The organism is Alteromonas alvinellae (assembly GCF_902705805.1).
This window is the reverse complement of the sequence record NZ_CACSIH010000258.1, coordinates 1-57,671: the sequence shown is the minus strand read 5'-3', so window position 1 is coordinate 57,671 and position 57,671 is coordinate 1. Positions and strand designations below refer to the sequence as shown.

The window sequence follows — 57,671 nt, the reverse complement described above, 5'->3', positions numbered from 1 at the left end:
ACAAAGCAAACCGTACTAACAAATTGCGGGTGCAGAAAAAGAGGTACTAAGATACAAAAAAGCCCTCTAGACGAGGGCTTTTGAAACTTAATAAATACAAGAAACTAGTTAGTTAAGTCGTCAAAGAATTTCTTCACACCATCGAAGAAACCTTGTGCTTTTGGACTGTGCTTGCTTGACGCTTTGCCCATAGACTCTTCAAGTTCCTGCAGTAGCTCTTTTTGGCGAGATGATAAGTTTACTGGTGTTTCAACCACAACCTTACACATTAAGTCGCCCATGGCACCACTGCGCACTGATTTAACGCCTTTGCCGCGTAAACGAAACATTCGGCCAGTCTGCGTTTCAGGGCTGATTTTCAGTTTTACTTTGCCATCAAGAGTTGGTACTTCTAGCTCGCCACCAAGGGCCGCCGTGGTGAAGCTTAGCGGCACTTCACAATACAGGTTATTGCCATCGCGCTTGAAGATGTCATGCTCACGAACATGAACCTGAACGTATAAATCACCTGGAGGTGCACCGTTCTCCCCGGCTTCACCTTCGCCTGATAAACGAATACGATCACCGGTGTCGACACCTGCTGGTATTTTAACGTTAAGGGTCTTGGTCTTTTCTTTACGACCGTGGCCATGACAGCTGTTACACGGGTCCTCAATGATCTTGCCTTTACCTGAACACGTTGGGCAGGTTTGCTGAACAGCGAAGAAGCCCTGGCGCATTTGAACTTGGCCATTACCGTGACAGGTTGGACAGGTTTTAGGTGAAGAGCCTTTCTTCGCACCAGAACCATCACACACATCACATTCAACCAAGGTTGGTACGCGAATATCTACACTCTTGCCACGAACCGCTTCTTCGAGGGTAAGCTCTAAGTTGTAGCGAAGGTCTGAACCTTGACGAGCACGCGACTGACGTCCACCGCGACCACCACCGCCAAAGATATCACCAAATACATCGCCAAAGATATCACCGAAATCGGCACCACCACCGAAGCCACCGCCGCCACGGTTTGGATCAACACCCGCATGGCCATATTGGTCGTATGCTGCACGTTTCTGCGAATCTGACAGAATTTCGTAGGCTTCCTGGATTTCTTTAAACTTGTCTTCCAGGGCTTTATCGCCTTGCGTACGGTCAGGGTGATACTTCATCGCAAGCTTTTTGTACGCCTTTTTAATTTCGCGTTCGCCTGCGCTTTTATCTACCCCGAGTACTTCGTAGTAGTCTTGTTTCGACATATCGTTTACATATCCTACTTTTTGTCGACAAGCATTTTATGCTCATCGAATCTACATCTGACTGTTGTGAAAATAACCTGAACACACATTCAATAAAGCCAAGTCATTTACACAACAAAGGCGCAACAAGAAATTCCTGATGCGCCTGAACTGCTTATACGGCCCGCTATCATGCTAGGTAACGGGCCTGACACAACAGTTTACTTCTTATCGTCGTCTTTCACTTCTTCGAATTCAGCGTCAACAACGTCATCGTCTGCTTTACCAGAAGACGCTTGCTGCTCTGCACCTTCTGCGCCACCAGCTGCTGCTTGTTGAGCTTGCGCCGCTTCCATCAGCTTGCTAGATGCTTGAATAAGCTCTTGCGTTTTCGCTTCGATGTCCGCTTTGTCTTCGCCTTTAACTGCAGTTTCAAGTGCTGAAAGTGCTTCTTCGATCGGCGCTTTGTCTTCTGCACTTAGTGCATCGCCAACTTCTTCAAGCTGTTTGCGTGTGGCGTGAACCATACCGTCAGCTTGGTTGCGCGCTTGAATCAGCTCTTCAAACTTCTTGTCAGCTTCTTTATTCGCTTCCGCGTCAGCTACCATTTTTTCTACTTCTTCATCGCTTAGGCCTGAAGAGGCTTTGATAGTGATCTTCTGCTCTTTACCTGTGTCTTTGTCTTTCGCAGACACGTGTAGGATACCGTCAGCATCAAGGTCGAATGTTACTTCGATTTGCGGCACACCGCGTGCTGCTGGACGAATACCTTCTAGGTTGAACTGACCAAGAGACTTGTTGCCGCTTGATTGCTTACGCTCACCCTGTAGTACGTGTACTGTTACCGCAGACTGGTTGTCTTCAGCAGTTGAGAACGTTTGCGACTTCTTGGTTGGAATTGTCGTGTTTTTCTCGATAAGTACCGTCATTACGCCACCCATTGTCTCGATACCTAGAGACAGAGGTGTAACGTCTAGAAGTAGCACGTCTTTAACGTCACCAGAAAGTACGCCACCTTGAATTGCTGCGCCTACTGCAACTGCTTCATCAGGGTTTACGTCTTTACGTGGCTCTTTGCCAAAGAACTCAGTTACGTACTTCTGTACTAGCGGCATACGTGTTTGACCACCAACTAGGATGATGTCGTTGATGTCGCCTACAGAAAGATCCGAATCAGCTAGTGCCTGCTTAAGCGGCTCAAGTGAATTCTTAACTAGGTCTTCAACCAAAGACTCAAGTTTTGCACGAGTAAGTTTAATAGCTAAGTGCTTAGGACCTGTTGCATCAGCAGTGATGTAAGGCAGGTTAACTTCAGTCTGTTGTGAAGAAGAAAGCTCAATCTTCGCTTTTTCACCGGCTTCTTTAAGACGCTGCATAGCAAGCGGATCTTTACGAAGGTCGATACCTTGGTCTTTCTTAAACTCTTCAACTAGGTAGTTGATAACGCGGTTATCGAAATCTTCACCACCAAGGTGTGTGTCACCGTTGGTTGCTAGTACTTCAAACGTGTGCTCGCCGTCTACTTCATCAATTTCAATGATAGAGATATCGAACGTACCACCACCTAAGTCATATACTGCAACAACGTTGTCGCCTTGCTTTTTGTCCATGCCGTAAGCAAGTGCAGCAGCAGTTGGCTCGTTGATGATACGCTTAACTTCAAGACCTGCGATACGACCCGCATCTTTTGTAGCTTGACGCTGAGAGTCGTTAAAGTAAGCAGGAACAGTAATAACTGCACCAGTTACTTCTTCGCCAAGATAGTCTTCAGCAGTCTTCTTCATTTTCTTAAGTACTTCAGCAGAAATCTGCGGTGGCGCCATTTTCTCGCCTTTCGCTTCTACCCATGCATCACCGTTATCAGCACCTACAATTTTGAAAGGCATGATGTCGATGTCGCGCTGTACTTCTTTATCTTGGAAGCGACGACCAATTAGACGCTTGATTGCGAATAAAGTGTTTTCAGGGTTTGTTACCGCCTGACGCTTCGCCGATTGACCTACAAGTGTTTCACCATCGTTTGTGTAAGCGATGATTGAAGGTGTTGTACGATCGCCTTCCGCGTTTTCAATTACGCGAGGTTTGTCGCCGTCTAGAACTGCGACACATGAATTCGTTGTACCTAAGTCGATACCAATGATTCTACCCATTTCGTGTCTCCGAAAAAGTTTCTTAATTCTGTACTTTTAGTGGGGTTATTCCCCGATCTTTTCAATAGATGTCAGTAAAAAAACTGACATTTTTGTGTGTTTATCGCAAAAAGCGTGACTTACGCTTGCGTGTCCACACCACCACTTGGCGCACGCGATACCATAACCATGGCTGGGCGTAACAAGCGGCCGTTAATTTGATAACCTTTTTGCATAACCGCCATCACCGTATTTGGCTCGTGGTCTGCACTTTCTTGCATAGACATTGCCTGATGCAAGTCAGGGTTGAAGGTTTCGCCCTGCGGATCAATAAGGCTTAATCCAAATTTCTCAATAGTGCTTAAGAAAGTTTTGTGGGTCATTTCCACACCTTCTAAAAGCGGCTTAACCGCTTCATTGTCAGCATCGGTCATTTCGATAGCACGTTCTAAGTTGTCGATAACCGGTAGCAACTCACCAGCGAAGCGTTCAAGGGCAAATTTACGCGCCTTTTCTACTTCACCTTCAGCACGACGACGTGCGTTGTCAGCATCTGCGCGCGCGCGAAGCACACCATCTTGCTGTTCTTTGATGGTTGCTTGCGCCTCAGAAAGCGCTGTTTCTAGCTCATAAATGCGTTGTGCATTTTCATCAAGCTCTACGCCTTCTGTTTCTTGCGCTTCAACTTGCGCTTCTTCAGCATTTTGAACAGTTTGATCAACTGTATTTTCTTGTTCTGCCTGCACGTCGCGATTATCGCTCATGCCTACCTCCAAACGTTTTTCTTAATTAGGCATTGCCCAACAATGATAAAATTATTGGGAATAAGTCTGTTGCGCTTAGTTATGGGGCTTGATTTAAGGTGTTCAAGGGTATCCACAATATTTTTGTGGATGTAATGCTAAAAAATTTATAAGAAGGGAAATGAGACTGACGTACTCATGGTAATTCGCTAACGCCAAGCTCTACCTAGGTATATTAACTCCGGCTCAAATGCGGTTCATATCAACCCGCGATTAAACCTATTACTAGCCCAGAGAGCTACAATATTTACTGCCCTGTTCCATGAACCTGTGACGAGTGTAAAAACCATGTTAATGTAATTTCCAGAGAAAAGCGCACTATTTCCATTTCAACTCATCGAGCGCTACGACACGGAATATCTATGCTAAGTATTTGGACGGTTGGCATTATTGTTGGTTTTTACCTCCTCGCACTTTTCGCTTTAGCATTTTGGGGCGATAAGCGTTTACATGACAATCAGCAACATCCGATACTGTACAGTCTTGGATTGGGGGTGCATTGTACATCTTGGGCATTTTTCGGTACTACCTCTCAAGCAGCACAATATGGCTGGGCAGTTATCCCTACTTATTTAGGGATTATGCTGACTATGGCATTTGCGTTTCCTGTAGTGCTTCATATAAGCAGACTGTGTCAACAACACAACATCAGCTCTTTAGCAGACCTCATCTCACTTAAGTATCAGCACTCCCACTTTATTGCTGCACTTATCACTTTACTGTGTTTTTTCGGTGTAGTGCCCTACATCGCCCTGCAGTTAGACGCCATTACGAAATCAATAAATTTGTTGACTGACGACGCGCATACAAGCACGCCATGGTTAAGTATCTACGTAGCTATCTTGCTCGCATTATTTGCCATTATCTTCGGTACCCGTACACTCAACTTGACCGACAAACACCCCGGTCTGCTACTTACTATAGCGTTTGAATCGGTTATAAAGCTTGTTGCCCTGTGCGCTGTAGGTGTTTACGTTTGCTTTTATCTGTTCGATGGCGTGCTGGATTTGGTGTCTAACGCCGCTTTAAATGCGAGTGCTCGAGAAGTAATTTATGCTGATAGCGCCCCCTTGGTTTATGTATCACATGTTGTTTTGGGCGTTTGCTCTATGTTCGTTTTGCCAAGACAGTTTCATATGAACTTCGTTGAGCAGAACGGTGAGGGAGAGCTTAGAACAGCAAGGTGGCTATTTCCCCTCTATTTATTTGGCATGACCCTTTTTATTATTCCTATTGCACTAGCAGGAAAAATGCTGCTGCCAGTGGATACGAGCTCAGATGCGTACGTGCTTGCCCTACCTTTATATGCTGAAAATATCGCGCTATCGTCATTTGCTTTTATTGGAGGTCTTTCTGCAACCACCAGCATGGTGATTGTTGCAACCTTGGCGCTGGGAATAATGATCTCGAACAATGTTGTCACGCCACTTTGGCTAAAAGCGCGACTAAAGACTTCGCCCAATCGTTCAATGCAGCCAAACAAAATATTGTCTATACGTCGTATTACCGTTGTGGTCGTACTGAGTATTGCGCTCTGGTATCACTTGAATATCAGTCAGGCTGCACCTTTGGTTAAAAGCGGGGTTATTGCCATTGCATTGTTAGCTCAGTGCATGCCTTCACTCATGTTTGGTCTTTACTGGCCGAAAAGCAACAAAGCTGCAGCTATTTACGCCTTGTTGGTAGGGTTCACATGTTGGGCAGCATTCCTCCTCTACCCAAGCTTACTGTCGAGTTATTATTTCAACCCTGCACCCACTGACCAAGCGCTTGGTTTGGGCTTTGCCTTTTCCTTATTGGCCAATTGCCTAACATTCGTCACGGTTGCATTGATTACATCAAGACGTGGCACTAAACCAAATAATACGCTCCCCACAGATCACGACACACCTCATTTACCGGTAAAAGTAAGGGACTTAATTGCACTCACCGAACGTGTACTCGAAAGTGCCACGCACTCTCAACTTGTTAAGCAGCTATCAGTTGATGTCAATCGCGCCGCTAGCAGTGGTTATGCCAGTCAGGCGCTTATCGACAGGGTAAATAAGTTGCTTGCCGCACAAGTAGGAGCACCGAGTGCTCGTATATTACTGGGTGCCATCGCAGATACAGGCAGCAATAGCTTCCCAGAACTGGTTGACTGGGTGGAAGAAGCTTCTCAGTCATTTCAGTTTAACCACGAGGTACTTCAATCGTCAGTGCAAAACATTGAGCAAGGTATAAGTGTACTCGATGAAAAACTACAGTTGCTGGCCTGGAATGACAGATATACAGAGCTCTTCGCCTATCCTAAGGGATTTCTTAAAGCGGGCATGCCCATTACTGAAATACTCAGCTATAACGCCAAGCGCGGTTTATTTAGTTCCTTTAACATAGAGTCAGAACCTTTCACTATTCAGACTGAAATTAATAAACGCGTTAATTTTATGTTGGATGGTAGTCGCCATAAATTCATCAGAAAACAAACTAATGGAAAAGTAATAGAATTAAATGGCGCTCCGCTGCCTGGTGGTGGATATGTGACTACTTACAGTGACATAACAGAATACATAGCGATTCAACGACAGCTCGAAAATTCAAAATTGGAGTTGGAGGAACGGGTAGCTATGCGCACTGCAGAGTTAGAGGAGGCGAAACGTCAGGCAGTGCTGGCAAATGAAAGTAAAACAAAATTTCTCGCAGCTGCCGGCCATGACTTAATGCAGCCTTTCAATGCGGCGGCGCTTTTTGCCTCGATGCTCAGTAAGAAAACCCAAGGCGGTGAATTAGCAGATCTGTCTAAGGGAGTCGTCAACTCGCTTGATAGTGCCCAGAGTATACTTACAATGTTACTGGACATGACCAAGCTAGACGCTGGTGTGTTAAAAGTTCAACAAAGCGTTTTTCCTTTAAATGAAATCTTATCTTCATTGGCTCAAGAATTTAGCATCATTGCTGAGCAAAAAGGCATCAAACTTAGCTACTTACCTTCAAGTTTATTTGTATATAGCGACAAAAATTTACTGAGAAGAGTAGTACAAAATTTACTGTCCAACGCAGTTCGCTATACATCAACAGGAAAAATAGTACTCGGTGTAAGAAGAGGAGCTTGTTCAAACGAAAACATTGAAAAGTCTAAGAAGATAAGAATCTTAGTCTGTGATACCGGTAATGGCATCGCCGCCGATGAGCAACAAAACATTTTTGGTGAATTCCATCAGTTAGATAACCCAAATAGCAGTGAAGGCATCGGTTTAGGTCTAACAATAGTCGAACGGATATGTCGCTTGTTGGGTCATCGAATATCACTGGAATCAACGCTTGGGAGAGGCAGCTGTTTCTCTATTCATCTAGATTTAGCGCATACATCCAAGCCATACAATCACCAAAATATTGCCCATACCTCACCTGTTCAACTGTCAAAACAGTCTGAAGCGAATGTAAATTCGCCTTCAGCTTTTTTACTTGGCCGCTCTATATTGCTCATAGAAAATGATGCTCAGGTCGCAGCAGCAATGCGTTCGTTGCTAGGAGATTGGGGAGCTGATGTCCACTGGATCAAAGGACAGCGGGATACACTCCCCTCTAGAAAAAACTTTGACGTACTGATTGCAGACTATCACCTAAATGCAGGTGAGAAAGGCATTGAGTGCGCAGACCTACTTACTCAAAACGGCTTTTCGTTCCATTTCACGCTACTCATAACAGCTAATCGAAGTCATAAAGTAAGGGAAGAAGCGGCTTCACTAGGTATGGCTTACTTACCGAAACCTGTAAAGCCGCTCGCGCTGAAGCGTCTATTGAAACAAGGCCTTAAAAAATAACTACTCTGGCAATCCAATATGCATCTTCGCGGTGCTATATTCCAGAGTAACAACGAAGTCTTTTAACAGGTCGTAACCAATGAGTCCAACCACTTTCTTACCACCGAGTCTGCTTCCTAACTCTTTGTATTGGCTTTCTATGTGTGTCTTTTGACCTTCACTTGGAAAACTCACTTTAACATCACTGATTTCGTACGGCCCAAATTTTACAGTGTCAGCTGTTGCAAACTCATTAATACCAGAACCGTTTACTCCGAAAGATTCCGACGCCGCCTCAACTTTATCTAATAGACCAACTCTAGACGCTACTTTTCTGTCAACAAACAGTGATCCCGAATTACCTGTATCAATAAGAAGCCAATGTGCTTTACCGTTAATTTCAATTTCCGCAATAGGCATACCACTCCCCTGCTGGACCACAGTGCGAACATTAGCCACATCGTACATATTTACGCTGTCTCTAGTTATCAGTCTCATTTTTTTGTTGGGGTAGTCTAATTGAACAATGAAGTTTTGAAAAAAGCTTGCCCCTAAAAGCAGCCCGTTTGAATGATGGCCTAGGTTTCCTTCAACCAAGCTATCGAGTTCGAAATCTGAGCCAAATATATTCACTTTCACATTATTAAATGTGCTTCGCTTCTCAATTTTATATACCCCCTGAATCTTGACCGCTCTTCCGCCGTCTAACTCAAGGTCATGTTTTCCAATGAACGCTTTATTAATACTGTTTATCTGCGCGCCGGAATCGAGCATAACGCGAGACTCTATACCTTCTATGGTTACAGGTAAAAATACGTGGCCTCTGTCGAGTGTAAAGTCAGTCCAGTGAGTAGCTGCAGCGCGGCAAAAGAGAGGGAGAAATAAAGATAGTAATAATGCAGAACGCTTCATAAAAGTCCTTTTTATTAAATATAATTTTTGTTTTTGAATGTTCGACGCGATGTTAACAAATAACTATTGCGACTTCTATATCTACAAAATATTCGATAAATACTTATACAATCAGAGCGCTAAACATGCATTGCATTTTTGAACGCGATACCGGCCTTGGTTCTGTTAATAACACCAAGCTTTCTCAATACTGCAGATACATGCTGTTTAACGGTGGACTCAGAAATGGCCAGTTCGTAAGCAATCTGCTTGTTAAGCAAGCCGTCTGATACCATTCGCAACACTTTAAGTTGGTGAGGGGTAAGTTGCTTTAATCGGGTTGTGAAATCATCTTGGCCAGAGTGGCCATTCGCATTCGATGCAGTGGTATTTGGCATCGTAGCTGATGCATTGTGAACTGAAGCTGGGATCCAAGTTTCACCGTCTAACACCGTATTTACCGCGTCAATAATGCAATCGACTGACGCTGATTTGGGTATAAAACCGCTTGCGCCTAACGCAAACGATTTTGCCATAACATCAGGCTCTTCTTGTGCGGTAATAACAACAACAAGTACATCAGGATAGAGCGCATGTACCTCAGCAAGGCCATTTAACCCTTCATTGCCTGGCATAGTAAGATCTAAGAAAAGCAGATCGATGTCGTCATTTTCTTCAAGACTAGTGAGCGTATCGGGGAACGTGGAGGTTTCTACAAGTTCGATATGCTCCACACTAGCTAACGCATGGCACATCGCAGCCCTGAACAGAGGATGATCGTCAGCAATCAAGATTTTCACAGACATAATGCTATCAACTTGTAACTACCTTGTTAATCAACATACTACCACGCCGGTAAAAAAAGGTTAATCTTATTGGCGTATCTGTTATTGCGTATCTGTAATTGGGTAAGGGTCTGCACCACGCCCTTCACTACTCGACATATCTGCCGGCCAACACAATCGAAAGAGGTCGAGCAAACGTGAGCACGCCTAAGCGCAATGGCCTAGGCGTGAAACGTGTTGCTGGTCTTCTTCAGAACATACCGTTTAGAATCGATAACCTACCGTAAGGTGAACTGTACGTGGGTCACCGTAATAACCGATAAGTGTCGTATCGCCACCAAGGCCCGGACCGAAGTTACCTTCATCGTCTTGCGTGACAAAGTCATAACCACCAACCAGATACTCTTCATCGGTCAGGTTTTTGACGTGTAGTCCAGCATACCAATCGCCTTCAACGCTTTCCCAGCGCGCGCTTAAGTTCACCATACCATAGGCATCTTGTTGAATAAGATCGCTGGTTTCAAAGATAAGATAATCATCGCGATAGTAGTAGTTGGCATTGAAAGTAATATCCCCAAAACTCGTTTCTAGTAGGTAGTTGGCATTAAGATTAAAGGTATTCTCTGGCGTACTTGCTAGACCAATCAACGGAGGGATTGCATTGTTTTTCTTAATCTCAAAGTCAATATAACCGTAAGCAACGTCAAACTGAAGGTTATCTGTGGCTACCCACGTCATCTCCAACTCGGCGCCTTTTGCGGCCGTTTCTGCAGCATTACGCAGTCGCTGGTCGAGGGCTGTTGGATCAGATAAATCCCCTTCTACACCGATATACTGACGATCTTTGTGGTCGTAAGAGAACAATGTGATATTCATACGAAGTGCGTCGGTTAAATCGCTCTTCACACCCACTTCGAAGCTGTCAACGACTTCTGGTTCAACACCAGGCTCGTTAGTCTGAGCACGAGGGTTAAAGGTGCCTGATTTGAAGCCTTGTGAATAGCTCGCGAAGAACATGGTATCGCGGTCCATTTGATACTCCACGCCCACTCGCGGAGTAAAGCGCGACCAACTCTCTACCGCTGGCGCATCTAACACGTCATCGCCATTGGTGTCTGTCCCAAGTACTTGAGGCACTAATTGTCCGTCGGGACGCACGTACCCATCAATCCAGTCGGTATACGGATAAACATTGGCGAATACCAGACCATTATTTACAAACGCGGTCTTTTCTTCATCGGTGTATCGGGCACCAAGCGAAAGCGATAGCTTATCGGTTACGTCATAGTTCATTTGCGCATAGGCAGCCCAGCTTTCTGAGTTATTACAACCCGTCACTTCCCGAGTTAAGCCTGAGGCACCAAGCGATTGACCTAACACACCTAAAATGGCATCAAAATTACCGCAACTCTCACCATCGTAAAAATAGAGCCCTGACACTAAGCTAAACGCGTTCCCAGTATAATTCGCTTGAATCTCGTGAGTATCATTACTGTCGTCATACTCTGCCGGTACATCAAAAATAGGCAGGGGCGTATTGTCAAAATCAATGTTGGTAGGTGAATAGCTCTCTCTGTGTGAACCAATATATTTAAGCTCTAAATCATCATTCACTCTGTATCGTGCCAGCCAGTTATAGCCTTCTAACTCGACTTTATTCCATGTAGGTAAGCTGGTGTACGAATCGAAAACCGAATCAGGCACGGGAGCATCTGTTAAAATACTTGGAATTAAACGATAGCCGCCTTTCGCGTTTGATGTATCTTCGGTTTTATCCCAGCCAATGCGGAAAAATAAATCTTCGCTTGGATGAACTTCAAGTGTCACGCGGGCTGCCCAAAGATCTTTGTTATAGTTCTCTTTATCTTGATTGGGCAACGCGCTTACCAGATATTCACCGAAGCCGTCGCGGTTTAAGTTGGCATAACCCACGCCTAGATACACCGTGTCTTCAATCAATGGTATTTGACCTGTCACTTTGATATCACGCTGACTATAACTACCTACCGTAGCTTCAACGTTCATCTGTGTATCGCCGGTCATTTCTTTCGTAACGTATTTAACCGCGCCACCAATAGTATTCTTTCCGTAAAGCGTCCCCTGCGGGCCACGTAACACCTCAATACGCTGTACGTCTAACAAATCAAGTACGGCCCCTTGTGGGCGAGCAATATAAACATCGTCAACATAAATACCCACGCCTGGTTCATAGCCCCAAAGCGGGTCTTGCTGACCCAATCCGCGAATAAATGCCGTCAGGGTAGAATTGGTACCGCGACTGGTTTGTAGCGTAGTGTTGGGCGAAAACTGCTGCACTTCAGTCAGCACGCTAATCCCTTTTTCGCCAAGTTCAACCGCACCAATAGACGTGATAGCTACCGGCGTTTCCTGTAGCGACTCTACAGTTTTTCGCGCTGTCACCTCAATGCGTTCTAATTTTCCTTTTTGCGCTTCGGCATCGGCATCAGCTTGGCTATCCTGAGCGAATACTGGCGCTGTGCTTAAAACGCTAGCCACAGCTAGGGCACAAAGGCTGTGCATGGGGTGCTTAACTGAATCGCTTTTGCGTTCTACTGTGCTAGCAGAGGCTGAATGTGATTGGTAGGGTAAAACCAAGCCATTTGTGTGTATTGATTGAGACATAGTGAGTCCTTGTTGTTCTAAGTTCTGGTCACTGCCGGATGTATTGCCTACGGTCAAAATCACTTTAGTTAATTAATTGTTAATAGTATGTAGTACCATCGTACTATGGGATTTTGATGAAAGTAACGTCAAACTTTATGTCTGTTATGAACGCTTTTTATCTGATTTGTATACACTTTGTGGTTTTGAGTGTAAGCAAATCTTTAATCGACTTAACTGTTTCGGATCATCTGCGGTCACAGATTTTTTAAGGAATAATAACTATGTTAAGTATGATTGGCTTAGTAGGCGGTCTGTTGTTGCTTATTGTTTTGACAATACGCGGAATGAACCTCTTTATTGCTGCACCTTTGTGTGCGCTTGTCGTTGCCATTACCAATAATATCGGCGTCTTCACCGGCGACGTGAACTTCGTTCAAACCTATATGAGTGGTTTCTCTGGCTTTATCGCCTCTTGGTTTTTCATGTTTTTACTTGGTGCGTTATTCGGTAAATTCATGGAAGACACAGGCGCAGCAGATGCTGTTTCTCGCTGGATCATCACCAAAATTGGTTACAAGCGTGCTGTATTAGCTGTTGTGCTAGCTTGCGCTATTTTGACCTACGGTGGTGTTAGCGTGTTTGTGGTAGCGTTTTCTGTTTACCCTATGGCGGTGAGTTTGTTTAAAGATGCCAACCTACCCCGTCGCTTCATACCTGCTGCCATGGCATTCGGGTCGGTAACATTTACGATGACCTCTGCGGGCTCGCCAGAAATTCAAAACTGGATCCCTATAAAGTATTTGGGTACCTCCCCTTTTGCTGCATGGGAAGTTAGCCTTGTCGTCGCCATATTCATGGCATGCTTCGGTTACTGGTGGCTGGCTAAGATGATCAGAAAAGCCGTTAATAACGGCGAGGTGTTTGAAGCCAGAGCAAGCGACCCTGAAGTGCGAGACAGAGCGCTACCCCACCCGCTTACCGGTATTGTGCCGTTAGTCGTGGTTTTAGTCATTTCGTTTCTATTCCATGAAGAACTCGCTCAGCTTGCGCTTATTCTGGCGTTAGGCGGCGGCGTACTGTGTTTGCTGGCTATTAACTACAAACATTTTCACAGTTTACCTGTTGCTATAAATGCGGGTACCACCGGCGCATTGATCGCCATAGGTAACACCGCCGCTGTTGTAGGTTTTGGTTCAATAGCAAAGAACACTGAAGCGTTTCAAACAACGGTAGCGCTTATGACCCAAATTCCTGGTAACGAGCTTATTGGTGCAGCCATTGCCGTAAGCGTGATTGCAGGATTAACAGGAAGTGCATCTGGTGGACAAGCCATTGCCTTGCCTTTAGTGGCTCCGCATTACCTTGATCAAGGCGTAGAGCCAGACCAGCTGCATAGAATTGTGTCTATATCATCAGGCGCATTAGATTCGTTACCTCATAATGGCTATGTGGTTACTACCATACGCGCCATTTGTAACGAAACCCATCAGGCTGCCTACTGGGCGGTTGGCGCACTAACTGTAGTGGTGCCAGTTATTGGGCTTGCTATGGCCATTGGCCTGTTTAGCATTATGTAGCATTAGTCAAAGCCAACGATATGGCCGAAGGCCGCACGATTTATAGGTCACTCTAGCAAAACATTGCCATCTAAAGATGCGGCCAGAGAAAGGGATAAGAAAGTATGAATTGGAAAAAGACGCTTGCTTCCACGTTAGTGTGGAATAAGAGCAAAGGCATCAATAAGCTATTGAAACAGCTCAGCTCACAACGAGTGCAGAAACACTTAGCATTAGCAAATTTGGTTGAGGTGTATTTAGTTAAAAAGCAGCGCTCCTTGGTGGGATTATTTGCCACACTAATGTTGACGGTACATTGCCAGGGCATTGCTGGCGAATCCGACGATACATCGCCATTGCTCAGTTCTTCAAAAGCACCTACTTCTGAGCCCGTTTCTTCCTTGCCAAGCGCTTCGCTGATGGTAGAAAAACGCGTTTTTGAAATGCCTCATTTCACAACCTTTGGCGGTAAACAAATTAAAAACGTAAAAGTTGGCTGGGAGGCGTACGGAACACCTAATGATGCTAAGAGTAATGTTATTCTGATTACCCACTATTTTTCTGGATCTTCCCACGCAGCTGGAAAGTACGATGAAAACGACTCAGTGCCAGGCTACTGGGATAGTATTATCGGCCCCGGCAAGGCGATTGATACAGACCGCTTTTATGTAATAAGCGTTGATACGCTGGCCAATTTAAATGCTTACGATCCGCACGTTATTACAACCGGTCCTACGTCAATAAACCCAGATACAGGAAAACCCTATGGCTTAGACTTTCCTGTCGTGACAATACGTGACTTTGTAAATGTTCAAAAAGCACTTCTCGAAAGTTTAGGTATTAGTAAACTGTATGCGGTTATTGGGCCTTCTATGGGATCTATGCAGGCTATCGATTGGGCGAGCGCTTACCCAGACTGGGTTGAACGTATGATTTCAGTTATCGGCGCAGGTCAAAGCGATGCATGGACTACCGCGGCATTAGAACACTGGGCTACGCCAATTATTCTCGACAGGAACTGGAACAACGGCGCTTACACCAAAGAGCAAGCGCCATTGGATGGCCTAGCAGCCTCGCTCATGTTAATTACGCAAAACGCCCTTACCCCTTCGTTTTTTAACCAAACCGGCAACACGTTAGGGTATAAAAATGTTGAATCGGCGCCGCTTAATGACATACGTCAATCTCACAGTATTGTGAAATGGCTACGTGAGCGAGCAAAGACCCGGGCAAAATCTATGGACGCAAACCACCTTTTATATTTGGTTCGAGCTTGCCAGCTTTTCGTTGCTGGGCATCAAGGTAATCTTGAGCAAGGGCTGGCGTCGATCAAGGCGAAAACGCTGTTTATTCCAGCCCAAACTGATTTGCTTCTTATGCCCTACTTATCGCAAAGTGCACACCAAGGTTTAACTTCAATGAATAAAGACAGCACATTGGTTACGCTAAATGGCAAATTAGGTCATTTAGAAGGCGTGACCAATGTATCCGCTCAAGCTCAGGCTATTCGCCAATTTTTAGAAAATGATAAGGCAGCAATGCAATGATGAAATCTCCCCCCTTTTTACGCCACGCGCTTTGTCTGTCTGTATTAAGCGCACTTGCCGTTAGTGTACCGGTATTCGGTAATGAGTCATCGGCGCAAGACGCGCTCCCTTCACTCACCATTGATTTAAAGAACGTTACCGTATCTGGCTTATCGTCAGGCGGTTACATGGCAACACAATTTCAATTAGCACACAGCGACTGGGTAAAAGGCGTTGGCGTTATTGCTGGTGGCCCGTACTTCTGTGCACAAGGTGATATAACCACTGCCCTGGCACAGTGCGTGAACAAGGTAGAGGGAGAAATTAACCTTGAAGCGCTGAATGAAAAAGCTAAACAGTATGAAACTGAAGGAAAAATTGCGTCGCTTTCCAATATGAAAGACGCAAAAGTCTGGCTTTTTCACGGTACGCAAGACACTAGAGTGATTGCACCAGTAAGCGATTTATTATTTGAGCAATATAAATTGTGGACAGACACACAAAATATTGCCTATATCAATGACAAACCGATGGCACACCTTTTTCCCACCAAAAACAATGGGGTTAACTGCATGAAATCAGAGAGCCCTTTCGTTGGAAACTGCGATTACGATGCAGCAGGTGCCATGCTCTCTCATCTTGTTGAAGATGTTTCGACACCCGACGAGTCACTGTCAGGGCAAATACATTCAATTGATCAGCAAAAAATAGCCGGTAGCGATGCCAAAACATTAGCAAGCGAAGGTTTTGTGTATGTGCCTGAAAGCTGTGCACAAGGCGAGCCGTGCAGAGCCCATATCAGTTTCCACGGCTGTAACCAGTATGCCGATGCCGTTGGCGATGCTTACACTACCCAAACAGGGCTGAATAAATGGGCTGACGACAACAATATTGTTGTGCTTTATCCGCAAACTAAAAAGTCGTTATTCATGCCGTTAAACCCACAAGGCTGTTGGGATTGGTGGGGCTATGCCTCTAGCGATTACGCCAACAGGGACGGCGCACAAATCAACGCAGTAAAACAGCTGCTGTTTTCATTAAATAGTGCACCTTCACTAAATAAATCCAATGGAAGTAACAATGACTAAGCGCACAATATTTATCACGGGTGGGGCAAGCGGCATTGGCTTTGGCATTGCTGGGTCAATGATGAAACAAGGGCACCATGTGATCATCGCCGACATAAACGAACAGGCAGCGAAAGAGGCTGTGACCAGACTTGCGCATTTAGACGGTTCGGCCAGCGCAGTAGCGGTAGACGTATGCAATGCAGAACAAGTCGCAGCGCTACCGGAGGTACTAGGGAAACATACCGTTGATGTGCTTATCAACAATGCCGGTATTCAGCACGTTTCACGCATCGAGGACTTCCCTACAGATAAATGGCAGCAGCTTATAAATATCATGCTTGTTGGCCCTGCTCTGTTAACCCAAGCTTTTTTGCCAGCCATGCGCAAGCAAAATTATGGGCGCATTATCAATGTAGGCTCTATTCACTCGTTGGTAGCCTCACCGTATAAATCAGCTTATGTGGCGGCGAAGCACGGCCTGCTGGGCTTTGCAAAAACCATTGCCCTTGAAACAGGAGACTGCGATGTGACTATCAATACCCTTTGCCCCGCCTATGTAAAAACGCCATTAGTGGAGAAGCAAATTGCTGCACAGGCGAAAGAAAATAATCTTACCGAGGAAGAGGTAATCACAAAGATAATGTTAGAGCCCATGCCTAAAAAGCAATTTGTGAGCGTTGAAGAGCTTGCTGATACCGCAAGTTTCCTAATGTCACCCGGCGCCCGTAATATAACCGGGCAAACTATGGTGCTTGACGGGGGATGGACGGCTAGATAACCCGCAAGCGATGTAACGCTTAGTTTTTTTTAAAGAATAATTCTTTTCACATAGAAAAGACTGCAATAAGCAGTCTTTTTTTCGTTTAATGTTTTCGCAAAAGCGTTATTCCCAAAGAGATACATAAATGGCAACCATTTCTTCAATGGTAGGCACACGTGGATTGTTGCCGGGAGAACCTGATGCCAAAGCTTGTTCTGCCATCGTTGACATCGATGCAAAAAATGCCTCTTTATCAATACCGAAGTCGGCAGGCGTAGGTACCTGTAAATCTGTATTCAGTGCTTTTAGTTCATTGATGAGTTTTTGATTCGCCACCTCATCTGAATCACTTTGGGTAGCAACACCCATAGCGCGAGCGCATTGTGCATAACGCACAGAGGCACTAGGAATAGAAAAGGCGGTAACCGCGGGCAACAACATGGCATTCGACAAGCCGTGAGGCACATGGAACGCTGCACCGATAGGCCGGCTCATTCCGTGAACAAGAGCCACTGAGGCGTTTGAAAAGGCAATACCCGCGAGCGTTGAGCCCAGCATCATTGATTCTCTCGCCGTTTCATTTGTTGGGTCTGCAAATACAGTGCGTAGATTAGGCGCAATTAACGCCATGGCTGATAACGCCTGTGCATCACTGTAAAGATTGGCTTTGCGGCTAACAAACGCTTCAATAGCGTGAGTAAGCGCATCAATGCCAGTATCGGCTGTCACGCGGGCAGGCAAACTTTGCGTTAATGAATAATCGACCAAGGCTGCCGTTGGCATAAACCCTAAACCAACACACAACATTTTTTCAGTGGTATCTTCGTCGGTGATAATGGTAAATCGCGTTGCTTCTGAGCCCGTTCCCGCTGTTGTGGGAATAGCAATGATCGGCAACCCCGCTTCATCTACAACCCGCGGGAATTTGTAGTCTCGCATTTCGCCGCCGTACTTACCCAAAATAGCGATGGCTTTGGCGCTATCGATGGGGCTTCCACCACCTAGGGCAATAATGCTGTCATAAGCGTGGGTTTTGAACGCATCCACACCGCGATAAATAGACCTCACCGTGGGCTCTGGCACCGTATCTGAAAATACATCGGCGCTTATTCCTGCCTCTTCCAGCACTTGCACTATGGCAGTACTATATCCCAACTCGACCATAACTTTATCGGTAACCAGTAAAGGTTTATGGCAGTTGAGTCCTTTTAGCGTTTCAGCAACCCGCTGACTCGCCCCTTTCCCTATGTGCATCACTCTTGGCAGAATAATTTGATGAGACATGTTTCCCTCGCTGCGAATTCTTTTCATCAGCATACCTAGTACAACGCCCAAAGCAATGACAATGTAAAAATAATGTTACCACCCCACTACCTCTCCAGCTTTCCTCCAGATACTTACAAGTGCATGGTTGTTTCTACTGCCAAGAGTTAATGGTGAATTATTAACATCACCGCACGTGAAATGAGTGATAGACTGATAAGAACTTTTCTGTGGACTACGATTATGAAAAAACTCGGTATGATTTCGTTGCTTATAGCAATTATCGCTATAGCGATATGGCAATGGCCGAAACCTGACGCTCCTTTACTTTCATCAAACAACGTCATGCCCGCCATGGAGAATTTGCCCGACAATTTCTTTGATACACAAGTAAACCCAGTACTAACACAGCGCTGTGTTGTCTGCCACGCCTGTTATGATGCGCCATGCCAACTGAAGATGTCATCTCCAGAAGGTATAGCCAGAGGTGCTAACAAAGAAAAAGTCTATGAAGGTACGCGACTCACCGCTGCCCAACCCAATAGAATGTTTCTCGACGCCCATAACGTAGACGCATGGCGACAGCGTGGCTTTTTCGACGTGCTCGAATCGAAAGAAAAACCTAACGCTTCACCGACCCAATCTTCGGTGCTAGCGCAAATGCTTTTACTAAAAAAACAGCACCCTTTGCCCAACACCGCTCATTTGGGTGACGGTTTCGATATAAGCTTAAATCGACAAAACCAATGCCCAACAATAGATGAAATGGGCGAATACATAGCAGACCAGCCCTTGGGAGGCATGCCCTACGCTCTACCGGCGCTATCGGATTCTGAACATACTACGCTTATTCAATGGTTAAACCATGGTGCACCGTTACCGTCACCCAAGGCACTCTCACAAGAACTGAACGAGAAAGTATCTGACTTAGAAGCATGGCTAAATGGCGATAGCAATAAGATGCAGCTTTCCGCACGTTATATTTACGAACACTTGTTTACGTCTCACCTCTATTTTGAAGATATTTCAGAAAAAGGTAAAACGCCGCAGTTTTTTAATCTAGTGCGCTCGCGTACACCACCCGGACAAGCGTTAGATATTATTGCTACTCGCAGACCCTTCGACGATCCAGAGGTCGAGCGCGTTTACTATCGTCTACAGCCAGTGCATTCAACTATTGTGAGTAAAACACATCAAGCTTACGCCATTAATAAAACACTGATGGATAAATGGCAATCGTGGTTTGTTGAAGCCGACTTTTCTGTAGAAACATTGCCATCATACAAACCCCAAGTGGCGGCCAACCCATTAACGGCCTTTACCTTATTGCCAGTAGAAAGTCGTTATCGTTTTATGCTTGAGCGCGCGCAAAACACCATTATGGGTTATATTAAAGGTCCCGTGTGCAGAGGCCAAGTCGCGCTTAACGTCATTAACGATCGATTCTGGGTATTCTTTGTCGACCCAGACATTGCAGCATCTGAAAAAGTGAATGCTTTTTACGCTTCTCAAAAAGAAAATCTTCACCTTCCCGCTGAAAACGATAGCTCAGCCCTTGCGGTAAACTGGGTTAAATACGCAAAGCGCCAAGGCGACTATATGCGTGCAAGAACCACCTTTTTAAATAGTGAGTTTGAAAACGGTGAGCACCTAAACATGTCGAGCATTTGGGATGGCGACGGCAACAACACGAATGCCAGCTTGACCGTATTTCGTCATTTCGATAACGCTACTGTAGCGAAAGGAATGATTGGTAAGCCAACCAAAACGGCATGGGTGATTGACTATGCCTTATTAGAGCGAATTCACTATTTACTCGTGGCGGGCTTCGACGTTTACGGCAACTATGGTCACCAACTAATGACCCGTTTGTATATGGATTTCTTGCGCATGGAAGGTGAATCGAACTTCCTTAATCTACTTCCTCCAACTACCCGCCATGACCTTCTCGACGATTGGTATCAAAATGCAAGCCCTGAACTAACCGATTATTTGGAAGGTGATATCAACAGTTTAGAACAACCTTCTGGCATAGCGTTTGAAACAGATAATCCTCAACAAGAACTCTATCAATTGTTATCGCAATACTTGGAAAAGGTTCAACCGAACGCCTCGAACTACAATAAACATCTACTATCACCAGAACAGTTTGAAGCATTAGCGAGCTTGGACTCACTACCAGCTCAACAAGCGACCTTGATGCCTGAAACTACCATGATTGTGATCCAAGACGACAAGAACCCAGATAACATTGATGTATTCACTGCCCTTAGAAATAGCGCGCATTACAATGTAAATAGCCTATTTGAAGAAGAGGAAAACCGGGAGCCTTCTAAAGATTCAATCACGCTAGTTCATGGTTTGTTGGGCAGTTACCCTGACGCATTCTGGTATATCAATGCCTCAGAAATAACGTCTTCGATTGAGAAGCTTAAATCCATTAAAAGCGAAGCCGATTACAAAGCCTTGCTCAACGATGTTGGCATGCGCCGAACCAACCCTAACTTTTGGGCGTTTAGTGATAAATTAATGCAATGGTCTAGCGAGCGCTATCCTATTGAAGGCGGTCTTCTCGACTATAATCGGTTAGAAGATCGCTAAACCTTGCGTTGTGTGTCGTTTTACGCTTTTCTTTTACAAAAAACCTGTGCTAATGTCCAACCATTGGAAATGAAAGGACATTAGCATTCCATGCCCTATCAAACCGTTGCTTTAATTGGAAAACCTCAGCACGCTGCAACCCACGACAGCCTGAACATTCTTGCCGAATATTTATTGGCAAAAGGCTGTAAATTATTGGTTGAGGAAAGTATTGCTGAAGAGCTTGAAACCGAAAACTTCAAAAGCTGTAACCTTGTCACTATTGGCAAAGAGGCTGACCTTGCCGTTGTGGTAGGCGGTGACGGCAGCATGCTTGGTGCAGCACGTGTGCTCGCTCGCTTTGACATTCACGTTGTCGGTGTAAACCGCGGAAATCTCGGCTTTTTAACTGATATCCACCCCGATGATATTGTTCAACAACTTGACCTTATCTTTAACGGTGAATGCGTAGTAGAAGAGCGCTTCTTACTTGAAGTAGAAGTTTATCGACACGAAAAGCTTAAAAGTAACAACTCTGCTGTAAACGAAGTGGTACTTCACCACGGAAAAGTTGCCCATATGATGGAATTTGAAATTTACATCGATGAGCAATTTGTATTCAGTCAGCGCAGCGACGGATTAATAGTAGCCACACCTACAGGTTCAACGGCTTACTCTTTATCAGCGGGCGGCCCTATTATTATGCCCAAGCTAGATGCACTTACGTTGGTACCCATGTTTCCTCACACACTTAGCAGCCGTCCAATCGTTGTTGATGCTGACAGTCAGGTATCGATGAAAGTATCAAAGGTTAATAGTGACTCGCTACAAGTGAGTTGCGATAGCCATATTGTTCTGCCGGTGCTACCTGGCGATGAAATTCGAATAAACAAAAGCGTAGACAAACTCCATCTTGTTCACCCTAAGGGCTACAGCTACTTCAATGTACTTCGTAAAAAGTTAGGTTGGGGTAGTAAGCTTTACTAGCCTCCCTGCTCCATTTAGTTGATTCCATGTGCATTTATTACATAAGCCTGTAGCATTTTCTTGATTGCTACAGGCTTGAAAAATAAAGATTTTTTAATCTTCTCTAATTTCCTCAACGAAAACCAAGACTTATAGAAATATAAGTTTTCGGCATACCTGTTGCACCTATTACTTCAAGTCGTCAGCACAAGGTCTTTGTTATTTGGCCTAAATGATGTTTCGCATCCCGCTGACTTATTTGCATTCAATAGGAGATATCATGAGTAACACCAATATCAAATTTACAGCCCCTGGAATGGATAACGATGCTGCTGCCAAAACAATCAAGGTATTGGATCAGCGATTGGTTGCACTATTAGATTTACAGTTAACGTTGAAGCACATTCATTGGAATGTAGTAGGACCAAACTTTATCGGTGTGCATGAGATGTTGGATCCGCAGGTAGATGCGGTACGCGAAATGACCGACACAATTGCAGAGCGAATTGCTACATTAGGTGGCGTACCGAAAGGTACACCAAAAGCCATTGTTGAAGGTCGCAGCTGGAACGATTATGAATTGGGTAAAGGTTTAGTACTTGACCACCTTAAGGCGCTGGATGCCGTATACGACGGTGTAAATGGTGACCATAGAAAAGCGTTAGAGCTTTTAGGTGAAATTGACCCAGTATCGGAAGATATGATCACCGGCCAACTTGCAGATTTAGAACAGTTCCAGTGGTTTGTGCGCGCGCACATTGAGTCTGGCAGCGGTGAACTACAGCAATAGTAAACAACTAATGTGTTTGCAGATTGTTATCCGAACTATCTGCAATAGATTAAAGTTGTAATGTTAAGGAGAGCTTCGGCTCTCCTTTTTAAGTTATCCCTTCTCGGCGAACCCGAATTATCGGTTATTCATAACCCATCTTTAAAAGATCGAACCTATATAATTGATTTTACAAATATTATTATCGACACCGGTTGTTTTTAAATAAATTTTTTGCAACTTAACTTTACACAATAAAAATACTGTATATATTATCAGTTACTGTATATATCATCATGTTCAACTTATTCGAGTGTGGTTATGTTAGCGCATCTTTCTATTTCTAATTTTGCTGTTGTAAAACAATTATCAGTTCAACTGGAAAACGGGTTGACTGCTATAACCGGTGAAACCGGTGCAGGTAAATCCATCGCTATTGACGCTTTAAGCTTGTGCTTAGGCGAGCGTGCCGACGCAAATGCGGTGCGAAAAGGTAGTGCAAAAGCTGAGATCATTGCTCACTTTTCTTTAAACGGCAATGTATTAGCTAAAGCCTTCCTCGATGAACATGAGCTCACCTCAGATGAAGATGAGAATAGCTGCTTTATTCGCAGAGTTATTTCGAAGGAAGGCCGTTCAAAAGCGTTTATCAACGGTATTCCCGCTTCACTTCAGCAGTTAAAAGGCTTAGGCCAGTTTTTGTTGGCCATTCACGGTCAAAATACTCACCTACAGTTGCTGAAAGAAGACCATCAAAGGGAATTAGTCGATGGTTACGCTAAGCACGACGACATGTTAGCGCAAGTTAGAGAAACCTACTCTCTTTGGCGTGATAAGCAGCGCACGTTAAAGGCGCTTCAAGAACAAGCCCAGCAGCGCGAAGACAGAATTCAGCTGTTAACTTATCAGGTTCAAGAACTTGATGAATTCGCCATTGAAGAGGGTGAATTTGAAGAGTTAGAAATAGAGCACAAACGCCTTAGTAACGGGCAAAGCCTTTTAGAGCAAGCCCAGACCAGCGTATACAATTTATATGAAAGCGATGAAGGCAATGCACTGTCGGTTATACAAAGCAGTATTGAACGTTTAGGTGAGTTAGAAGCGCACGACGCTAGTTTAACGCCAATCATTGCCATGCTTAATGATGCAGCAATTCAAGTAGAAGAAGCGGCAGGAGAGCTACGTAGCTACTGCGATCACTTAGAGATCGATCCACTTCGCTTACAGCAAGTTGAGGCGCGCTATGCGAAGGCGATGGAACTTGCCCGTAAACATACTGTAATGCCAGAAGGACTTTATCAGCATCATCAAGAGCTAGCCGCCGAATTCAATGCTTTATCGGAACAGGAAACACTGTTAGGTACGCTTGAAGGCGAAGTAGAAGAAGCACGAGCAACGTATTTAACCGCGACCAAAGCGCTTTCTGAGAGCAGGCAACGTGCTGCTGGTAAGCTAAGCGAAGATATTGAAGTGCAAATTCGCCAAATGAATATGCCCCACGCAAAAGTGGATATTCAGATTCAATACGACGAACTTAAGAAGCCGGTGAGCACAGGTCTAGATACCGTAGAATTTAAAGTGTCTACCAACCCTGGTCAAGATGCAGACAAATTAGAAAAAGTCGTATCAGGTGGTGAACTTTCTCGTATAGGACTGGCTATTCAGGTAATCGCGAGCGGCCATCACGCTACCCCTACTATGATTTTCGATGAAGTCGATACGGGCATTAGCGGCCCAACAGCATCAATCGTTGGCGGGCTTTTACGTAAATTAGGTAAACAATCGCAAGTAATGTGTGTTACCCATCTACCTCAAGTAGCGGCACAGGCACATAATCAATTGTTTGTTACCAAGCTTACCGACGGGGAAAGTACTGAAACCCAGATGTTGGCGCTGACTAAGCAAGACAGGATCGATGAGCTTGCAAGACTATTAGCCGGTGATAAAGTAACCAAATCGGCGCTAGCGAATGCAAAAGAACTGCTTAAAAGCGCAGCATCGAACTAAAATGCAGTTGATTGGTCATAGTTGTCAATGTAGCATGCCTTCGCGCTTGCAATAAAACAGTCTCGAAATTCGTTTCAGCGAAGTTCATTGACACTAACAAAGGCAATACTGGACAAATTAACGCATGAAGTTGCAACACCTATTAGTAATTCTTGGTATCACACTTACATCAACCGCTTGCTCGAACTGGATTTATCGAATCGACGTTCCTCAAGGAAACTTCCTTGATCAAAGAGATGTGGAAAAGCTGCGCGTTGGAATGACAAAAGAACAGGTTATTTATGTGCTAGGTAACCCTGTTGTTCAAGACTCATTCGACGATGACACTTGGTACTACGTTTACGATATGAAGCGCGGTATGAAAAAGCGTGGTGAAGATTTTCAAAAGCAAATGGTGATTAACTTTGTAGACAACAAAGTGACAACGGTTGAAGGTGACTTCGAGTTATCTGAAGACTTCAATACACCGCTTGATAACTAATTTTGTTTAAAAGGTAGCGTTTCTCGCTACCTTTTTTGTTTCTAGTACCCTTCATAAAAACGCCTGTTTTTTAGAGATATATCGCTTACCTACTTGAGGTTTATATGGAACATAGTTTTTGGCACAGTAAATGGCAAAAGAACGAGATTGGATTTCACGAACCTGAAGGGAATGCGCTTCTTATCAAATATGCCTCTTCCCTGTTGGATGTTGAAAACTCACACTCAGCTTTGAAACGCATATTTGTTCCGCTATGCGGGAAGACCCGCGACATCGGCTGGCTACTTTCCCAAGGTTGTGAGGTGGTAGGTGCTGAGCTAAGCGAAGTGGCTATCATACAGCTGTTTGAAGAGCTAGGTGTAGAGCCTACTGTGACCACTACTTCCAACGGTAAAATTTACGCTAAAGACGGTTTAACCATTTACGTAGGTGATATCTTCAAACTTACATCAAGCGACTTAGGTGACGTTACGGGCATTTACGATAGAGCCGCTTTAGTCGCGCTGCCTAGCCCGCTTCGCGAGCAATATGCTGCGCATTTAATGACCATTACTCAATGCGCCCCCCAGCTAATCATCTCTTTCGAGTATGACCAGAATGAAATGGCCGGCCCTCCCTTTAGCGTAAACGAAAAAACCGTCGACGCTCTTTATTCAGCGGACTACAACATTCAAAGGTTAGAGCGCTCGGTGCTTGAAGGCGGTTTGAAAGGCAAAGTAGACGCTGATAATTTGGTGTTTGCACTAACGGCAAAATAGGCGTTTTTCTTGCTTTTTGTGGCCGACAAATATTATTTAAAACAAAATGCAGTTTATACCGAGCTTAGAGTTACAAAGCGAGGGTCAAGCAATGCCATATGGCATTGCGTTAAATTGCGGCTAGAGGCCAAGTAACGCTTCTACGCCAAACAATAACGCACCTATAAGCCCGCCTACAATCGTGCCATTAATGCGCACTTTTTGAAGATCGCGACCAATGTTTAGCTCCACCTGCTGTGCCATTTCACGTTCATCCCAACTATTGATGGTGTCGCGTATGTGACGTGTTAGAAATTCAGCCAGCTCAGGCGCCATATATTTTGCTGCTTCTCCAATGTGGTTATTGAACGCCTTTGCTAGTTCTGTATCTTGCGTTAACGTAGTGCCCAAGTCCTTTAGAAGGACAGATACTTTGGTTTCAGCTTTACCATTTGGCTCTTCAAGAGCCGCTAACAACCATTGATGAAACTTAGCCCATGACTGCTGAACGTATGCGTTTAACGCTGGGTCGTTGATAATTTTTTCGCGGAAGTTGTTAACCTTTTTCTCCATTAGCGGACTGTGCTGTAATTCATAAAGAAATTCATGTACTTGCTCGTCAAACGCATGGCGGATGGGGTGGTGCTCATCCGCATATATATCTTCTAAGATGCTTGAAACAGCTTTAACTGCAATTAACGCCCCCTGCTCGCTTAACCAGCTAGAGGGTAATAACTTTTCAATACGACTGTATTCGGTTTTCAACCAAACCACTAAAGTGTCTGCTATATAAACTTGGGTTTCTGGCTCTGCGAGCAGTTTGGCCAGTTTTCCCAGCACTCTATCAAGGACAACCTGGTGCTGACGTTCTTTCGTCACAGCGCCCAATGAGGTCGCCATCAACTGTCTAAGATCAAGTTGGTTAATGCCCTTCTGTGCTGTTTTAGTGATAAATGCTTTAACAGGTTTATCATCAAGCACGCGGAGAACACCTGCAAAAGCATCACATAGAAAGCGACTTAAACGGGTAGCGTTCCTATCCTGTGACAACCACCTTCCCGCGCCCTTAGCAGGGTCGCTGTCCCGAATTAGCTTCTCTATTGCTTCAGGATGAAAGAACTTTTCCTTAACGAACAATGACAGGTTATTAGCAATAACAGACTTGTTACTAGCCACGATATTGGTGTGCGGAATGGGGTACTTCGCTGGAATTGGCTTAAATAATGCCGTCACTGCAAACCAGTCAGCTAGACCACCGATGAGGGCCGCCTCACTAGCCATCTTAATAAGCCCCAACCACCATGCTCCTTGCACGTTTGGATAAAACTTGGGAAGTAAAACCGTTAAAACAAATACACTTGCGGCAAAAATCAAACAGGCCAATGCAAGCCTTTTAGCCTTATTCAATTGCGTGTACTTGTCCTGCATAAACTACTCCGTCTAAATTACTCGTTTACCATCTTGGTCTATAATTGGTGTGCCGTCTTCTTTAGCAAAAGGGCCTTGTGGCCATACAGGCAAAATATCCAGTACAGCTTCACTTGGCCGGCATAATTTCACTGTTTCTTTTGCGTTATTCGAATAGGAATTACCTTCAACTCTCCCAAGAGGTAAAGAAACTGCTTTTTCGTGTTCACCTTCGGGAATGCAAACAATAGGCCTATTCACTAAAACAGGATGTTCCAGCATCAATTCAAAGATGATTTCGTTACTCACTGTTTCATCAAGTAACCCTAATTTAGCAGCAGGAGACTTTGTTGTGCGAAGCGCTTGTCGAGGGTTAAGGTTAGCTGCATTCAACAAATAAGTTAGTTGTTCACGTTCCCACCCAACACGTAAATACTCAATAACCTGCACCTCATACCCAGCGGCCTTGATCACCGCCAGTACATTCCTAGACGTGCCGCACTCTGGGTTGTGATAAATCTTTATCATCGCCACCTAACCTCACCAAAAAGTAAAAACCACATATGCCAACATACTATTAAAATTCGAGGACAGACACTCGCAAAGGCTAAAACCTTGCCTGTACTCGTTGGACACACACTCAAATAGCTACCTGTACTTCTCGGACACACACTCAAAAAAGCAGCTTGTAACCAAAAAGATGTATTCACATTGAGTGTCTGTCCATTTCTTTAAATAATTTCTTCAAGCGAGTGTCTGTCCCCTTCTGAAATCCCTTCTGAGCTTAGAGCCATGTGGTACAAAATGGTCAAATTCGCCATCCGGTGGCAGATGAAACTATAAAATTAGTTATTACACCATTGATGCAGTCTCCCCCTTTAGCATATTAAACTAACCTTTTGATTTTAAATGCTTTTTAAGAGTGGCATGATACGTGATATGTATTTTATAAATGCACAACAAAATTTGTGTTTGATATCAATACCGTTAAAGCGTGTTATTAAGTATTTATGAAACAATCAAGGATATAAGAATATGAAAAAGTCTATTATTGCTAGTGCAGCTATGTTGCTTTCAGCCTCTTTGCTTACTGGCTGCGTTATCCATGTTGGCGACGCTAGCGCATTAGAAGGCAGCGATTTCAGTTCTATTCTAGGCAATATTGACATAGCTGAAGGGAAACACGCTGGTGATATTTCTTCTGTTAATGGCAATGTGGAAATTAGCGATCATGGTGGCGCGGATGAAGTCAGTATCGTTAACGGCAATCTTGAAATGGGTAGCCATGTGTCTGTCCGAAATATCGACATTGTAAATGGCGATGTAAGTGCAGCTTCACACCTCAATGTGCTCAAGGGTGTAGAGACCGTGAATGGAAATGTTACGCTTCCTACGCAAAGTACAATTGGTGGTAGCGTTGAAACAGTGAATGGAGACATAACAGCCGTTGATACAACCATTGAAAACCACATCAAAACACTTAACGGTGATGTCACTTTATCTGGCTCATCTCACGTTTTAGGCGACATCGTATATAAGGAAAGTGAAAGCGCTTGGGGCAAAAAATCTGATAACAAACCTACTCTATCGATTAGTGCATCGGTTACTGTAAACGGCAGCATTGTTTTGCATCGCCCTGTTAACCTCGACATTGAAAGTGATGAGTTAAAGCAAAAAGTCATTGTAAGCTACGGTGGTGCACAGTAACGTATCGGCTCGAATATCTAAGCCTAACGTTTCGGAATGACATGACTGAACAAGAAAAGATGCTTGCTGGCGATTTATACTATCCGTCAGACAAAACATTATCGGCATTGCGAAAGCAATGCCGTATGCAATTAGACGAGCTCAACGCAACTTGTCAAAGCGACCACAAAAAGCGTACAAGAATATTAAAAGAGCTGTTTGGTAGTACTGGAAAAAGGCTTTACATCGAGTCTTCATTCAAATGCGATTACGGCGAAAATATCCACGTAGGCGAGAACTTTTTTGCTAACTTCAATTGTGTGATTTTAGATGCAGCGAAGGTCACGATAGGTGATAACTGCATGATTGCGCCTCAAGTCGGTTTGTACACCGCTACGCACCCGTTAGATCCGGTACAAAGGGCAACTGGCATCGAGTTTGCCAAGCCTATAACTATTGGCGACAACTGCTGGATTGGTGGCATGGCGGTGATAAATCCTGGTGTAACGTTGGGAGACAATGTGGTTGTGGCCTCTGGCGCGGTGGTAACTAAGTCTTTTGGCGACAATGTGGTCATAGGTGGTAACCCTGCCAAAGTCATCAAAGAAATAGAGCAAGCCGAATAGAGCATATGATGTTTTCGGTATCACATGCCTTAAAAACACCTTTACACGAGTCCATACCAAGTCACATCTATCGATTTAATCTGAACCGGTAATTCAATGACTCTTCAAGGGCCGCCATTAGTACCTCAAAGGCGGCCCCTGACTTTAGCCTAGTACACAGAGCTAGGTAAAATTAAACGCTATCCCTGTTAGAAGTCTAAATACAAGCGTGTCCAATAAAGTGTTAATCCCAGTCTGGAGCAAAATCTGGGTTTACAATTCGGTCGCCGTTATCAAGATCATCAATAAGCGCGAGCTCTGAATCAGTTAAATGTACACCACCGTAAGCTAAATTCTCTGCCAAGTGTACTTTACTGGTTGATGAAGGGATTGCGTAAATGTGACGCTTCTCCATCCACGCCAGAACAACTTGCGCTGGCGTCGCATCGTGGTTTTGCGCTATTCGCAATAACGTTTCGTCCTTCATTACTTTTCCTACAGCAAATGGCATATATGCAGTCGCTTTTATGCCTTTTTCCTTACACGCTTCAACAACTTTCTTATTTTGCATGAAAGGATGGATTTCAATTTGGTTGGTGTAAATCTCGTCTTTACCAAGAACCTTTTCGGCTTTATCTAACAAATCAATAGTGAAATTAGACACCCCAATATGACGAGTAAGCCCTTGCTCTTTCGCCTTTGCAAGATTGCCTAAGTAACTTTCGAGTGAAATATCATTGCCAGGATATGGCCAATGGATAAGAAGCAAATCAACATAGTCTAGCTTCAGCTTTTCTAAGCTTTCGTGAACACTTGGAATAAAATGAGCATCGCCCAATGACTCGTGCCACACCTTGGTGGTGACAAATAGTTCGCTTCTATCAAGCCCGCTGGTTTTATGGCATCGCCAACTTGTGCTTCGTTGTCATAAAATTGTGCGGTGTCAATGTGTCTGAAACCAACCTCTAGCGCTTTACTGACTGACTCACGGGCCTCCTCACCTTTCAATCGAAACGTTCCCATTCCTAACTGAGGCATATCTTTCATTACTCTCTCCTTTTCCGTGTTGGTCTTACCCTACTTGACGTAGCAGCTTCACACTTTGCTACGCCATCGCTTAGAAAGAAGATCGTAATCATCGAGACTGAAATCAGAATTAAATGGGTGACTAACTTAGTGACTAAGTTGAAGAATACACGTCGCTAAAATAAAAAAGCCGCTAGCGAACGCTTGCGGCTTTGAGTAATCACTTACACGTGATGGATAAATAAGACATTACTTACGTTTGGCGGGACGCCCAGCTCGTTTATTCAAGCTTTGTTGCTTACGCACTTTATGCTTTTTAACCGAGCGACGCATGCGGCTTAATCGCGCGTGGTCAAGTTTACCCTGGCGTACATTAACCATAGTTTGCGTTTCATCCGGCAATTGAACATGGCTACGAAGCGCGTTCACGTCTTCTAATCCCAGTTCTACCCACGCACCTTGCGGTAGACGCTTTTGCAGTTCAATTGGGCCATACTTAACACGGATCAGGCGGCTAACCTGCACGCCTTGCGACTCCCAAAGACGACGCACTTCGCGATTACGTCCTTCTTTCAACGTTACGTTGTACCAACGGTTCATGCTTTCATCTTCAGCATGCTGCGGCGTAGGCGCCCCTGAAATTGTCAGGAACTTTGCTTCGCCGTCTTCCAGCTCTACACCTTTTTGAAGGGTATGTAGCGTTTTGCCCGTTACCTCACCGAATACACGCACTGCGTACTCGCGTTCTACTTCACATTTTGGGTGCATTAGGCGGTTGGCTAGTTCACCATCGTTGGTGAATAACAGCAGGCCACTGGTGTTCATGTCTAGACGACCAACGGTGATCCAGCGCCCTAATCGAATAGCGGGTAGACGGTCAAATACCGTATCGCGACCTTCAGGGTCGTGACGGCTACACAATTCACCTTCGGGTTTGTTGTACATCAACACTCGGCAAATTGGCTGTTCTGTTTGACGAGATAGCAAATGACCATCAACACGGATTTGTGCAGTGTGATCGACTCTATCTCCTAATGTTGCTTTGGTGCCATCGACCGATACTCGGCCTTCTTCAATCCAACGTTCCATTTCTCGTCGCGAGCCTAGCCCTTGGTTAGCCAGTACTTTTTGCAACTTTTCAGTCATGGGTTTTCACTCTTTAATTGCTTGTTTACGGTCGCACGGTCTATTCAGACGGTGCCTCATTTAACACCTTAAGCGGCGAGTCTGACGCAACGCTTTCAGCCATGTTTTCGAAAGCATCAGCATTGGGCAAATCGCTCAACGACGTCATCGAAAAATAGTCTAAGAAGCCTTTGGTAGTTGCATAAAGCGCTGGTCGCCCAGGCACTTCTTTGTGACCTACTACCTTTACCCAGTCTCGTTCTGTGAGTGTCTTTATAATATTACTGCTTACCGCCACGCCCCTGACCTGCTCTATTTCTCCGCGGGTTATAGGTTGACGATAGGCAATGAGTGCCAAGGTTTCGAGCATTGCTCTAGAATACTTTGGCGCATTTTCCTGCCACAATTTGCTTAACCACGGGCTTAATGCATCTAACGACTGAAAGCGATAGCCACTTGCTACTTCCACCAGTTGAATGCCTCTTGGCTGATAGTCTAACTTTAGCTCGTTAATCACCTTACTCAAGGTTCTATCAGCGACGGTAAACTCATTGAGTACCGTTTCTTTTAAATGCTGCTTTGAAATAGGTTTGTCAGCGACAAATATTGCTGCCTCTACCAATTGTTTAAGCTGCGCCGTGTTAATTTTCTTCATGGGCACCTAATTTTACATGAATTTTTGCATAAGGACCTGCCTGAATGCATAAAATTAGCTGTTCTTTTACTAATTCTAAAATTGCTAAGAAGCAAACCACTACGCCAGCTTTACCTTCTTCAACCGTAAATAGGCGTTCAAGTGGCGTATATTCTGTTGTTGTGAGTAACGACAAGATGAGAGACATGCGCTCTCGCGTGCTCAGTGCTTCCCGTGCAATGGTATGGTGTTCAAACGCTTCAGCGCGCTTCATGGCCGCACTGAACGCCAATACAATTTCAGCTAAAGACACATCGGGCTCAATGCGAATTGGCGCCACATTCTCACTTAGCTCAACGTGAGTGGTGAAAATATCCCGTTCAAGTCTAGGCTGAACATCTAAATCTTCTGCCGCTTGCTTTACTAGCTCGTATTCTTTTAATCGGCGAATAAGCTCTGCTCGAGGATCTTCTTCTTCGTCAGAATCGTCACTGCGTTTGGGTAGTAGAAGCCTGGACTTAATTTCTGCCAATATGGCTGCCATCAGCAAATACTCTGCCGCCAGCTCTAATTTTAGCGACATCATGGCATCCACATATTCCATATACTGCTTGGTAACATCGGCGATGGGCAGTGTGGTGATATCAAACTTTTGTTTTCTAATCAGATAAAGTAGTAAGTCGAGCGGCCCTTCGAAGGTTTCTAATATGACCTCTAGGGCATCGGGGGGAATGAAGAGATCTTCAGGCTTTTCAATTAGCGCTTCGCCATTAATAAACGCAAGTGGCAACGGCTGCTGAACAGGTGTCGAAAGCCCCTTCTCAACAGAGGCGTCATTATCGTTATTATTGTCTTCAACAAGCTCTGACACAGTTCCACAACCGTTTTTACGCGCTAACAAAGCGGCGATTATTGATATTATTATTTACGCGTTCACGCGAGAACTTGCAGCGCTTCGCTGCAAACCGAAGCGCTACAGGCCCTCGCAACATAGCTTACGGTTTCCTACTATAACTTTCACCTGCAACAAGCAAAAGAAACTAGTTAAAATAGGCTATCTACAACAATCTGTTCAAAAAAACAGTAAAACGAAAGTTACTCGAAGGGAGACGGATCGCCCGTGCCATGTCGCACAATTACCGGCGTGTCTTCCGACAAATCAACCACGGTAGTGGGCTGCTCACCAATGTAACCACCGTGAATAATAAGCCCTACTTGCTTTTCTAAGTTGTCGCGAATGACATCTGGGTCTGATTCAGCCATGGTATTGCCTGGCAAAATCAAGGACGTAGACATCAATGGCTCGCCCAGCTCCTCCAATAATGCAAGTGCAATGGCGTTATCGGGCACGCGAATTCCAATGGTTTTACGTTTAGGGTTTTGCAAACGCTTTGGTACTTCGCGGGTCGCTTTCAACACGAAGGTGTAACGCCCTGGTGTGTTGTTCTTAATTTGCCTGAACGCCGTGTTGTCTACCTTTGCGTAAATTGATAGCTCAGACATGTCTCGACACATTAAGGTAAAGTTGTGATCTTTATCGATTTGACGAATACGACACAACTGCTCAAGCGCCTTTTTGTCTTCCATTTGGCAACCTATGGCGTAGCCTGAGTCTGTCGGATACACCACCACTGCTCCCTCTCGAATTAACTCACAAGCCTGACTAATTAGGCGCTTTTGCGGGTTGTCGGGGTGCACATAGAAAAATTGACTCATAATTACTTCCTTTTCTTAAACGCGCAGAACGATACTACTTTGCCAACGAGGTAAGTGTCTGTCCACTCGTAAAGCTTGCTGGTTAAGCTCGTTGGTTAAACTCGTTGGTTAAATTAGCTTTTGAGCTTTTTACCAACCAACTCTCGGCATTTTAAGTAGCTATAGCGCTCATCAACCGTACGTGAACCATTTGCCTTACCTTGCCCATTTATACCGAGAGCGTTGCAAATTAGATTGCCTTAGCTCTCGGCCATCTGCCCTTCAAATTGTTTCCAATTATGCCATACGGGTGTGAGCTTACTGCTAATGCCGAGGTTCTTACCCAGCTCAGTCCAACGAGACGGAAAGTGAAAATCAGAGCCCGCCGATGCTAACAACTGATGGGTTTGTGCAAGCTCATTAATAAGCTCTTGTTTGGTTTTATTAATACCTGGAAATGCGGTTTCAATGGCGTCACCACCAGCTTGTTCGAACAAGGCCACTAAGCGCCGTAGCCACTTCGCTGTCATATCATAATGAGCGGGATGAGCCAGTACAGCTTGTCCACCTGCATCGTGGATCCACTCGATAGCCGTTTCAATACTTGGCCACTCTGCTTTAACTGCAGCTCGTTTGCCTTTGCCAAGATACTTTTTAAACGCGGCGTCCATACTTGGCACACCGTAGTTGTTTACTAATACGCGCGCAAAGTGCGCCCGTGTCACCTGGCCAACGCCCGCTAGCGCTTTTGCTCGCGTTAGAACACCTTCAAACCCACACTTTTCGAGCTTATCAGCAATTTTTTCAGCTCGGGCTTCTCGGGTTTGAGACTGGCCTTGCAGCCGCTCAAGAAACGTTGGGCAGTGTCTGTCCACATTTAATCCAACTACATGGATATCGAAACTGTGCCAAGTGGTGGAAATTTCAACACCATCAATAATGGTTAATGCACGTTTTTGCTTCGATTGGGTAGCATGTGCTTCTTCCAAACCGGCTACCGTATCGTGGTCGGTAACGGCAAGCGCATCCACCTGCATGGTGTGCGCACGAAGGATTAACTCTTCTGGCGTTAGGTGGCCATCAGAGAATTTTGTATGACTGTGTAGATCTATTTTCAATGTCTTATGCAAATTTTAGGTTGACACAAAGGGCAATTTGTTTTCTTCTATACACATAAAGTATACGTACTAACCGCTTCAAATCCTATTGAAGTTTGGAAAAACAACGAGTAATTCATGCATTCATACAATGTTTCAACAGCAATGACAGTTGCAGCTTGGTGGTGGCACTCCCTAACTTAACGGGCGGTGTGCACTGTAGTGCGTGAATGAATACACATAAAGGCCCGTTTATACGGGCCTTTTTTTTGTCTTTTTGCAGTTGGAGAGTAGCAAAAATGAGTTTAGCGGAACTGGGGATTTCTCCAGGTAAGGTAGAGACAATTGAGCAGGTGGGACACTATGTCGATGATCCACTTGCCGCATTTACCCACCTTTGTGACAATAAAAATAACGCATTGCTTTTAGAGTCGGCAGAAATTGATTCTAAAGACGATTTACAAAGCTTGTTAATGGTTGACGCAGCACTGCGCATGGAATGCCGGGGCAACCGCGTTGAAGTGAAAGCACTGACAGGCAACGGCGCTTCAGTGTTACCTTTATTTGTTGACCACGCCCCTGACGGCCTACACATCAAAGAAAGGACAGACACTTCAATTACGATGGTATGTGATGAAGCCGACGGCGAGCTTGACGAAGACAGCCGCTTAAAGGCAGCAAGCGTAATGGACGCGCTTCGCATTGTTATCAATAAGATTACGCCAATCCGCCAACATCCCCACGCGGTTTTCTTAGGCGGTGTATTTGCCTACGACATGCTAGCAGGCTTTGAAAAATTACCTGACGTTGCAGAAGGTGAAAATGACTGTCCCGACTTTGTGTTTTACCTGGCAGAAACTTTAATTACCGTTGACCACCAAACCCGCGAGACCCATTTAATTGGCAGTGTTTTTAGCGGACAAGACGTTGCCCAGCAATACTTTGCCATTGCGCAGCGCTTAGAAGCCATTCATCAGCAGCTACACGATATGCCCGCTGAGCCCGTACTAGTGGGTGCAAAGACAGTAAGAATTACTGATGTAGAAAGTGAAGCACAAAGCGGACAGTCACTTTCTTCTTTTGACCCAAGCGTTGAAGTGAGTGTTGATTTAAGTGATGAACAGTTTTGCAACCATGTGTTGGACTTAAAACAGCACATTTTAGCCGGCGACATTTTTCAGGTTGTGCCCTCGCGCACATTCTCTCTCCCCTGCCCGTCGCCACTACTTGCATACGCTAAACTTAAAGAATCAAACCCAAGCCCTTACATGTTTTACATGCAAGATGCCGCTTTCAGCATATTTGGTGCCTCTCCTGAATCAGCGCTTAAATACGAAAGAGAAAGTAATCAGGTAGAAATCTACCCTATCGCCGGTACCCGTCCACGCGGCAAGCGCCCTGATGGCAGTATCGACAGAGATTTAGACAGCCGTATTGAGCTTAACCTTCGCGAAGACACCAAAGAAAAGTCTGAGCACATTATGCTGGTTGACCTTGCCCGAAACGATGTGGCAAAGGTGAGTCGCCCAGGGACGCGCTATGTGAAAGACTTGCTAAAAGTTGACCGTTACTCACACGTGATGCACTTGGTGTCGCGCGTGGTTGGCCAGCTACGTGACGACTTAGATCCACTGCACGCTTATCAAGCCTGCATGAACATGGGCACCCTGGTTGGCGCACCAAAAGTAAGCGCTGCGACGTTAATTCGCGAAGTAGAGAAAAAACGCCGCGGCAGTTATGGCGGCGCGGTTGGCTACTTGAATGGTCAAGGCGACATGGACACTTGTATAGTCATTCGCTCAGCGTTTGTGAAAAACGGCACGGCTTATATTCAAGCGGGTGCAGGTGTAGTATATGACTCGGTTCCACAAGCTGAAGCTGATGAAACCCGCGCTAAGGCACAAGCGGTAATTGGTGCAGTAAAAGCAGCGCTACAAGAAGAAGCTGAAAGTATCAACGTTGCATTAAATGAAGGAGGCGACGCATGAATCAGCAAGTGACCACCCTATTTTTGCTCGACAATGTAGACTCATTTACCTACAACCTTGTGGACGAACTGCGCACCTTAAACCTAGACATTAAGGTCTATCGCAACACGGTTTCAGCAAATGCTCTGTTTGAAAGAATGCAGGAACAAGCAACGAAAGGCCCAGTGCTTCTTATGTTGTCACCAGGTCCAGGCGCACCAAGTGAAGCCGGCTGTATGCCTGAGCTACTTAAAAAAGTACACGGTGTGTTCCCCGTAATTGGTATTTGTTTAGGCCATCAAGCTATTGTTGAGCATTACGGCGGCACCGTAGGTCGCGCCAGCCAAGTTATGCACGGCAAGTCTTCTGCTATTACCCATTCTGAAGACGCCATGTTCAAAGGCTTACAGCAGCCCTTACATGTAGCACGCTACCACTCTTTAGTGGCACATTCATTGCCTGAAAACCTTACTGTTTGCGCATCTACAATAAACGATGACGGCAGTGAGGCCGTAATGGCAGTTTACAACAGCGAAGATCGCATGTTGGGTTTCCAATTTCACCCAGAATCTATTTTAACAGCCCACGGCAGTTTGCTGTTAAAGCAAAGTATTGACTATTTAACGTTACAGGGAGCGAACCATGCTTAACGCAGGCCCTCTACTAGAACAAATTATGTTGCGAGAATCACTGTCGCAAACCGAAGCATACAGCTTGTTTAACAGCATCATGCACGGTGAGCAAAGCGAAGTGATGATTGCTTCAGTGCTGACTGCGCTGAAAATGAAAAAAGAATCTCCTAGCGAAATTGCGGGTGCAGCGAGTGCCATGGTTGCCAATGCACTGCCCTTTCCCACACCGTCTTATGAGTTTGCAGATATCGTTGGCACAGGCGGTGATGGCCACAACACCATTAATATTTCCAGTGCAGCCGGTGTAGTTGCCGCATCTTGTGGCGTGAAGGTGGCGAAACACGGTAATCGCAGTGTATCGAGTAAGTCTGGCTCTGCTGATTTGTTTCGCCAGTTTGGTCTTAATTTAGAAATTAGCCCAGAAACATCCCGCAAGTGCTTAGATGAAGCAAATTTCACATTTCTTTTTGCACCGGTTTATCACGCCGGTATGCGCCACGCAGCCCCCGTGCGCGCTGCGATGAAGACCAGAACCTTATTTAATATACTGGGGCCGCTGGCAAACCCGGCGGGTCCAACTCACGGCGTTTTCGGCGTATACTCGCCTGAACTGCTTGAACCTTACGCAAAAACCCTTATGCTGCTTGGCCAACACCGCGCAATGATAGTGCATGGCGATGGCTTGGATGAACTGGCGCTTCACGGCGAATCAATGATTTACGACCTTGAGCACGGCGATATTCGCAAGCTTACCGTTACCGCTAAAGACTTCGGTTTACCTCATTATCCTCTTTCCGCGATTGAAGGCGGTGAACCTGAAGAAAACAGACAATTTGTTGAAGCAGCGCTAAACGGCGAAGGTAAAGAGGCGCACCGTGCCGCTATCGCCATGAACTGCGGGGCACTGCTGAAAGTAACCGGCAAAGCCTCAACCTTCAAAGAAGGGGCTGAAATGGCGATGAACGCTATGGCGGAAGGGTTACCCATGCAGTTATTAACGAAGGTTGCCAAAATTACTCAGGAGGTAAGCACGAATGGCTAATGTGCTTGAGAAAATTGTTGCAGACAAACGAGAAGAAGTGGCCGCACGCAAAGAAGCACTGCCGCTAGAAAGCTTCAAGGCGAATCTAGTTTCTTCCAAAAAGAGTTTATTTGCGGCACTTAGTGAGCCAAACGCAGGCTTTATCTTCGAATGCAAAAAAGCATCGCCTTCAAAAGGCCTTATTCGAGAGCATTTCGATTTAGACGAGATCTTAGCAGCTTACACGCCTTATGCTGCCGGTATTTCTGTGCTGACAGACGAGAAGTACTTCCAAGGTAAATTTGAGTACTTAGCTTATGTTACTGAGCGTGTTGCTCAGCCTGTGCTTAACAAAGATTTCTTCGTTGATACCTATCAAGTGTATTTAGCCCGTCACTATAATGCTGATGCCGTGCTTTTAATGCTTAGTGTGCTAAATGATGACGAATATCGCGAGTTGGCAAGCGTTGCCAATGCTCTGTCGTTAGACATTCTTACCGAAGTAAGTAATGAAGAAGAAATGGAGCGCGCTATTGCTCTTGAAGCCAACATCATTGGTATCAACAATCGCAACTTACGCGACCTTTCTACCGATTTAGCGACCACAGAACGCCTTGTGCCCATGCTTGAAAAAGCCACGCACGACTACGTGGTTATTTCAGAGTCGGGCATATACACACACCAAGACGTACTTCGTTTAGCGCCTGTATCCCAAGGCTTTTTGGTGGGCAGTGCGTTAATGGCCGAGGCTGACCTGCCGCGCGCAGTAAAAACGTTAGTGAATGGTGCAGTTAAAGTGTGTGGGCTTACCAGCCCCCAACAAGCACAAATAGCATTCGATAAAGGCGCAAGCTTTGGCGGGCTTATCTTCGCTGAAAAATCGCCACGCTGTGTGAGCGAAGCACAGGCTTTGACCATAACACAAAGCGTTGACGTTGCTTTTGTTGGTGTGTTCGTTAATCACGACATTGATGAAGTGGCATCACTCGCCGCCTCGCTCAACCTTTTTGCCGTGCAGCTTCACGGCAGCGAAGATGACACCTACATTTCAGCGCTTGCTGCCAAGCTTCCAGAAGGTTGTGAAATTTGGAAAGTCGAAGGTGTTAAAGCAACCTCTTCTGGCGCACTACCAGACGCAGTGGACAGACACTTAAACAATAGCCTAGTAAGCCGTGTTCTTCTAGATTGCCAAGTGGGTGATGCCAAAGGCGGTACAGGCGAAGCGTTCAATTGGCAGCTATTAAACGATATCGAAGCGAAGCATAAGTTAGTGCTTGCTGGCGGTATTAACGCCCAGAATGTTGCAGAAGCTATTGCAACCGGCTGTGGTGCTATTGATGTGAATTCAGGCGTAGAAACCGCACCCGGCGTGAAAAGCGAAGAAAAACTCGACGCGCTTTTTGCCATTTGCCGCCGTTACTAATTTAAATACAGGACAACGTAATGAACCAGTTAGATACAAAATTTGGTGAATTTGGTGGCATGTACGTGCCCGAGCTACTTATTCCAGCACTAGACCAACTGGAAAAAGCATTTTTGGATGCCAAGGACGACCCGACATTTAACGAAGAGTTTTTATCTCTGTTAAAAGACTATGCCGGTCGCCCCACATCAATGACGTTAACTCGCAATCTGGTAAGTAACCCAAAGGTAAAATTATACCTAAAGCGTGAAGACCTACTACACGGTGGTGCACACAAAACTAACCAGGTGTTAGGCCAAGCGCTGCTGACTAAGCGAATGGGTAAAAAAGAAGTGATCGCCGAAACAGGCGCAGGTCAGCACGGTGTTGCAACCGCGTTAGCATGTGCGTTGTTGGGGCTTAAAGCGCGTATTTATATGGGTGCGAAAGACGTTGAACGTCAAGCGCCAAACGTGTTCCGTATGAAGCTGATGGGCGCAGAAGTTATTCCTGTGAATGCCGGTTCTGGTACGCTTAAAGATGCCGTAAACGAAGCCATGCGCGACTGGTCGGCAAACTATGATAAAGCGCACTATTTGTTAGGCACAGCCGCGGGCCCACACCCGTTCCCGACTATTGTTCGTGAATATCACCGTATGATTGGTGAAGAAACTCGTGCACAAATTATGGAAAAAGAAGGTCGCTTACCTGACGCCGTAGTAGCATGTGTGGGCGGGGGCTCAAATGCTATCGGTATGTTTGCAGACTTTATTGATGAGCCATCTGTACGCTTAGTGGGCGTTGAGCCTGCGGGTAAAGGTGTGCACACCAAAGAGCACGGCGCTACTATCGTGACGGGTACAAAAGGTATTCTTCACGGCGCTTACACCTTCATCATGCAAGACCAAGAAGGCCAGATCGAAGAGAGCTACTCAGTATCTGCTGGTCTCGACTACCCTGCTGTTGGCCCTCAGCATGCTTATCTTCACGACATTGGCCGAGCGGAATACGTCGCCGCCACCGACGAAGAAGCGCTGAACGCATTCCAATTGCTTGCAAGAAAAGAAGGTATTATTCCTGCCCTTGAATCGTCGCATGCCTTAGCGCACGCGCTTAATATGGCAGATGAAGCGGAAGAAGAAACCATCATCGTAGTTAACTTATCAGGTCGTGGCGACAAAGATTTAGCGCACGTTATCAACATTTTAGGGGACGATTTATAATGGATAGATATGCACAGATGTTTGCCGGCCTTGATGAAAAGAACCAAGGCGCTTTCGTACCTTTCGTAATGGTAGGTGACCCCGATTTAGCGCAATCTGAAGCCATTATTTGCCAGCTAGTAGAAAGCGGTGCTGACGCACTTGAGTTAGGTATACCTTACTCTGACCCCATCGCCGACGGCCCCACAATCCAAGCTTCAGCCATTCGCGCATTAAGTAATAAGGTGACGGTAGCAGATTGCTTGGGCGTTATTTCACGTGTTCGCGCAAAATATCCTAATGTGCCTATCGGCTTATTACTTTACAGCAACTTAGTAATGGCACAAGGCATCGAAAACTTTTACGCCAAAGCGCAAGACGCGGGCGTTGATTCAATTTTGGTTGCAGACGTTCCTATTCGCGAAGCAGCACCTTTCCAAAAAGCAGCCGAAGCCACTGGCATTTCACAAATTCTGATTGCACCACCTAATGCTACTGATGAAACCATGGAAAAAATCGGGGAATACTCGAAAGGTTACACGTATTTGCTGGGTCGTGCGGGCGTTACTGGCGCAGAAACTGCCGCAAACGTGCCTGCTTCAGAGCTTATTGAGCGCTTGAACAAACACAAAGCAGCGCCAGCATTGTTAGGCTTTGGTATTTCTACACCGGAACAGGTTAAATCTGCTATTGACGCAGGTGCCGCTGGCGCAATTTCAGGCTCGGCGACAGTGAATATTATCGCAGCCAATTTATCGGACAGTCACAAAATGCTAAGCGAGCTCGGCAGCTTTGTTGAAAACATGAAAGCAGCTACGGCAAAAGGATAAACGTATGCTATATATGATTTGTGCAACCGATGTGGCGGACAGTCTAGAAAAACGCCTAGCGGCGCGACCTGCTCACCTTGAACGTTTGAATGCATTAAAAGATGCGGGCCGTTTAGTTATGGCAGGCCCCTTCCCTGCTGTAGATAGCCCAGATCCTGGTCCAGCCGGATTTACTGGTTCGCTAGTAGTAGCAGAGTTTGATTCACTAGAAGCTGCTCAAGCATGGGCAGAAGCCGACCCGTACATCGAAGCTGGTGTTTATGAAAGTGTTGTAGTTAAACCTTACAAAAAGGTTTTGCCTTAACTTTTTAAGCTAACTTCTAATATTAGTTAGCAATACATATTTACTTAAGCGAAAGCCCCTGAAAGCCAGATTACTCTGGTTTTTAGGGGCTTTTTTGTTTGATTGACTGTGATGAAGTGAACTTGCGTTGATTGTGGACAGACACTCGTTCACTAACCGACATATCGAAGCTCATTGTGTGCGTTGATTGTGCAATCCCTTGTGGACAGACACTCGCTCCTCTGAGTAAGTCTCCTAACGCCTCCAAGCTTCGCCATAAAATTGTCCCAAAATGCTGCGTTTAAAGTTCGACCTTCTCGTGTTCACCCATCTCTTCTGGCTTTACCGTTTTACCAGTGAGCATTTTAAACATGCCTTTTAGCGAAGGATCTGCATCCCACACTTCTGCATCTATAAGTTCAAAGCGAAGCATTAATAAAGAAGGATCATCTTTACCTTTCTCGAACCAGGCTTCTACTGGATTAGACCAGTATTTATCAATCACCTCTTTACGTGATTCAACAGTGAGGTTGCCTCGGATACAAGCAAATACATCATGACCTTTAGATGCAAAATGAACCATGGCTTTTCCACCTTTAGCAATGCGGTTGTCTCGACTAGTGTAAAACCAAAACTCGCTATCAGCGTCTTTATCAAGTTGGGCGTACATAGGCTCGGCATGCATATCCTCGCCTACCAGACTTACCATTACTTTTGGACTATCTGACATTGCTTTCCACATTGTTTTCTTAATATCGCTAGACATAGCTCCTCCTTGTTGAAAATAAGTGTCTGTCCGACGTTACTATTGAATGGAACAGTTGAACAAAACACCTTATTTTCATTTTATTGATTCATCTGAAGCTTATGCCTCGCACGTGGCATGCCAAAAAAGTCAATATCATCCCGCACAGCTGCCAAAAGAGTTATTGAGAAACGTAAGCTCTTCACTACACACTAGTTAGGTACAGCTTTGGACACACACTCATACATCCATATGAGCGTTGAGAACTAATTTACAAAAACCGTGGACAGTCACTCGTTTGCACAATAAACATTGGTCCCCCTTAATAACAATCAACAAAGTGGACAGACACTTTTTCAAAGTAGGAGTAAAGATTACTCAATATGACTTACTAACTAGAGCACTTAAATATATGCGTCACTTTGAAGCTTAGAAATAGACTTGTGGACAGACACTCTCATTTTGACTTCCGGCCTCTTAGCAACTAAGTGTCTGTCCACAATATTTGCTCTTTCGTAAATGCCATTTACTTAAGGCTTATATACAGCTTTTGCTCCGCAAGGTAGACTAAACCTAGTTCAGAATGGGTTCAGTTAACCAAGTTATACTTATCTGTAGTTTGGCCTGAGTGGGATAATAATTGTGAGGTTGTATGAAATTATCGCTTCGTGTTGCAGTAGTTTGTTTAGTGTTAGCTTTGTCTAACACAGCGCCAGCTTTGGCGTTTCAAGACTCTGGCGGCGATATATCAAAAAGCGAAGCTGCTGATCGTGCTCGCGTTGCTGTAAATGGACGCGTCTTAAAAGTTGAACAGACCTCAAAAAACTACCGGGTAAAAGTACTTAAAAAGTCAGGGCGAGTAGTATCAGTAGACGTAGACAAACGCTCAGGCAAGGTAAAAACAAATAAAGATAAGGATTAACATGCGTATCCTCGTAGCCGAAGACGATAGCAGATTATTAACCCAACTTGATGCGTTCCTTCAGCAAAATGGCTATAGCGTAGACCTCGCAGATAATGGTGAGCACGCGCTTTTTCTCATTAGAGAATATAGCTATGACTTGGCTATCGTCGACATCGGCATGCCAAAGCTAGACGGATTTGAGGTTATACGAAAAGCCCGTCAAGCTGATATTTCCTGCCCTATACTCATTTTAACTGCCAGAGATAGGTGGCAAGAGAAAGTAGAAGGCCTTGATGCCGGAGCCGATGACTACCTTACCAAACCCTTTCATAACGAAGAGTTACTTGCTCGAACAAAAGCACTAATTCGACGAGCTTCAGGACAAGCGAACCCAACCATTCAGTTCGGCCCTATCTCGCTGGATACCGTTAGTGAAGAACTATCGTTAAACGGTCAAGCTCTGGATCTAACAGCTTACGAATACAAAGTCATGGAGTACCTTATGCTTAACCCGCAAAAGGTCATCTCAAAAACAGAGCTAACCGAGCACATTTATGACCAAGATTTTGATTTAGATAGTAATGTTATTGAGGTTTTCGTGGGAAGACTGCGGAAAAAGCTGGACCCGACCGGTGAGTTAAAGCCAATCGAAACTCTTCGAGGTAGAGGCTATAGGGTAAATAGAAGTTTATGAGGCAATTGTCGCTACGTCTTCGGAGTATCTTTCTAGCGATTGTTCTTCTAGCGTTATTTGCGCCCTTTACTGTTGTCATTTTAGACGAGGCATATACTGATAGCCTTACGCAAGCCAAGATGAGTGAGCTTAGGTTGATGAACTTAGGTCTGTTATCGGCTTTCGAGTTAGATGGCGACCTGCCCTATATGCCTGAAATTTTATACGAAGAGCAGTTAAACCTTCCGGGATCAGGTTATCTTGGCATGATTGTGTTTCGAGACGAAGTAATTTGGCAGTCAGCCTCAGCTCTTGAATATACCTTTGCACCACCTGAGATAGACGTTGCAGTCGGTAACGAGTTATTTTTGGATTCTCATACACCTAAGTTTGAAGAAGATTCCGAGTTTTTTGTATACGCCTTTACTGCGGAATTTGCTTCAAGTAGAGACTTCGAGCCTGTTCGTTTTTATATATTTAACAATAAAGCACTTTTTGAAGCAGAGCGGAATACATTCTTAGACACGACGTGGCAGTGGATTTTCACGCTCTGTATAGCGCTCCTAATTTTTATTATTATCGGGATTAGCCTAGTACTTCTTCCTGTTAGGAAGTTAATTGACGAAATTTCACAAGCCTCAAGTGGACATAAACGCCAGTTAGAATCACGCTATCCCGTTGAATTCGATTCCTTAAAACAATCCATTAATGGTTTGCTTCAAACTGAGGCCGCCCAAAGGGCGAGATATAAAAACAGTTTAGGAGACTTAGCACATAGTTTGAAGACGCCTTTGGCAGTAGCATCGGGCACTAGCGATTTACCTACTGAGGTAAACGAAGCATTACAGCAAATTGACCGAATCATTAAACGCCAGCTGAAAAGAGCGAGTGCTGGAAAATCTGGCTGGCAACAAGCTATCTATATATTACCCATTTTGCACAAGCTTGCCGATGCAATGGACAAGGTCTACCAAGATAAAGCCCTTACTATAGAGTTTGAACTGGATGAGGATACTCAGTTTAAAGGAGACGAGACCGACTTCATGGAACTATGTGGCAACCTTCTAGACAATGCATGCAAAGCAGCGACCAATAGAATTATCGTATCAGCGTCGAAGCGTGCTGGTTGGCTAACAATTAAAGTAGAAGACGACGGCCCTGGTATTCCTGACGACAAAAAAGTGCTTTTGTTAGAGCGAGGAACTCGACTTGATACCTATACAGAAGGCCATGGAATAGGCATGGCGTTGGCGGCCGATTTAGTTTCAATCTACGAAGGTAGAATGCTCATCGAGGACAGTTCGCTTGGCGGTGCTCGTATCGTTATTCAATTTCCCAATCACGAATAGTGCTTTAAAAAGTACAACGAAGTTTGTGTATGACCGTTAAATCCTTGAGCTTTCAATTGCTCAAGTATGAAAGTGGACAGACACTTGAGTTCCTACAAAAATTTGGTGCGTATGGAAAGTGGACACACACTTAATCTTGCCCAAAAGTTTGGGGCAGACAGACACATTCTCAATTGACTGTTTAGCTAGAGACCAATGAGAGATTTTTTTAAATCGATTGAGTGTCTGTCCACTATCGACTTTCACAAACAAGTGTCTGTCCACTTTCTACTTCCACTAAGTTACGACGCAGACTTCTCACCTTCACTCGATAACAGCACAGCAAGCCACTTGCTCTCTTCGCGAGACTCTAATGCTATTTTTACCACCATGGTTAACGGAACTGAGAGCAACATTCCAACGGTGCCTAGCAGCCACCCCCAAAATATTAACGAAAGGAATACCACGAGCGTAGAGAGCCCCATGCCCTTACCCATCAATCGAGGTTCCACCATATTACCCATGATGGTATTAACAAGCACAAAGCCAAGCGCTGCAAAACCTGCTGAGGCAGGCCCAAGTTGAACAAAGGCTATCAACACTGCGGGCACAGCAGCGATAATTGAGCCAATGTTAGGAATAAAGTTGAGCATAAACGCCAACACAGCCCAAAGCATGAAATGATCTACTCCCATCACATACAGCCAAATACCAATAATCAAACCTGTCCCTAAACTGACCACAGTTTTTATCGCTAAGTAACTGTTCACAGAACGAATAAATCTGTCGATATGCTTTAGTTTCATTCCAGGATCGGCAAGGGCAATATGTAACCGGCGGGGAATACTGTCTGCTTCAAAAAGCATGAAAATGACAGTAAGAAGAATAAGGAAAAGGTTTGAAAGTACGCCGCCCATTCCGCTAATGAAATTTGTTGCTACAGACATAGCCGTTGCTGGATCAAGGTGCGAAGCGATTAACTCTCTATTGATGTGAATATTAAATTCAGCCAATTTGGACACAACCCAGGCAAACTCTGTATCAAGCTTACTTCTATATTCTGGCAAATTTTCTCGAAACTCGGTCATAGACTGGCCAACTAAGCCAGCTAAAAGAAAACCAAAAACAACGATAAGCAGTATAACAAAAGTTATAGAGAGCCATTTAGGCACGCCAAATTTCGAAGTCCAACGTATTATTGGGCTACACGCGATCGCTATAAAAATAGAGAGAAAAAACGGTACCATGATCGTACTGGCGGCTTTAATACCAGCCATTACCACTACTAAACATGCTAAAACGATTAGAATTTTTGCTGTTGGCGAGCGTAGTTCCATTGACATTTTGTGCTACATTCCTGACTGAAACGACAACACTTTACAACGACTTATAAACAACTACAAACAAGAGACTTCAATGAACTTTAATCTTGCCACTATTAAAATTAAAAACTTAAGACTACGCACATACATCGGCATCAATGAAGATGAAATAAAAAACAAGCAGGACGTTGTTGTTAACGTGAAAATTGATTACGACGCTGAAAAAGCGACGAACACCGACGATATGAGTGATGCGCTTAACTATAAAACGATTACAAAGGCAATCATCAAGCTTGTAGAAGACAACCGTTTTTCTCTTCTGGAAAAACTTACCGCCGATGTGCTAAGCATTGCCGCAGAACATTCTTCGGTGCGCTACGCTGAGGTTGAGGTCGATAAGCCACATGCCCTTAGATTTTCTGATTCCGTGTCCCTGACACTATCTTGCAATAAGACGGGATAAGGTCATACCTCGAGGAGCTAATTGTGAACATTCTTTTGACCGGTGGAACAGGGCTGATAGGAAGCGAATTTATTCGTCAATATTCTCGAGAACATGAATTTACGGTGATTTCTCGCGACTTTACAAAAGCAAAGAGCAAATTGGGGGATAACGTCAAAATCGTAGAGAACGTTTCTTCGATAGAGAATTTTGAAAGTTTCGACGCAGTAATTAATTTAGCTGGTGAGCCTATCGCCGATAAGCGCTGGACAGACACTCAAAAGAAAATAATTTGCAATAGCCGCTGGGACATCACTTCTGAGCTAGTCTCAAAAATAAATAGTTGTGATGCGCCTCCGCCTGTTTTCTTATCGGGCTCCGCGATTGGTTACTACGGCAATCAAGGAGACAAGCTTGTAACTGAAGAAACTCCTCCTCATAACGAGTTCACCCATGAACTGTGCGCTAAATGGGAGACTATTGCCCAAAGTGTAGATCAAGCTAAGACACGTGTCGTAACGCTTCGAACTGGTGTAGTTCTCACCGAAAAAGGCGGAGCGTTAGGGAAAATGGCACTACCGTTTAAATTGGGAGCCGGAGGTACACTTGGGAGTGGTAGTCAATATTTGGCCTGGATCCACTTACAAGATATGGTGCGTGCTATCTCGTTCTTGCTCGAGAATAGTGCATGTTCTGGTGCATTTAACTTAACGGCACCGGAGCCTGTCACGAACAAGATGTTCTCTAAAGCGCTCGCAAAATCACTTAACCGACCTTGCCTGTTCAATGTCCCGGGCTTTGTTATGAAAGTAGCCATGGGCGAATCATCGACGATGATACTTGAAGGGCAAAGAGTCATTCCTCAAAAGCTCACTACCGCCGGTTTCAGTTTTGACTTCCCTTCTATCGACGAGGCGCTAAGAGAAATATATCGCGCATAGTTGAATTACTGAAATTCGTTATGTGCCTTGTGGACAGTCACTTGAATTGCTGAGCAAGTGTGTGTCCACATTTATTGCACAACATTATCGCGAGGCATGCTGCTTAGTCACAGACCTCAAAAACTTCTATCCACTCTCAAACCAGAGCACTTCTCAAACTCTTCGCGAAAACCATTCTTTTGTAATTAGTGAACTTTGCTGTGAAATGCACAGTGGACAGACACTCATTTGAATTGAGTGACTGTCCACTGCCCTTAATCTAAACGGCACTTAACCGAGTGTCTGTCCGTTTTGTATTCGTTTTGTATTCGTTTTGTATTAAAGTGCACTTTAAACTAACGCAACAATACTTAAACCATATTCCGCAGCATCTGACTGGTATTAAGTGTAAGCAAACGCCAGCATCCAAACGCACCTAATATGCCTACAACGATAGCGCCAACACTTGGCGCTATTGCCCAGTATTCTGGGTGTAAGCTTGCTTCCATTTGAAATACGGAAGTTTGGAGTAAATAAAGGCTTAACTCATTGGCCATTGCTGCCATAAAGCCTGCTACCACACCGATAATAACAAACTCAAAAATTACACTTTTTCTTATCAACGCCCCCTTTGCACCGAGCGTTCGAAGTATGGCTATTTCCTGTCTGCGTTCATCCATGCTCGCCTGTACTTGAGCAATCAATACCAGACTGCCCGCTAACAATACCAGCACCAAAATAAATTCAACGGCAACAGACACCTGATCAACAATTTCTCTCAATTGATTAATTCGAGCATCAACGTCGAACATAGTTATTGATGCAAACGGCTTAAGTAGGTTGGTTAACTCAGCCTTTCTCTCGGTAGGAAGGTAAAAACTAGTAATATAAGTTGGGCTAAATGCAGCCATCGCCTCGGGGTGAATGACGAAGAAGAAGTTGGGCTGCATGGTTTGCCAATTCACCGTACGGATACTGGTTACTTTCGTTTCGACAATCTCGCTGCCCACATTGAAAGTAAGCCGATCGCCCATCTTAATGTTCAACCTTTCTGCAACGCCTTCTTCAACGGAAACCGGGAACCATCCTTCGCTGTATTGTTTATCCTCATCGCCGTGCCAGTTCCCATCAATAACCTCGTTTTCTTTTTGAAGCGTATTACTCCAAGTTAGGTTCGCTTCTCTGCCTAAACCTCTTCGGCCTTCTCGATTCGGCTCATCTTCTTTAGAAACCTCGGTGTTTACCCCTTCTCCATTTACCGAAACAAATCGACCTCGGATGACAGGATAAAACTCTTCGATATCTACCCCGTTGTCAGCGAAGTGTCTGTCCAACTCGGGTTGAATATCCGGCGTAATGTTAATTAAGAAGTAATTTGGTGTACCTTCGGGCAATTGCGAGCGCCATTGCGAAACCATATCGTTACGCATTACCAGCACCACTAAAAGCAACATAATGGTGACGGAGAAGCTAATAAGCTGCACGCTGTTGTCCATTGCACGTCGCTTAATACGTGCCCATGCCAACTGCCACGCCCCCATTCTTCCACTGCCCAACTTGCGTCCCACAGCAATCAAGATGTATGTAGCGCCAAGCAGTCCAAGAACCAGCGCAGCGCCAGAAACGAAAAGAATTGCGCTAATTTTTAAATCACGGCTATACATCCACATCAGTAAGAATATTGCACCACCGGAAGCCACGAACTGAATGCTTCTGGAACGTAAATTCGCTGATATGTCCTTTCTTAATACGCGAAGCGGGGGAACTGAAAAAAGCTGCAAAAGCGGATATAAGGAAAAAAGCAATGCACACGTAGCGCCTGTAGCAACGGCGATTAAAAGTGGTCGCCAATGCCACACATCAAGAGATACATCCACCCTATCCGCTACTAGTGAAACCACCACTTGCTGACCGATAAAACCAATAACGAGGCCGATAAATATACCAAGCCCAGTAATGAATAAAATCTGGAACAAATAGACTTTCCGAATGGTGCTGCTTGTTGCCCCCAAGGTCTTCATTATTGCCACAGGGTCAAAGTGACGTTGAGCATAACGCTGAGCAGCAACGGCAATGGAAACTGCTGCTAGTACAATTGCTAACAAGCTTGCTAACAGAAAATAGCGCTCAGCACTTGCGACAGAACGCCCTATCGCTGACTCGTCATCTTCGACTGTCCGCCACGAGTGTAAGTCGTCATTTAATTGGGGCAATAACCAGGTATTGAAACTTTCTATATCACCCGCATCACCGGCAAAAAAGCCCACATAACGAGCGCGACTTCCTGGCCCGGTTATCGCAGTTTTTTCCAAGTCATCTAAGTTAATCAGCGCAATAGGGTCAGTATTAAACACGCTAAAACCAGCATCTGGAATATCTACCAGCACATGGGTGACGGTAAAAGTTCCATCACCAATTTCGATACTATCGCCAATAGAAAGCCCTAAACTTTGAAAAAGTCTAGACTGTACCCATGCTTCGCCAGATTGTGGTAACCCTGCGGTAGCACGTTTTTCCCCGAACGGCTGGTCAGTAATATTGACTGTCCCTTTCAGTGGATAAGCTTCATTCACAGCTCGCAAATCAACAAGCGACATCTCGTTGCCTTTAAACACCATTGAGCGTGTTGCCACCTGCTTTGCCGTCTCAAGGCCCTCTTCTTGGGCTCTAGCCAACCACTCTTCGTTTATAGGGTCGTCTGAGCGAAGTTGAGCATCTGCTGCAATGAAAGCCGCAGACCGAGACTTTAGTGCGCCTTGTAAACGCTCACTGAAAAGAGACAGCGACAACACCGCGGCCACAGATAGCACAATAGCCAGCAATATGATGGTCAGTTCACCACGTCTAGCCTCATGCTTGAAAAGCCGCCAAGCTAAATTAAAAGACGTCGACATCTAAACCGCCTCTTTCTTATTCATTGTGTTCGCGCCAGTTGTTTCAACTAATTCGCCAGCATTCATAGTGAGTTGCCTGTCACAATGTTCCGCAAGCTCGTTATCATGAGTTACGAGTACGAGAGTTGTGCCTTTTTCTCTATTCATCTCGAACAACAGCGTTTCGATTTTTTCACTGTTTTTGGCGTCTAGGTTGCCGGTAGGCTCATCGGCGAAAAGTATTTTGGGAGAGGTAATAAATGCTCGCGCTATGGCAACGCGCTGTTGCTCGCCCCCCGATAACTGGTTAGGAAAATGATGTGCGCGATGTTTTAAACCAACTTGCTCTAGAATATCCAAAGCTAGTGCTTTCGGGTTATCAAGCCCTGCAATTTCTGCAGGTAGCATCACATTTTCTAAGGCAGTTAAGCTTTGAACTAACATAAAGCTCTGAAAAATAAAGCCTACTTTATTTCCTCTTAAAATCGCGCGCTCTTCTTCATTCATGCTGTGAAGTGCTTCACCGTCTAAGAAAATTTCCCCTTCTGTAACTTGGTCAAGCCCTGCCAACAAGCCCAAAAGGGTTGACTTACCCGAGCCTGACGCGCCAATAATGGCAACGGACTCACCAGACTTGACTTCAAAAGAAATAGAACGAAGGATCTGCAGTGAACCTTCACTCGTATCCACTACTTTGGTTACAGCATTAGCTTTTATCATAAGAGGTCATCAATTCGTGTTTGTTAAATTTCGTTATTTGTTCGCTTTTTTACTTATTCTTTTAATACCCTTTCAAGCGCTATCAGATCAAGCTGAGCAGAGCGACACAAGCGAAAATGCGGTTTTACTTATCTTAGGTGACAGTTTATCCGCGGCTTATGGATTACAGCAACATGAGGGTTGGGTCAGTTTGTTACAAAAGATGTGGCAAGACGACAACATTCCGATTGATATTGTAAATGCTGCGGTAAGCGGAGAGACCACTGACGGTGGTTTAGCGCGATTTCCTCGTTTATTAGAGCAACACAATCCTACCCATGTATTGATTGAACTGGGTGGTAATGACGGCCTTCAAGGGCACAATATCGGTAAGATTAAGGATAATTTAGACTCTCTGGTAACCGTTGCAAAGGAGAGTAATGCCGTAGTGTTTCTACAAGAAATGCAGATTCCTTCTAATTACGGTAAGCGCTATACGCAAATGTTTACACAAAACTTCAATAAAGTAGCGGAAGCTCAGGACGTGCAAAAAATCCCCTTTTTCCTTGAAGAAATAGCGCTAAATAAGGACTTAATGCAAAACGATGGTATTCATCCAAATGCTGAGGCGCAGCCTTTGATCGCTAGTTTTATGGACAGACACTTAAGAAGTTTAATTCTTGGCGCTCAATAATTGTGCTAATCTTATTGAGTGATTTGTTAAATGCGAGGTTTGTTTATGGACGCTTCTTCTGTTAATTCGTCTCCCGTTTCCACTGTCTTAGAATCGCCTCAGCGACCTACTCAACAGGTTGAGCCCCGTAATGTGCAAGAAAGTCGCGAGACTCAGCCCCAGAGCACACAGCAGACCTCAAGTTCTAACGATGGGCGTGTGGGTTCTAGGGTTGATGTATACGTTTAAATTCTCTCTTATTGAAAACTGTTAGGGACAGACACTCGCTAAATAAGAGTATCTGTCCTTTTTCCTTTTAGTCTATTTGACGCAACGATGGATTTTATCCGTTGTGAAGCTCGAGTGTCTGTCCACGATTTTCATTTCTATTTATCCAACTTCGACTGATACTCATGATGAGGTAGAAATGAATGAGCTCTGATTTGAAGTAACCGTCCCTAAAACTGTCCCAAAGACCACTTAAAATTGACGCCGTAAATCTCATAATGTCAATAAATAACTATGGGATACGGATATGCCTCTACCTCGTTACAAGCAAATAAATACTGATGTTACACCTTATTACCACTGCATTTCCCGCTGCGTGAGGCAATCTTACCTTTGTGGTCGCGATGCCCGCACTGGCATAAACTATGAGCATAGAAGAAAGTGGATTCAAGACAGGCTCCATAAGCTTTCTCAAGCTTTTGCCATCGACCTATGCGCCTACGCTGTTATGCACAATCACATTCATGTGGTATTACATACAGCAAAAGGCAGAGCTGAAGGCTGGACGATGGATGAGGTCTTGCTTCGGTGGAGGATGTTTTATAAATGCCCGCCCGTAGTGCAGCGATATTTAGAAAACTTTGATTCTGTAACGTCAGAAGAACTTGCTGAATTGAAATCATTATCTGTTTTATATCGAGAGCGACTTCAAAGCATCAGCTGGTTTATGCGTATGCTCAATGAATATATTGCTCGAAGAGCTAACAAAGAAGATGAATGTAAGGGCTATTTCTGGGAAAGAAGGTTTAGGTCACAAGCTATACTCGATGAGAAAGCACTGGCCAGTGTAATGGCTTACGTCGATTTAAATCCCATTCGAGCAAAAATAGCGACGACGCTAAGCAACTCTCACCATACTAGTATCCAATATCGGTTGAATGCCAAACGCTCGAATAAAACGCCTAAGTTTTTGATGCCCTTTAGCGATAGTCACCACAAGAACACCGTGCCGTTGCCCTTCGCATTTACCGATTATTTGCAGCTTATCACTGATACGATGAATGCAGAGAGTAATAACGATACCTGCAAAGTCCCAAAGCTTCCCAACCGCTTGCTAAGTAAGCTTGGAATGACAAATGAGAACTGGCAGCTAGTAACTAGTAATTTTGAAACACTTTTTACTGGGCCTGTCGGTTGCCCCGAGATGATGGAGAATTTCGCCAGATGCTGCCAAAGGGCATGTCGCCCAAACGTTGCAAATGCTCAAAGGTATCTGTCGTGAACCTCTAACGCCATTGCAAAAATGCTTGGCTACATATCGGCTTGGCGTGCAAGCACATCAACAATGTCCTGAGATTTCGTTAGGCGCCTTATGTCGTTGAACAGAACTTCAGCTTCAGGGTATTGTCTTTTCAGATAGCCGCACCATTGCTTAATTCGGTTGGGGTAATATTTGCCCTTATCACCAAAAATTTCGTAGCCAGAGTACTGAATCAGCAAAGCAGCCAGTTCAGACCATGGCATAGGTGCTATACCCTCTTTAATACTCAGCGCCAAATTAGGCATTGCCAATGCACCTCGTCCAATCATAAGGTTGGTACACTCTGATTGGCTCTGACATCGCTGAGCGTCTTCAGCATTCCAAATTTCACCATTTGCAACAAGTGGAATATCGGTGTGTTGTTTTATCTTCGCTATCCAGTCCCAATAAGCCGGTGGTTTATATCCTTCCGTTTTGGTCCGCGCATGAACAACGAGCTCAGAAGCGCCCGCTTCAGTAATAGCTATAGCATTCTCGATAGCTAAAGATTTGTCTTCAAAACCTAGTCTGATTTTGGCTGAAACTGGGATTTTTGCAGGAACAGCATCCCTTACAGCTTTCACAATGTCATAAAGGGTTTGGGTTTCTTTCAACAACACCGCCCCGCCCTTACTTTTGTTAACTGTTTTGGCAGGGCAACCAAAATTTAGGTCAACACCAGGAGAGCCCAGCTCTATCGCTGTTTGTGCATTCTCTGCAAGCCACTGTGGATGTTGTCCTAATAATTGAACTCGGACAGGCACACCTGCCGGAGTTTTGCCTCCATTGTTAAGCTCAGGGCAAAGTCTATAAAACGTTTTCTTTGGTAACTTTTGATCGACCACTCTTACAAATTCAGTAACGCACTGATCGAAACCACCCACGCGAGTGAGCATATCTCTCATTAAGTGGTCGACAACGCCCTCCATAGGGGCAAGCATTACTTTCATTGCAAACGTCTCAGATTAATAGAACATAAAATTGGCGCGGGAGTTTAGCAAAAAGCACTTATATCAGCCAGGCTTTGATACTTAGTTTTTCAACTTCTGTGACTGTCTACTTAAGGTGCATTTAAGGTGGTTTTAAATTGCAGCTGTTTAAATTTAGTAAGTGTCTGTCCGCAAGACACTTTCTCTAGACACTTTACTTCATGTGGGAGTGATGCAGGCTTCTAATTCTATACGAATAGAAAAGCTTGTGTGTCTGTCCATATGTAGAAAGTTCTTGATAGAAGTTCGCACTTAGCCTATTTACGAGGCTGTGACTGGGTAGCGGCTTCCTTTTCTAAATTTTCAAGGCGAGTGAATACGGCCTTCTTTTGATTATCAGTGTATGTCCGCCAATTAATGATTTCTTCAATCGTACGTTTACACCCAATGCAAATGTCGTCTTCGCTTAATTTGCACAAAGCTACACATGGGGAAATCAAGTTCATAATACTTCTGTTTTATCTAAACCGTCTTTTTTACTGTGTGCTCGTGACGCAGCAATAGCCGCCATAGTAGTTTCAGATAGTTCTTTATTTGACCATAGACAAACATGGCAACCAAAACGCGACTCAAGATATGAGGAAAACTCAGTGTCTGTCCCACAATCATATCTCACCAAATTTTGTTTTTTGCCGTCGTAGATAACCGCAGAATAAGTAAACACAAAGAGCCTCCTAAAAAAGAGGCTCAAATATACATCTAGACGTCTAAACGTTCAAGCGTCTATTTTACATAATCGAGAGCAGCGCAAATCGCCGCTACCTGAGCGTCATTACAGTTTTTGGGTGTCGCATTATCGCTATCTGGATAAACTTCTGTAGTTGTAACGTATTTGGCATCTGTCATACCTCCGCAAAGATACAACGCTTTTTTGTCGTAGCAAATTACTCCTTCACTCACCACATCTGCACCTATAATCTTTCCGTTTTCATCGGCTGGTGCGATATGCGTTACTTTCTTAACCGCTTCAATAACGGCTTTTTGAAACTCTATTTGTGGACTGGGAGTATTAGCAACCGTATAGAAACCATCAGGAATGTTCCAATTGTCATGAGTAACGCCATCCCGCGCAGCTAGCGCTGGCCTAAATTCACTGTTGTCCGTATCCGTCGTTTCATGTAAATCAATATGGAGTGTTAGAGGTAAGGCTAAATCCGACACCAATTTCATAAGCTGAGCAGACTCAGGAGCTGGCGAGTCTTTGTAAAATGAGCGATTTGGGTCTAACGCCAACGGGTTCCATCGATTTATCGTCTCATACCCCCAAGGACTTACACATGGAACAACAACTATGTTTAGTTGCTCAGCGTACTGAGACAGTTTTGTTTCTATAAACTGGAGAGCTCCCTGCACGCCACTGGTTTCATAGCCGTGAACTCCACCTGTAACAAGTGCAGACGGCTTATTAGCATCAAAACTCTTTGGAATTACAGCATATAGTGGATAGCGAGCAGTGTCATAAGGAAGTGCGCCGTACTGCTTTAAATCAAAACCTTCAGGAATAATTTTAAAGAGTTTTTTGAGGACTTCTTCTTGATAACTTCTTTTCGCATTCTGCCGTCCTTTCCATTGGGCTTTTTCTTCTTCGCCCCATGGCTTACCTGGAGTTCCAATTGGATAATTCTGCATATATCACCTCTTTTGTATTTTAGAGATCATAACAGTTCATCAAGCTCACGTATCTATCACACATAAGTTTCTTAAAGGGTTGTGACATGAGTTCTTTACGCATTGAACCTCTGAAAAGTACTTGCGCGAAGGCGTTGACGCCTCTTTGTAAGAATTGCAAATTCCGATGAAAATGATCGGTGTATGTCCAGGTAGATGGTTTAAAGAGGGAAAGAAGAGTGTCTGTCCACTGAAGCTTTCTTAAAACGGCTTTGCATCTATTTGCTTATAGATTTAATTGCAGTGTCTGTCCACAAAGTTTCCACAAAGTTTTAAGCCAGAAACAAAAAAACCAGCCGAATGGCTGGTTTTTTCGATATGGCGTCCCCTAGGGGATTCGAACCCCTG

Annotated in this window: 49 protein-coding genes and 1 pseudogene; 27 read left to right on the top strand and 23 right to left on the bottom strand. The window is 44.7% G+C overall.

Translation table 11 applies throughout. The annotated features are described in order from the left end of the window. Positions 1–104: 104 nt before the first annotated feature. The 3 genes from dnaJ to grpE all read right to left on the bottom strand — a co-directional run bounded on the left by dnaJ (position 105) and on the right by grpE (position 4,110). A complete protein-coding gene (gene dnaJ / locus ACX5KA_RS20175; RefSeq protein WP_458732058.1) occupies positions 105–1,238 on the bottom strand; it encodes a molecular chaperone DnaJ in 1,134 nt (377 codons plus the stop codon). Positions 1,239–1,438: 200 nt separating this feature from the next. Next, positions 1,439–3,367, bottom strand: a complete 1,929-nt coding sequence (gene dnaK / locus ACX5KA_RS20170) for a molecular chaperone DnaK (RefSeq protein WP_039216267.1) — start codon at positions 3,365–3,367, stop codon at positions 1,439–1,441. A gap of 119 nt (positions 3,368–3,486) precedes the next feature. Beyond that, entirely contained in the window at positions 3,487–4,110 is a 624-nt protein-coding gene (gene grpE / locus ACX5KA_RS20165) for a nucleotide exchange factor GrpE (RefSeq protein ID WP_039216268.1), read from the bottom strand. A 401-nt stretch (positions 4,111–4,511) separates the two neighbouring features. Here grpE and ACX5KA_RS20160 point away from each other — a divergent pair, with 401 nt between their 5' ends. Continuing rightward, complete coding sequence (locus tag ACX5KA_RS20160; protein ID WP_458732057.1) at positions 4,512–7,952, top strand: PAS domain-containing hybrid sensor histidine kinase/response regulator; 3,441 nt, start codon at positions 4,512–4,514, stop codon at positions 7,950–7,952. Here the strand turns inward: ACX5KA_RS20160 and ACX5KA_RS20155 are convergent, their stop codons facing one another. The 3 genes from ACX5KA_RS20155 to ACX5KA_RS20145 form a co-directional block, all read right to left on the bottom strand. Then, complete coding sequence (locus tag ACX5KA_RS20155; protein ID WP_458732056.1) at positions 7,953–8,843, bottom strand: aspartyl protease family protein; 891 nt, start codon at positions 8,841–8,843, stop codon at positions 7,953–7,955. A 119-nt stretch (positions 8,844–8,962) separates the two neighbouring features. Further along, positions 8,963–9,628, bottom strand: a complete 666-nt coding sequence (locus ACX5KA_RS20150) for a response regulator transcription factor (RefSeq protein WP_039216271.1) — start codon at positions 9,626–9,628, stop codon at positions 8,963–8,965. Between the two features lie 243 nt (positions 9,629–9,871). Beyond that, positions 9,872–12,250, bottom strand: coding sequence for a TonB-dependent receptor (locus ACX5KA_RS20145; protein ID WP_458732055.1), 2,379 nt, complete (start codon positions 12,248–12,250; stop codon positions 9,872–9,874). Between the two features lie 263 nt (positions 12,251–12,513). Here ACX5KA_RS20145 and ACX5KA_RS20140 point away from each other — a divergent pair, with 263 nt between their 5' ends. The 4 genes from ACX5KA_RS20140 to ACX5KA_RS20125 all read left to right on the top strand — a co-directional run bounded on the left by ACX5KA_RS20140 (position 12,514) and on the right by ACX5KA_RS20125 (position 17,162). Next, on the top strand, positions 12,514–13,809 hold the full coding sequence (locus ACX5KA_RS20140) for a GntP family permease (RefSeq protein WP_014997928.1): 1,296 nt from the start codon (positions 12,514–12,516) through the stop codon (positions 13,807–13,809). A 104-nt stretch (positions 13,810–13,913) separates the two neighbouring features. After that, positions 13,914–15,335: an E22 family MetX-like putative esterase gene (locus ACX5KA_RS20135; RefSeq protein WP_458732054.1), complete on the top strand. Its 1,422-nt coding sequence runs from the start codon at positions 13,914–13,916 to the stop codon at positions 15,333–15,335. Next, a complete protein-coding gene (locus ACX5KA_RS20130) occupies positions 15,332–16,402 on the top strand; it encodes an extracellular catalytic domain type 2 short-chain-length polyhydroxyalkanoate depolymerase (protein WP_458732053.1) in 1,071 nt (356 codons plus the stop codon). The genes ACX5KA_RS20135 and ACX5KA_RS20130 overlap by 4 nt, the downstream gene beginning before the upstream one ends. Beyond that, positions 16,395–17,162 (top strand): 3-hydroxybutyrate dehydrogenase, encoded by a 768-nt coding sequence (locus tag ACX5KA_RS20125; RefSeq protein WP_458732052.1) that lies wholly within the window; start codon positions 16,395–16,397, stop codon positions 17,160–17,162. Before ACX5KA_RS20130 ends, ACX5KA_RS20125 begins: the two co-directional genes overlap by 8 nt. Before the next feature lie 105 nt (positions 17,163–17,267). Here the strand turns inward: ACX5KA_RS20125 and ACX5KA_RS20120 are convergent, their stop codons facing one another. Continuing rightward, positions 17,268–18,455, bottom strand: coding sequence for an iron-containing alcohol dehydrogenase (locus tag ACX5KA_RS20120; RefSeq protein ID WP_458732051.1), 1,188 nt, complete (start codon positions 18,453–18,455; stop codon positions 17,268–17,270). 210 nt (positions 18,456–18,665) lie between these two features. Between ACX5KA_RS20120 and ACX5KA_RS20115 the strand changes: the two genes are divergently transcribed. From ACX5KA_RS20115 to tmpT, 6 genes are all read left to right on the top strand, one after another. Continuing rightward, on the top strand, positions 18,666–21,008 hold the full coding sequence (locus tag ACX5KA_RS20115; RefSeq protein WP_458732062.1) for a fatty acid cis/trans isomerase: 2,343 nt from the start codon (positions 18,666–18,668) through the stop codon (positions 21,006–21,008). A gap of 90 nt (positions 21,009–21,098) precedes the next feature. Next, positions 21,099–21,974, top strand: coding sequence for an NAD(+) kinase (nadK, locus tag ACX5KA_RS20110; RefSeq protein WP_014948959.1), 876 nt, complete (start codon positions 21,099–21,101; stop codon positions 21,972–21,974). A 259-nt stretch (positions 21,975–22,233) separates the two neighbouring features. Further along, complete coding sequence (dps, locus tag ACX5KA_RS20105) at positions 22,234–22,743, top strand: DNA starvation/stationary phase protection protein Dps (protein ID WP_014976104.1); 510 nt, start codon at positions 22,234–22,236, stop codon at positions 22,741–22,743. A gap of 300 nt (positions 22,744–23,043) precedes the next feature. Then, positions 23,044–24,729, top strand: coding sequence for a DNA repair protein RecN (gene recN / locus ACX5KA_RS20100; RefSeq protein ID WP_458732050.1), 1,686 nt, complete (start codon positions 23,044–23,046; stop codon positions 24,727–24,729). A gap of 124 nt (positions 24,730–24,853) precedes the next feature. Continuing rightward, complete coding sequence (locus ACX5KA_RS20095; protein ID WP_012517879.1) at positions 24,854–25,210, top strand: outer membrane protein assembly factor BamE; 357 nt, start codon at positions 24,854–24,856, stop codon at positions 25,208–25,210. 104 nt (positions 25,211–25,314) lie between these two features. After that, entirely contained in the window at positions 25,315–25,968 is a 654-nt protein-coding gene (gene tmpT / locus ACX5KA_RS20090; RefSeq protein WP_458732049.1) for a thiopurine S-methyltransferase, read from the top strand. Between the two features lie 120 nt (positions 25,969–26,088). On the opposite strand, the gene ACX5KA_RS20085 is transcribed toward tmpT, so the two are convergent. Both ACX5KA_RS20085 and ACX5KA_RS20080 read right to left on the bottom strand, forming a co-directional pair. Then, positions 26,089–27,375 (bottom strand): DUF445 domain-containing protein, encoded by a 1,287-nt coding sequence (locus ACX5KA_RS20085; protein WP_458732048.1) that lies wholly within the window; start codon positions 27,373–27,375, stop codon positions 26,089–26,091. A 12-nt stretch (positions 27,376–27,387) separates the two neighbouring features. Continuing rightward, positions 27,388–27,882 (bottom strand): arsenate reductase family protein, encoded by a 495-nt coding sequence (locus tag ACX5KA_RS20080; protein ID WP_458732047.1) that lies wholly within the window; start codon positions 27,880–27,882, stop codon positions 27,388–27,390. 507 nt (positions 27,883–28,389) lie between these two features. Between ACX5KA_RS20080 and ACX5KA_RS20075 the strand changes: the two genes are divergently transcribed. Together ACX5KA_RS20075 and ACX5KA_RS20070 are read left to right on the top strand one after the other, a co-directional pair. Next, positions 28,390–29,061 (top strand): DUF4097 family beta strand repeat-containing protein, encoded by a 672-nt coding sequence (locus tag ACX5KA_RS20075; RefSeq protein ID WP_458732046.1) that lies wholly within the window; start codon positions 28,390–28,392, stop codon positions 29,059–29,061. Positions 29,062–29,102: 41 nt separating this feature from the next. Then, positions 29,103–29,666 (top strand): sugar O-acetyltransferase, encoded by a 564-nt coding sequence (locus ACX5KA_RS20070; RefSeq protein ID WP_458732045.1) that lies wholly within the window; start codon positions 29,103–29,105, stop codon positions 29,664–29,666. A 223-nt stretch (positions 29,667–29,889) separates the two neighbouring features. Here ACX5KA_RS20070 and dkgB read toward each other — a convergent pair. The 6 genes and pseudogenes from dkgB to ACX5KA_RS20040 form a co-directional block, all read right to left on the bottom strand. Continuing rightward, a pseudogene (gene dkgB / locus ACX5KA_RS20065) lies at positions 29,890–30,692 on the bottom strand (2,5-didehydrogluconate reductase DkgB). Between the two features lie 228 nt (positions 30,693–30,920). Continuing rightward, positions 30,921–31,817 (bottom strand): 23S rRNA pseudouridine(2605) synthase RluB, encoded by an 897-nt coding sequence (rluB, locus tag ACX5KA_RS20060; RefSeq protein ID WP_377946651.1) that lies wholly within the window; start codon positions 31,815–31,817, stop codon positions 30,921–30,923. 40 nt (positions 31,818–31,857) lie between these two features. After that, positions 31,858–32,451, bottom strand: coding sequence for an SMC-Scp complex subunit ScpB (gene scpB / locus ACX5KA_RS20055; protein WP_014948948.1), 594 nt, complete (start codon positions 32,449–32,451; stop codon positions 31,858–31,860). Continuing rightward, positions 32,438–33,301, bottom strand: a complete 864-nt coding sequence (locus ACX5KA_RS20050; RefSeq protein ID WP_458732044.1) for a segregation and condensation protein A — start codon at positions 33,299–33,301, stop codon at positions 32,438–32,440. The genes scpB and ACX5KA_RS20050 overlap by 14 nt, the downstream gene beginning before the upstream one ends. Positions 33,302–33,525: 224 nt before the next feature. After that, entirely contained in the window at positions 33,526–34,146 is a 621-nt protein-coding gene (locus ACX5KA_RS20045; RefSeq protein WP_014948946.1) for an L-threonylcarbamoyladenylate synthase, read from the bottom strand. A 239-nt stretch (positions 34,147–34,385) separates the two neighbouring features. Beyond that, complete coding sequence (locus tag ACX5KA_RS20040) at positions 34,386–35,243, bottom strand: PHP domain-containing protein (RefSeq protein ID WP_039216287.1); 858 nt, start codon at positions 35,241–35,243, stop codon at positions 34,386–34,388. A 278-nt stretch (positions 35,244–35,521) separates the two neighbouring features. Here ACX5KA_RS20040 and ACX5KA_RS20035 point away from each other — a divergent pair, with 278 nt between their 5' ends. From ACX5KA_RS20035 to ACX5KA_RS20005, 7 genes are read left to right on the top strand one after another with little or no spacing between them, the layout of a single operon-like run. Next, positions 35,522–37,210 (top strand): anthranilate synthase component 1, encoded by a 1,689-nt coding sequence (locus ACX5KA_RS20035; protein WP_458732043.1) that lies wholly within the window; start codon positions 35,522–35,524, stop codon positions 37,208–37,210. Beyond that, entirely contained in the window at positions 37,207–37,839 is a 633-nt protein-coding gene (locus ACX5KA_RS20030) for an aminodeoxychorismate/anthranilate synthase component II (RefSeq protein ID WP_101563971.1), read from the top strand. The genes ACX5KA_RS20035 and ACX5KA_RS20030 overlap by 4 nt, the downstream gene beginning before the upstream one ends. Beyond that, positions 37,832–38,863, top strand: coding sequence for an anthranilate phosphoribosyltransferase (trpD, locus tag ACX5KA_RS20025; RefSeq protein ID WP_039216290.1), 1,032 nt, complete (start codon positions 37,832–37,834; stop codon positions 38,861–38,863). The genes ACX5KA_RS20030 and trpD overlap by 8 nt, the downstream gene beginning before the upstream one ends. Next, the gene (trpCF, locus tag ACX5KA_RS20020; RefSeq protein ID WP_458732042.1) at positions 38,856–40,265 is read left to right on the top strand and encodes a bifunctional indole-3-glycerol-phosphate synthase TrpC/phosphoribosylanthranilate isomerase TrpF; all 1,410 of its coding nucleotides are present in this window, start codon (positions 38,856–38,858) and stop codon (positions 40,263–40,265) included. Before trpD ends, trpCF begins: the two co-directional genes overlap by 8 nt. 20 nt (positions 40,266–40,285) lie before the next feature. Further along, complete coding sequence (gene trpB / locus ACX5KA_RS20015) at positions 40,286–41,467, top strand: tryptophan synthase subunit beta (RefSeq protein WP_269916202.1); 1,182 nt, start codon at positions 40,286–40,288, stop codon at positions 41,465–41,467. Further along, positions 41,467–42,276, top strand: coding sequence for a tryptophan synthase subunit alpha (gene trpA / locus ACX5KA_RS20010; protein ID WP_458732041.1), 810 nt, complete (start codon positions 41,467–41,469; stop codon positions 42,274–42,276). The genes trpB and trpA overlap by 1 nt, the downstream gene beginning before the upstream one ends. Before the next feature lie 4 nt (positions 42,277–42,280). Beyond that, positions 42,281–42,580: a YciI family protein gene (locus ACX5KA_RS20005; RefSeq protein ID WP_025254698.1), complete on the top strand. Its 300-nt coding sequence runs from the start codon at positions 42,281–42,283 to the stop codon at positions 42,578–42,580. 280 nt (positions 42,581–42,860) lie between these two features. Here the strand turns inward: ACX5KA_RS20005 and ACX5KA_RS20000 are convergent, their stop codons facing one another. Further along, positions 42,861–43,325 carry a pyridoxamine 5'-phosphate oxidase family protein gene (locus ACX5KA_RS20000; protein ID WP_334018649.1) on the bottom strand — a complete coding sequence of 155 codons (465 nt, stop codon included), beginning with the start codon at positions 43,323–43,325 and terminating at the stop codon, positions 42,861–42,863. A 631-nt stretch (positions 43,326–43,956) separates the two neighbouring features. Between ACX5KA_RS20000 and ACX5KA_RS19995 the strand changes: the two genes are divergently transcribed. From ACX5KA_RS19995 to ACX5KA_RS19985, 3 genes are read left to right on the top strand one after another with little or no spacing between them, the layout of a single operon-like run. Next, positions 43,957–44,226 (top strand): PepSY domain-containing protein, encoded by a 270-nt coding sequence (locus tag ACX5KA_RS19995; protein WP_039216294.1) that lies wholly within the window; start codon positions 43,957–43,959, stop codon positions 44,224–44,226. A 1-nt stretch (position 44,227) separates the two neighbouring features. Further along, on the top strand, positions 44,228–44,902 hold the full coding sequence (locus ACX5KA_RS19990) for a response regulator transcription factor (RefSeq protein ID WP_458732040.1): 675 nt from the start codon (positions 44,228–44,230) through the stop codon (positions 44,900–44,902). After that, positions 44,899–46,230 (top strand): ATP-binding protein, encoded by a 1,332-nt coding sequence (locus tag ACX5KA_RS19985; RefSeq protein ID WP_039216296.1) that lies wholly within the window; start codon positions 44,899–44,901, stop codon positions 46,228–46,230. Before ACX5KA_RS19990 ends, ACX5KA_RS19985 begins: the two co-directional genes overlap by 4 nt. 281 nt (positions 46,231–46,511) lie before the next feature. Here the strand turns inward: ACX5KA_RS19985 and ACX5KA_RS19980 are convergent, their stop codons facing one another. After that, complete coding sequence (locus tag ACX5KA_RS19980) at positions 46,512–47,552, bottom strand: AI-2E family transporter (RefSeq protein WP_014948934.1); 1,041 nt, start codon at positions 47,550–47,552, stop codon at positions 46,512–46,514. A gap of 73 nt (positions 47,553–47,625) precedes the next feature. On the opposite strand from ACX5KA_RS19980, the gene folX reads away from it, so the two are divergent. Together folX and ACX5KA_RS19970 are read left to right on the top strand one after the other, a co-directional pair. Then, positions 47,626–47,994: a dihydroneopterin triphosphate 2'-epimerase gene (folX, locus tag ACX5KA_RS19975; RefSeq protein ID WP_012517852.1), complete on the top strand. Its 369-nt coding sequence runs from the start codon at positions 47,626–47,628 to the stop codon at positions 47,992–47,994. 23 nt (positions 47,995–48,017) lie between these two features. Beyond that, positions 48,018–48,914, top strand: a complete 897-nt coding sequence (locus ACX5KA_RS19970) for a TIGR01777 family oxidoreductase (RefSeq protein WP_318485112.1) — start codon at positions 48,018–48,020, stop codon at positions 48,912–48,914. A gap of 350 nt (positions 48,915–49,264) precedes the next feature. Here the strand turns inward: ACX5KA_RS19970 and ACX5KA_RS19965 are convergent, their stop codons facing one another. Beyond that, positions 49,265–51,787, bottom strand: coding sequence for an ABC transporter permease (locus ACX5KA_RS19965; protein WP_458732039.1), 2,523 nt, complete (start codon positions 51,785–51,787; stop codon positions 49,265–49,267). After that, entirely contained in the window at positions 51,788–52,486 is a 699-nt protein-coding gene (locus ACX5KA_RS19960) for an ABC transporter ATP-binding protein (protein WP_458732038.1), read from the bottom strand. Between the two features lie 16 nt (positions 52,487–52,502). On the opposite strand from ACX5KA_RS19960, the gene ACX5KA_RS19955 reads away from it, so the two are divergent. Beyond that, positions 52,503–53,159: an arylesterase gene (locus tag ACX5KA_RS19955; protein ID WP_458732037.1), complete on the top strand. Its 657-nt coding sequence runs from the start codon at positions 52,503–52,505 to the stop codon at positions 53,157–53,159. 514 nt (positions 53,160–53,673) lie between these two features. Next, positions 53,674–54,648, top strand: coding sequence for a transposase (locus tag ACX5KA_RS19950; protein WP_458732036.1), 975 nt, complete (start codon positions 53,674–53,676; stop codon positions 54,646–54,648). Positions 54,649–54,677: 29 nt separating this feature from the next. Here ACX5KA_RS19950 and dusC read toward each other — a convergent pair whose 3' ends face one another. From dusC to ACX5KA_RS19930, 4 genes are all read right to left on the bottom strand, one after another. Then, the gene (gene dusC, locus ACX5KA_RS19945) at positions 54,678–55,616 is read right to left on the bottom strand and encodes a tRNA dihydrouridine(16) synthase DusC (protein ID WP_458732035.1); all 939 of its coding nucleotides are present in this window, start codon (positions 55,614–55,616) and stop codon (positions 54,678–54,680) included. 296 nt (positions 55,617–55,912) lie between these two features. Further along, positions 55,913–56,101 carry a DUF1289 domain-containing protein gene (locus ACX5KA_RS19940; protein ID WP_458732034.1) on the bottom strand — a complete coding sequence of 63 codons (189 nt, stop codon included), beginning with the start codon at positions 56,099–56,101 and terminating at the stop codon, positions 55,913–55,915. Further along, positions 56,098–56,319: a hypothetical protein gene (locus ACX5KA_RS19935; RefSeq protein WP_039216303.1), complete on the bottom strand. Its 222-nt coding sequence runs from the start codon at positions 56,317–56,319 to the stop codon at positions 56,098–56,100. The genes ACX5KA_RS19940 and ACX5KA_RS19935 overlap by 4 nt, the downstream gene beginning before the upstream one ends. A gap of 59 nt (positions 56,320–56,378) precedes the next feature. After that, a complete protein-coding gene (locus ACX5KA_RS19930) occupies positions 56,379–57,284 on the bottom strand; it encodes a M14 family metallopeptidase (RefSeq protein WP_458732033.1) in 906 nt (301 codons plus the stop codon). Positions 57,285–57,671: the final 387 nt, after the last annotated feature.

Excerpts from the sequence above, each read along its gene's own strand:
- dnaJ (WP_458732058.1), bottom strand. The coding sequence starts at position 1,238 with ATGTCGAAACAAGACTACTACGAAGTACTCGGGGTAGATAAAAGCGCA.
- dnaK (WP_039216267.1), bottom strand. The coding sequence starts at position 3,367 with ATGGGTAGAATCATTGGTATCGACTTAGGTACAACGAATTCATGTGTC.
- grpE (WP_039216268.1), bottom strand. The coding sequence starts at position 4,110 with ATGAGCGATAATCGCGACGTGCAGGCAGAACAAGAAAATACAGTTGAT.
- ACX5KA_RS20160 (WP_458732057.1), top strand. The coding sequence starts at position 4,512 with ATGCTAAGTATTTGGACGGTTGGCATTATTGTTGGTTTTTACCTCCTC.
- ACX5KA_RS20155 (WP_458732056.1), bottom strand. The coding sequence starts at position 8,843 with ATGAAGCGTTCTGCATTATTACTATCTTTATTTCTCCCTCTCTTTTGC.
- ACX5KA_RS20150 (WP_039216271.1), bottom strand. The coding sequence starts at position 9,628 with ATGTCTGTGAAAATCTTGATTGCTGACGATCATCCTCTGTTCAGGGCT.
- ACX5KA_RS20145 (WP_458732055.1), bottom strand. The coding sequence starts at position 12,250 with ATGTCTCAATCAATACACACAAATGGCTTGGTTTTACCCTACCAATCA.
- ACX5KA_RS20140 (WP_014997928.1), top strand. The coding sequence starts at position 12,514 with ATGTTAAGTATGATTGGCTTAGTAGGCGGTCTGTTGTTGCTTATTGTT.
- ACX5KA_RS20135 (WP_458732054.1), top strand. The coding sequence starts at position 13,914 with ATGAATTGGAAAAAGACGCTTGCTTCCACGTTAGTGTGGAATAAGAGC.
- ACX5KA_RS20130 (WP_458732053.1), top strand. The coding sequence starts at position 15,332 with ATGATGAAATCTCCCCCCTTTTTACGCCACGCGCTTTGTCTGTCTGTA.
- ACX5KA_RS20125 (WP_458732052.1), top strand. The coding sequence starts at position 16,395 with ATGACTAAGCGCACAATATTTATCACGGGTGGGGCAAGCGGCATTGGC.
- ACX5KA_RS20120 (WP_458732051.1), bottom strand. The coding sequence starts at position 18,455 with ATGAAAAGAATTCGCAGCGAGGGAAACATGTCTCATCAAATTATTCTG.
- ACX5KA_RS20115 (WP_458732062.1), top strand. The coding sequence starts at position 18,666 with ATGATTTCGTTGCTTATAGCAATTATCGCTATAGCGATATGGCAATGG.
- nadK (WP_014948959.1), top strand. The coding sequence starts at position 21,099 with ATGCCCTATCAAACCGTTGCTTTAATTGGAAAACCTCAGCACGCTGCA.
- dps (WP_014976104.1), top strand. The coding sequence starts at position 22,234 with ATGAGTAACACCAATATCAAATTTACAGCCCCTGGAATGGATAACGAT.
- recN (WP_458732050.1), top strand. The coding sequence starts at position 23,044 with ATGTTAGCGCATCTTTCTATTTCTAATTTTGCTGTTGTAAAACAATTA.
- ACX5KA_RS20095 (WP_012517879.1), top strand. The coding sequence starts at position 24,854 with ATGAAGTTGCAACACCTATTAGTAATTCTTGGTATCACACTTACATCA.
- tmpT (WP_458732049.1), top strand. The coding sequence starts at position 25,315 with ATGGAACATAGTTTTTGGCACAGTAAATGGCAAAAGAACGAGATTGGA.
- ACX5KA_RS20085 (WP_458732048.1), bottom strand. The coding sequence starts at position 27,375 with ATGCAGGACAAGTACACGCAATTGAATAAGGCTAAAAGGCTTGCATTG.
- ACX5KA_RS20080 (WP_458732047.1), bottom strand. The coding sequence starts at position 27,882 with ATGATAAAGATTTATCACAACCCAGAGTGCGGCACGTCTAGGAATGTA.
- ACX5KA_RS20075 (WP_458732046.1), top strand. The coding sequence starts at position 28,390 with ATGAAAAAGTCTATTATTGCTAGTGCAGCTATGTTGCTTTCAGCCTCT.
- ACX5KA_RS20070 (WP_458732045.1), top strand. The coding sequence starts at position 29,103 with ATGACTGAACAAGAAAAGATGCTTGCTGGCGATTTATACTATCCGTCA.
- rluB (WP_377946651.1), bottom strand. The coding sequence starts at position 31,817 with ATGACTGAAAAGTTGCAAAAAGTACTGGCTAACCAAGGGCTAGGCTCG.
- scpB (WP_014948948.1), bottom strand. The coding sequence starts at position 32,451 with ATGAAGAAAATTAACACGGCGCAGCTTAAACAATTGGTAGAGGCAGCA.
- ACX5KA_RS20045 (WP_014948946.1), bottom strand. The coding sequence starts at position 34,146 with ATGAGTCAATTTTTCTATGTGCACCCCGACAACCCGCAAAAGCGCCTA.
- ACX5KA_RS20035 (WP_458732043.1), top strand. The coding sequence starts at position 35,522 with ATGAGTTTAGCGGAACTGGGGATTTCTCCAGGTAAGGTAGAGACAATT.
- ACX5KA_RS20030 (WP_101563971.1), top strand. The coding sequence starts at position 37,207 with ATGAATCAGCAAGTGACCACCCTATTTTTGCTCGACAATGTAGACTCA.
- trpD (WP_039216290.1), top strand. The coding sequence starts at position 37,832 with ATGCTTAACGCAGGCCCTCTACTAGAACAAATTATGTTGCGAGAATCA.
- trpCF (WP_458732042.1), top strand. The coding sequence starts at position 38,856 with ATGGCTAATGTGCTTGAGAAAATTGTTGCAGACAAACGAGAAGAAGTG.
- trpB (WP_269916202.1), top strand. The coding sequence starts at position 40,286 with ATGAACCAGTTAGATACAAAATTTGGTGAATTTGGTGGCATGTACGTG.
- trpA (WP_458732041.1), top strand. The coding sequence starts at position 41,467 with ATGGATAGATATGCACAGATGTTTGCCGGCCTTGATGAAAAGAACCAA.
- ACX5KA_RS20005 (WP_025254698.1), top strand. The coding sequence starts at position 42,281 with ATGCTATATATGATTTGTGCAACCGATGTGGCGGACAGTCTAGAAAAA.
- ACX5KA_RS20000 (WP_334018649.1), bottom strand. The coding sequence starts at position 43,325 with ATGTCTAGCGATATTAAGAAAACAATGTGGAAAGCAATGTCAGATAGT.
- ACX5KA_RS19995 (WP_039216294.1), top strand. The coding sequence starts at position 43,957 with ATGAAATTATCGCTTCGTGTTGCAGTAGTTTGTTTAGTGTTAGCTTTG.
- ACX5KA_RS19990 (WP_458732040.1), top strand. The coding sequence starts at position 44,228 with ATGCGTATCCTCGTAGCCGAAGACGATAGCAGATTATTAACCCAACTT.
- ACX5KA_RS19985 (WP_039216296.1), top strand. The coding sequence starts at position 44,899 with ATGAGGCAATTGTCGCTACGTCTTCGGAGTATCTTTCTAGCGATTGTT.
- ACX5KA_RS19980 (WP_014948934.1), bottom strand. The coding sequence starts at position 47,552 with ATGTCAATGGAACTACGCTCGCCAACAGCAAAAATTCTAATCGTTTTA.
- folX (WP_012517852.1), top strand. The coding sequence starts at position 47,626 with ATGAACTTTAATCTTGCCACTATTAAAATTAAAAACTTAAGACTACGC.
- ACX5KA_RS19965 (WP_458732039.1), bottom strand. The coding sequence starts at position 51,787 with ATGTCGACGTCTTTTAATTTAGCTTGGCGGCTTTTCAAGCATGAGGCT.
- ACX5KA_RS19960 (WP_458732038.1), bottom strand. The coding sequence starts at position 52,486 with ATGATAAAAGCTAATGCTGTAACCAAAGTAGTGGATACGAGTGAAGGT.
- ACX5KA_RS19950 (WP_458732036.1), top strand. The coding sequence starts at position 53,674 with ATGCCTCTACCTCGTTACAAGCAAATAAATACTGATGTTACACCTTAT.
- dusC (WP_458732035.1), bottom strand. The coding sequence starts at position 55,616 with ATGAAAGTAATGCTTGCCCCTATGGAGGGCGTTGTCGACCACTTAATG.
- ACX5KA_RS19940 (WP_458732034.1), bottom strand. The coding sequence starts at position 56,101 with ATGAACTTGATTTCCCCATGTGTAGCTTTGTGCAAATTAAGCGAAGAC.
- ACX5KA_RS19930 (WP_458732033.1), bottom strand. The coding sequence starts at position 57,284 with ATGCAGAATTATCCAATTGGAACTCCAGGTAAGCCATGGGGCGAAGAA.